Below are 57,671 nucleotides of genomic sequence, written 5' to 3'. Positions count from 1 at the left end.
CGTCGCGTTCAGCGGACCCTGATCCGGACCTGCATTTGAAACGGTAGTACTACCATTCACGGTTACCTGTATCACATTACTCAGACTCGTAGCACAAGCATCAGAAGTAACTGTTCTTCTGTACTGGGTGGTTTGTGTCAATGGTGCTGATGGTGTATAATTCTGCAGGTTGCTGGTACCTGGGGCAGTAGTAAATGCACCGCCACCAACACTCACTTCCCACAGATAGGTATAAGTACCATTGCCGCCTGCCGGTGTGCTACCGGTTAAAGCTGCCGGTGTTGAGCCGCTACAGATCGTCTGTGATGCAGCGATCGTATTATTGGACAGCGAAGGATTTACCGTTACAGTCAGCACATTGGAAGTCGCATCCGCACAGGTAGCTGAACGGGTGATCCTGCGGAAGTAAGTAGTCTGCGATAAAGAAGGTGCATCATATATATTAGCCGTTGCGCCGGAGATATCGGAGAAACCTGCGGTCGTGCTGGTCACAGAACTCTGCCACTGATAGGTAAATATACCGTTACCACCAGCCGGTGCTGTTGTCTGTGTAAATGCAGCCGGATCACCACTGGTACAGAATGTCTGATTACCAGCGATCACACCTGGCGTCAATGCAGCGTTTACGGTTACAGTCAATACATTACTGATCACATCCGAACAAACGCCGGAGCGGGTGATCCTTCTGTAATAAGTTGTCTGGCTGATTGCTGCTGCATCATACGCTACTGCCGTAGCGCCGCTGATGTCTGTAAATCCGGTGCTGGCGCTTGTCACAGAACTTTGCCACTGATAGGTATAAGTACCGCTACCACCAGTCGGCGCCGTTGTCTGTGTAAATGCAACCGGATCGCCGGATACACAGAACTCCTGGCTCGCAGCAATAGCACCAGGTGTGAGCGCACTCTGTATCGTGATGGTCACCACATTACTTGTGCTGGCATTGGAACAGGCGCCTGATGTCACCTGACGACGATAGTAAGTCGTCACACTTGCAGCCGGTGGATCATAAGACAGTGCTGTCGCTCCCGCTATATTGGTGAATGTGGTATTATCCGTACTGCTCTGCCACTGATAGGTAAACGTACCACTACCCCCAGCCGGCGCAGCACCTGTAATAATAGCGGCGTCACCGGTGGAACAGAAGGTAGTTGTTGCAGGCGCTGTAATTGTATTATTAGTAACAGCGGACTGAATAGTGATGGTCACCACATTACTTGCACTCGCCGTTGTACAGGCGCCGGATGTGATGAGTCTGCGGAAATAAGTTGTTGTGCTTTGCACAGGTGGATCATACGAGGCTGAGGTAGCACCACTGATATTTGTATAGGTTGAGTTATCAGTAGATTGCTGCCACTGGTAGGTGTAGGTACCACTACCGCCTGTGGGCGTCGAACCTGTAATCACTGCGGGATCACCTGATCCACAGAAAGTAGTTGTAGCCGGCGCAGTGATCGTATTGTTAGCCAGCGCTGCCTGGACCGTAATAGACACATCACTGGTGCTTGGTGTACAACTACCATTTGAAATAGTCCAACGGAAAACATATGTTCCTGTCACCAGACCAGTCACCGTTGATGTAGGCGAACTCGTATTCGTGATCACAGCCGTTCCCGGTCCGCTGACCTGCGACCATGCACCTGTTCCCACAGTAGGTGTATTCGCCGCCAGTGTGGTAGATGTAGCGGCACACAAAGTCTGTGCAGGACCTGCCACTGATGTAGTCGGTGTCTGCGATACGGTAGTTGCATCTGTCCTGATATTATTACATCCTACACCAGAGGGCAGGGCATCACACTCCGACTGTGGATCAGTCGGAGCTGCGGCATCCGGGTTCGTCGCATCCGGGTCCGTAACGTCCTGTGGACGCATCACGGCAGATGTAACACTGAGTGTACCACCAGTCGGAAAAGAAGAGATCGTACCGGTAATAGTGAAAGTTACAACGGCTGCATTGTTCATGGACAATGTAGCAGCATATTGTGTTGCGGTAGTAGTACCACCAGTTACCACAGCAACGCCACTTGTCAATGCCGGCGTAACCGTTACATTGGTCAGATTCGTGGGGAAGTTGAACTGATAAGTAGCGCCCACAACATTATTAGGACCATTATTCCTGACAGCAGTTGTATAAGTCACAGTAGCTCCCTGGCAAGGCGTAGCACTTGATTTGGTGATACTGATCACCTCCAGATCTGCCTCGCGTAATGTAATGATCAATGGCGTTGTGGTCGGTGTACTGGTCAGATAAGACCAGGTATCGATACCATTTTCATTACCAAAGTCGGTACCACTGTAAGCAGTTGAACCAAACTTGTGTCCGTTTGTGTTACTGGATACGCCCGCAGTAGCTGTACTGATAGGATTGGAAGCCGTACCATTAACGGTCAGCTCAGAATCATCCCAGTATACAATATCGCTGGGAGAACCAGATCCATTTGTTCGGGTGATAATGATACCCGTCGGGTTATTTTCTACGTCAATAAAAGGAAAATGTACTTCACCGGCAAATAATACAACGCGGGTATTATAGGTCGTTGTTCCTGATAATACCTTTGCGCCCTGCCCATTGTTACCATCCCAGTATACACTGTTTGTACCCACTACCGCGCTTCCTGTAAGACGACGGTCTACCGCATCCGTATAAACGCCATTGCCGTTGATATCTATATCAACGGCGTAGTTTGCGGCATATGTAGCGGTGAAGGTAATGTTCCCCCCTGCGGGATTGGTACCCGCCACTCCGGGAGTTCCCTCTACCCCGCTAAACGTCAGGATAGAGGCCGATATGACCGGAGGTGTGGTCAGTAGCCACGTGGAGCCCGAGACACTGGGCGCGCTTGCGGGTAGATCAGCAGCAGGTGTATTGAAAAATATCTTGTGTGTAATATCCGTTTCTGTATCAGCCGTCCGGGGATCTTTCAGACGCAGGTTAGCCAGATCATCCACGCTTTTGTAAGTAGGCTCTCCTGCAGCAGTACGAAAACCTTTATTATTAGCTACGAAAGAGAAACCGAAACCCGCCTGGCCGTTATTGTTAACTGTATAAATGTAACCATCATTTGTGAGTACGCGTAAGATCGCATTGAAAGTAGCATTAGCAGCGCCAAGGTTTGCGGTAAAAATATTTGTATAGAGACGACCGGGAACAAATGCTGTATTCGCAACATTCCTTACACTTACATCGAATGCTGCTATCATGGATGTACCGGTAGGCTGTGTCCAGTTGCCGGTAGATACAATCGCTGTTGGATTAGTTGCTGAAGCCGCATTGGGTGGTACAAAGTCAATCTCCCAAACCCCTGCCTGTCCGGCACCTACAGTAAAGATCGCCGCCGTATACCCTGTTGTCACTGAGCCGACGTTAGGTCCGTTCACCTCCTGCGTACGATTACTGATACGTCCCGTTGTGGTGCTTGTACCTGTCGTATACGTCACACCGTTAGGAGCACGCAGATTGATCGTACCACTACCAATACCCTGCGCACTGGATCCTACATAAATACGTTCACCCACGTTCACATACACTTTCATCGTTCCCGCTGTGGGGAAAAGATTGTTCACACTTACAGCGGACGCAGAATTCAGGTAAGCACGATAGCCACCACTCTGATTCAATTCTTTACTACCTTCTGCTCTCGCATTAGCACGCGTGAAGATGATTGCTGTTATAAGCAGACACCAGATTTTTAGCCTTCTGAGAAGACCACGACAGTAAAATTCTACCATGCAGATGGATATAGGATTATATTATGACGTTTGATTGTTTGCAACATTGCACGACAACACAGCACGATTTATCGCATGCACAATTCATATAGGTTGTACTCTGAAGTGGGACGGATTATGAGAATAAAATAAGGATTCTAACAGGATACTCCTGGTAAAACAAACTCTTGAGGAAGGCTGAGGCTATGAATGGGAGCGGTTATGAGAAGAAAGAAGATTTCCAAAGGGTCTACATACAACTTAATCACAACATGGGACATTCTTTCTCTATAAGCAATTCAAATATATGTTAAAAGAATCTAAAAATCCAAATTGCATAATTTATCTTTTATTCTCAAATAAGATAAATTACTATCATGATAAAAAATGACCATGATAGTAATTTTTAATTCTTTTGTAGCAGAGATTGGCAGAAAAGTAGGCCGGTAGGCGTGAGTAACCTGATTGACTTTTGAGGCTAAATATGTGTCGAAAATCCGATAGTTTTGATAACATCGATTGCGTCGGAAACGAATTTTTCAGATATTAAATATTCTCCTTGTTGAATGATTTTAAATTCAAACTTTATTGGTAATCCTCTTACCGCTGTCACTGCATTTAACTCATAGAGTGTGCGTTTAATAGCGCGAGCATAAAAACGGGTGCCTGTCACTGAAAACAATCTGTCACGTACTGTAAAGGACGTATCAATCAATATCTCATCTGCCTTTCTTCCTTCGGTAGCGGAGAATATCCGGAATTGTTCATTCATTTGACGTATCCATGCAGTATGTCCATCTTTTATTTCACTTAAGTGCGCAGGATACGATATCGTCAATTGATCTACAGAATCCTCCCGCATTTCGTAGAAAAAACCGCTCTCTTTAAAAATCACATCCTTTTTAGACTGAAAACGGCATTTCGTAAGATCAGATGGCGAGTTATCAGACCAATGTATCCAGGTAAATGAAGTATCAAATCGCTCAGGTATATATAATGTTACCGTTCCCAGGCTATCCATCAATCGGGCAACTACCTTCTTCGAATGAGCAGGAATGATCAGCTGTTCTTCTTTTATATTACAGCATGCAGATAAGAATAATACAAATAACAAAATTCTCATAATGATAGGGATTGGGAAACAAGATCAATATTTATCCGCATATTTCCCAGTCATATTACCAAAGCCAACAGTTCCCCTATCAAGATTCCAAAGAATATGTAATTTGCAGCCAAATAATTTTATGCCCGGAACTGTCCTTATAATAGATGATGAAGAGAAACTGCGCAGTCTGACGAAAAGGATTATCGCACTGGAAGGTTTTAACGTACTCGAAGCCGGTAATATCAAAAGTGCCCAGAAAATAATCGAAAAAGAAGAAATAGACGTCGTACTCTGTGACGTAAAACTACCCGATGGCAGTGGTGTAGACTATGCCCGAACGATCAAGGAGAAATATCCGTCCATAGAGATCATACTGCTCACCGCATACGGGAACATACCCGATGGCGTGCAGGCGATCAAAAACGGTGCTTTTGACTACCTCACCAAAGGAGACGACAATAACCGTATTATTCCGTTACTTAACAGGGCTTTGGAAAAGGTACAGCTGCAGAAACGTATCGAAAAACTGGAAAGCCAGGTCGGTAAAAAATACAGCTTTGACACCATCCTGGGTACATCCCGCCCTATCCGGGAAGCCATAGAACAGGCCAGTAAAGTAGCCCCGGCTGATACGACCGTGTTATTACTGGGCGAAACGGGTACCGGTAAGGAAGTATTTGCCCAGGCCATCCATAACAACAGTAAACGCAATGGCAAGCCGTTTGTCGCCCTGAACTGCAGTGCGTTCAGTCGTGAGTTACTGGAAAGTGAGTTGTTTGGCTATAAAGCAGGCGCTTTTACCAATGCTAACCGCGATAAAAAAGGGCTGATAGAAGAGGCCAATACCGGCACCATTTTCCTCGACGAGATCGGGGAAATGCCCCTGGACCTCCAGAGTAAACTACTGCGGGTACTGGAAACCGGCGAATTCATCAAAGTAGGCGATACAAAGCCCACAAAGGTGAATGTGAGGATTATTGCGGCCACTAACCGCGACCTCAAGGAAGAGTCTCAAAAGGGCCATTTCCGGGAAGATCTGTATTACCGTCTCAACGTATTCGCCATCACCCTCCCTCCCCTGCGGGAACGTAAGAAAGATATTCCGCAGCTGGTAGAGTATTTTGTGGGAATTTTCTCTGCGAAAATCAATCAGCGCAAGCAGAAAGTTACCCCTGCCTTTATCGAAAAGCTCCAGCTGCATGAATGGAAGGGGAATATCCGCGAACTTAAAAACGTGCTGGAAAGGGCGGTTATTATGGCCGGTGGTGATGACCTGGCAGTCGAACACCTTCCGCTGGACCTTCAGATAGCAGATAAAGCCAGTACACCACTCTCCGCCTTCGATCTCGCCAGTGTCGAAAAATTACACATTATCAGGGTTTTACATCATACTAAAAACAATAAAACAGAGGCCGCCCGCCTGCTGAATATCGGTCTGGCGACTCTCTATCGTAAGATAGAAGAATACGGACTCAATCAGCAGCAATAACCATTCGGCTGAAACCCACTGGATCTCCGTATTACACCGTCATTATGCCGTTACTTTTCCAGTATTACCAGCATGTTTAGCCGCTTTAGAGCGAAGAAACATCGAAGAAATGACGGAAAAGTAAGGTCATAATGACATTATAATATAAAAGAAAAGACTCCCGCCCAAAGGCAGGAGTCACCGATTCACAGCACCAGGGTACATGCCGGCTTATCACCCGCACACCATTCTAACCTACGATTCAGACCAGGCTGATGTTCACATCGATATTACCCCTGGACATTTTGGAATATGGACAAGTCTTATGGGCTGTATCTACCAGTAACTGAGCCGTTTCTGTATCCAGACCTGGCAGGTGTATCTTCAAACGGGCCTGTAACTGGAAACCATTGGTATTGGAACCCAGGTCCACTTCCGCATCCACATAACTGCCTTCCGGCAATCTCATATGCTGTTGCCCGGCAGCCAGTCTCATCGCACCGATAAAACAGGCGGACCAGCCAGCGGCAAACAACTGTTCCGGATTCGTACCAAAACCAGGGAAACCTGGAGAGGTCAGCTGAATATCCAGTTTACCGTCATCGCTGCGGGATACGCCATCCCTGCCGCCTGTCGTATGGGTTCTGCCTGTATATAATACCTTTTCTACGGGAGTAAATACTGTTGCTGTTGTTGTGTTGTTCGTTTCCATATATCAGAATTTTTGTTCGTTACGTTGTATTGAATAATTAGTTATTTGTCTGAAAATCAACTTTTGTTGCGGCGATGATATGTCCATTACTGCTGTTCTGTAAAAAGCCGATCAGCTCCCATCCATTTGTAGCAAAATCAGCTGGCAGCTCCAGTGTTACCTCTTTTTTATCGCCTGCAGGTACTTCCTTTAAAGCCCTTACGATCTGTACATGAGATAATTTTCTACCCGCATTTTCACCTGCTCTTACATTACTTTCACCATCTTTCTGTACCAGCGCCAGTAACAGCTTTGTATTTTTCTTCACCTCTGTTTCTTCATGACTGATGGTCAGTTTGCCACCATCTTTTACGCTATGCAGCGTCAGTGTCGTTGCTGATTTCTGGTTAAGTGCATCTGCAATACCGCCTACTACAGAATGCTCGTCAGAACCTATATATTCATTGGTACCATTAACTACCAGCTGTGGTGTATAGACACCGGACAGATTCAGCCAGTTGGCATAAGCCTCCTGTCGCTGTGAATACGCATGGTCACTGAATTTATCTTTCCAACCCTGTCTGTCCCAGTAGTCAACATGATACGCCAGTATATAAATGCTTTCATTTTTATTGCCTTTTTCGATCTTCCCCATCAGTTCATCCGCCGGCGGACAACTGGAGCATCCCTCTGAAGTAAAAAGTTCTACCACAGCAAATCCCCTGCTGTCCGTCGTCGTCTGCAAATGCTTGATGACCTTTTCATTGCGCAGATCAGAGAAAGCTACCATTGCGATAAACATTCCAATAAGTGCTACGCTGAAAAAAAACACGCTAACTAGTCTCATATTCATGCTATTTAATATTGTGAGTGTTACAATTAATTACAGTACAAATGGACGCCAAAACGGAAAGAAAGAGAAGTAGAAACGGGTAGTTCAGACAAATTGAACTGTCAACCGGACAAGTGAAGGGACGAAAATCAGCCTCCCCCAAATTGATAAACCGCTCTCTCAAAATGAGAGGGTTTTTAAGCTGGCATGCCTCCCAAAAAACGCATACCATATTTCATAAAACATTGACAACAAACAACATACAGGATTAAACAGGCCCATTTCCAGGATCGGGCATGCCATTCGCCTTATAAGGGACGTAAATCAATTTTTATGAACCAATATGAAGCCGCCGCTCAGATAGCGGATGAAATACCAGAAATACAAAAGGAAATTGTACGTGCCCCTGTATTCGGAAGTGCATATCTCTCTGTAAAAGTATTGGCTAACTATACGGCGAAGATGTTACAACAACACCAGCTGCGTCAGGTACAACTTTGTATGCTGCTGGCCGAAAAGATCTACAACCGCGGTAACCAGCTGGTGAAAACAGCCGTTGAAAATGTATTCATTTTCTCTTTCTCCAGTTTCAGGATGTCCTGCAGTCGCCAGGAATGGCTGGAAATACAGCGTGTAATGCCCGCTGTACTCTTCTCCCTCTACATCCAGCAGGTATTAAAACCAGGCGTTTAATTAATTACTATCAATAAAAACACAGTTACTATGTTGATCGCAATCTACCTGCTCATTATGCTGGTCTGCTTTTATCTCTTTTATAAATCACTGGATTTCTTCGAAAACATATAAATGAATATTTATGATGACATTATTGCTGATTATATCCATCCTGGTTTTTATATACCTGGTGTATGTTCTCCTGAAACCTGAAAAATTCTGATCTCAAACCGTTTTAATAAATGAACAGCGAAATAATAGGTGTCATCCTCACCTTTATACTAACACTCGTGATCGCATTCCCGCTCGGAAAATATATTGCAAAAGTTTTCCAGGGGGAACGCACTATCACAGACTTCCTGACTCCCGTAGAGCGTTTTATATACCGTATCTGCGGTATAGATCCTCATAAAGAGATGAACTGGAAGCAACACATGGCCGCCCTGTTATCCATTAACCTGGTATGGCTCATATATGCCTTCTTTATCCTGTTATTCCAGTCTCATCTCCCACTCAATCCGGATGGTAACCCGGATATGACACCGGACCTGGCTTTCAATACAGCGATCAGTTTCCTCGTAAACTGTAACCTGCAGCACTACTCCGGAGAAACCGGCGTTACCTATCTTTCCCAGCTGATCGTCATCACCTTCCTGCAATTCGTATCCGCAGCTACCGGCGTTGCCGCAGTAGCAGTACTCTTCAGGGCTTTTGCAGAGAAGACCACCGAGAAACTGGGTAACTTCTTCGTATTCTTCACCAAAACGATCACACGTATACTGTTACCGCTCAGTATCATTATGGCGGTCATTCTCGCCTTTAACGGTACGCCTGCCAGCTTTGACGGCAAAGACAGTATCGTTACGTTACAGGGCGACTCTGTACAGGTATCGAGAGGTCCTGCGGCCGGTATGATCGCCATCAAACACCTCGGTACCAACGGCGGTGGATGGTTCGGCACCAACTCAGCACACCCACTGGAAAATCCGAACTACTTCACCAACGTCGTTGAGATCGTTGCACAGGTGATCCTGCCAATGGCCCTGATCTTCGCATTCGGCTTCTTCATCCGCAGAAAAAAACTGGGCTATGTCATCTTTGGCGTCATGACAGCTGGTATGCTGACGCTCATGATACCAAACATGATCTCGGAAATAAGCGGTAATCCTTTACTGCATCACCTGGGGCTGAAAGACATTACCGCCATGGAAGGTAAAGAGGTGCGTATCGGTGTGCCCGCATCTGCCTACTGGCAGGTAATGACTACCATCATCTCTACCGGTTCGGTCAACTCTATGCACGATAGCTCCATGCCGCTTTCAGGCGCCATGCAGATGCTGGGTATGATGACCAACTGTTTCTATGGGGGTAAAGGTGTGGGATTACTGAACTACTTTATCTTCCTGATCATTGCGGTGTTTATCTCCGGACTGATGGTCGGACGTACGCCTGAATTCATGGGACGTAAGGTAGAAGCCAGGGAAATGAAAATTGCGGCGATCATCGCCTTGTTCCATCCCTTCCTGATCCTGGTGGGTACGGCATTGTCCGCCTACTTTGCAGCACATCATCCACAGATGGCATGGTCCGTTCAACCGGCTAACTGGTTCAACAATCCATCCAATCACGGATTCTCCGAGATGCTGTATGAATATACTTCTTCCTCTGCCAACAACGGCTCCGGCTTTGAAGGTTTAGCAGACAACAATATCTTCTGGAATATTTCAACGGGTATAGTTATGATACTTGGCCGGTTTATCCCTATCATAGGACCTGTCGCCATCGCAGGTATCCTGGCTAAAAAGAAATATATCCCTGAATCCGCGGGTACCCTGCAGACAGACACCACCACATTCGGTATCATGACCTATGCAGTCATCATGATCGTTGCGGCACTGGCATTCTTTCCTGCACTGACCCTGGGTCCTATCGCAGAATATTTCCAGTCCTACTGACGCCCTCAGTTATTATCCTATAGCACTATTGAGATTGAAAGTGCCTATCCTGTGAAAACCCTGTTTCGTAAAACTTTGAATTATCATGTCTGAAAATAATCATAAAACTAAACTCTTCGAACCGGCCCTCGTAAGCGGCGCCCTGAAGCAGGCCTTCATGAAACTGTCTCCGAAGATCATGTTTCGTAATCCGGTGATGTTCACCGTAGAGATAGGTACCGCTATCATGCTGGCCGTTACACTATATACCGCTTTTACCGGCGATACAAAGCAAGGTTCCTTTGGATACAATCTCGCAGTATTTATCATCCTGCTGCTGACCCTTCTTTTTGCCAATTTCGCTGAAGCGATCGCAGAAGCAAGAGGTAAGGCACAGGCTGAAAGTCTGCGTAAAACAAGAGAAGAAACACCTGCCAAAAAAGTAATGGCAATAGGTGAAATATATACCAACGAGATCAAGATCGTTCCTTCTTCACAGCTCCGTAAAGGTGATTTCTTTGTCTGCGAAGCTGGTGATATGATCCCGATGGATGGAGAGATCATCCAGGGTCTTGCTACGATCGATGAATCTGCCATCACCGGGGAATCTGCTCCTGTGATCCGGGAATCAGGTGGTGACAAATCCTCTGTAACCGGTGGTACGAAAGTATTGAGCGATCGCATCAAAGTACGTGTAACTACTGACCCGGGCGAAAGCTTCCTGGACAAAATGATCGCACTGGTAGAAGGCGCCAGTCGCCAGAAGACGCCTAACGAAATTGCCCTGACCATCCTGCTGGCAAGTTTCACGCTGGTCTTCACCATCGTTTGTGTGACCTTAAAGCCCTTTGGTGACTATGCCAACACGCCGATCACCATCGCAGCATTTGTTTCATTATTCGTGTGCTTAATACCTACAACAATCGGCGGACTGCTCAGTGCGATCGGTATCGCGGGAATGGACCGCGCACTGAGAGCCAATGTTATCACGAAGAGTGGTAAAGCGGTAGAAACAGCTGGTGATATTGATACCCTCCTGCTGGACAAAACAGGTACCATCACCATCGGTAACCGTAAAGCCACGCACTTCTGGCCAGCTTATGAGATAGGCAAGAAAGAATTCTTCGAAGCCTGTGCACTGGCATCCCTGGCGGATGAAACACCTGAAGGTAAATCCATCATCGAACTGGCAGCTGAAAAAGGTATCAAAGCCAGTCAGCTGAATAGTGAGGATGCTACCTTCATCGAATTCACCGCAGAGACCCGTAGCAGTGGTATCAACCTCGATGGCGTGCGTATCCGTAAAGGCGCCTTTGATGCTATCCGTAACATCGTCGGTAAAGCAGGCCATCCATTCCCACAGGCAATGGAAGAGAAAGTAAAAGAGATCTCTTCCAATGGTGGTACGCCACTGGTGGTAAGCCGTAACGAACAGGTTATTGGTGTGATCGAATTACAGGATATCATTAAACCAGGTATCCGTGAGCGTTTCGAACGCCTGCGCCGTATGGGTGTAAAAACAGTAATGGTGACGGGTGATAACCCACTGACCGCAAAATATATCGCTGAAAAGGCAGGTGTAGACGACTTTATCGCAGAGGCTAAGCCAGAGGATAAAATGATCTATATCCGTAAAGAACAGGAAGGTGGTAAACTGGTAGCCATGATGGGTGATGGTACCAATGACGCACCTGCGCTGGCCCAGGCAGACGTAGGCGTCGCCATGAACAGCGGTACGCAGGCAGCAAAAGAAGCCGGCAACATGGTGGATCTGGATAATGACCCTACCAAACTCATTGAGATCGTGGAAATCGGTAAACAGTTACTGATGACCCGCGGTACACTCACCACCTTTTCTATCGCAAACGACGTGGCAAAATACTTTGCCATCGTACCAGCTCTCTTTGTAACCGCTATTCCAGCATTGCAGGGTCTGAATATCATGCACCTTGCTTCTCCGGAGAGCGCTATTCTTTCTGCCGTGATCTTCAATGCTATCATTATTCCTGCATTGATCCCACTGGCACTCAAAGGCGTCGCATACAAACCTATTGGTGCAAGCGCCTTATTACGCAGGAACCTCCTGATCTATGGTTTTGGCGGGGTACTCATACCCTTTATCGGTATCAAGATCATCGACCTGTTCCTGTCTCTGTTTATGTAAAATAAGTTCAAAACAATTACCATGAAAAAGTATATCTGGCCATCTGTAAAACTCACCATTTTTATGATACTTGTACTCGCAGTACTGTATCCAGCCCTGATCGCTGCCGTATCCAAAGCAGCACCGGGACAGGGAAAGGGGAAAACAATCTCTGTAAATGGGAAAGTAGTTGGCTACGAAAACGTCGGACAGAAATTCACTGATGATAAATACTTCAACGGCCGTCCCTCTGCCGTTGATTACAACGCAGCCAGCTCCGCAGGTTCCAACAAAGCAGCTTCCAATCCGGACTATCAAAAACTGGTACAGGAACGTATCGATACCTTCCTGATACATAACCCTGGTATCAACAGGGAAGACATCCCTGCCGAACTGGTAACAGCTTCAGGTAGTGGGCTTGATCCGGACATCTCTCCTGCTGCTGCGATGATACAGATAAAACGCGTCGCAGCTGCACGTCATCTTTCAGAAAATAAAGTGATGGCACTCGTATCTGATCATATCCGCGGCCCATGGCTGGGAATGGCAGGTCCTGCAAAAGTAAACGTACTCAAACTCAATATCGCACTCGATACATTAAAATAAACGAACCCGAAATGGACAACGATAGAGTAATAGTCAGAAAGGCGGTGCTCTCCGACTGTAAATATGCCGCTATGATCACGGCTGAAATGGAAGCATCCGCCAAAGCAAGGGGTACCGGTATCAGCAAACGTTCCGTATCCGCTATTATGAAAAAGATAAGAGAAGGGAAAGCCGTTATCGCACTGACCGTAAATAAGATCTGGGTGGGCTTCTCCTACATAGAGAGCTGGAGCAACGGCGCATTTGTATCCAACTCAGGTATGATCGTTAATCCGACATTCCGCGGACAGGGAATCGCCTCCCGTATCAAAAGGAGAATATTCCAGTTGTCACGTGAAAAATATCCGGAGGCAAAACTATTCAGCATTACAAGTGGACTGGCCATTATGCGCATGAACAGCAAATTAGGTTTTTTACCAGTCACCTTTAATGAAATAACCAGGGACCCTGAATTCTGGAAAGGATGCAAGAGTTGTGTTAACTTTAATATCCTGCAAAAGAAAGGGTGCCAGAACTGCCTCTGTACGGCAATGCTTTTTACGCCTCCTGCCGTGCAAAAAGAAGAAGAAAAAGAAGGGCTGCTGTTAGCAGCAGGCGCTTACTGATCTTCTTACATGATTGATCTCACTTCTTCCGTACCAAGCATCGGGACGCTTCTCCTCATGAGAAGAACAGCCTGGGCCTGGACGGAAAGTGAGTTTTTTGAACACTACAGCAAATGAGCGACAAAGACAATAACGCCCAGCACTTCCTCGACCTGATCCGTCAGTCCAGAAGAGGAAAGTTTAAAATATACATCGGAATGAGCGCCGGTGTAGGCAAGACCTACCGCATGCTGCAGGAGGCCAGGACATTGCTACGCAATGGCGTCGATATCAAGATCGCCTATATAGAAACACACAACCGTGCGGAAACACATGCCCTCCTCGACGGACTGCCCATCATTCCCCGCAGGGAACTGTTCTACAAAGGCAAAGCGCTGGAAGAACTCGATATGCAGGCGGTCCTGAACCTGCACCCGGAAGTAGTCGTTATCGATGAACTGGCCCATACCAATATCGAAGGCAGTAAAAATGAGAAACGCTGGCAGGATGTGATGGAAATACTGGAAGCCGGCATCAATGTCATCAGCGCCGTCAATATCCAGCATATCGAAGGCCTGCAGGATGAAGTAAAGAATATTACCGGTGTAGATGTGGCCGAACGTATTCCCGACCTCGTACTGCAACAGGCGGACGAAGTGGTGAACATCGACCTGACGGCAGACGAACTGGTCACCCGGCTCAAAGAAGGTAAGATCTATACCGCGGACAAGATCGCCGTTGCCATGAAAAACTTCTTTCAGCCGGAGAGAATACTACAGCTCAGGGAACTGGCCCTCAAGGAAGTGGCCACCCAGGTAGAACGTAAGATCGAATCTTCCCTCCCCCGCACCGCACATCCCCGGAATGAACGTTTCCTGGCCTGCGTCAGCAGCAATCATGTGATCGCTAAAAAGGTCATTCGTAAAACCGCCAGACTGGCCGCTTACTATCAGTCCAAATGGTATGTGCTCTATGTACAGACACCCAAAGAAGATGGCGACAAGATCGGTCTGGCAGAACAACGTCACCTGATCAATAACTTCAAACTCGCAATGGAGCTGGGTGGAGAAGTCATAAAGGTAAAAAACAGTAATATTGCTAAAAGTATTATGCAGACCGCCGACGAAAAAAAGGTCACTACGATCTGCCTCGGCAAACCTCATTTGAATGTAATGGGGATGCTGCTGAATACAGCCGTTTTCTCCCAGCTGTTAGGTAAGCTGTCAGAATCGGACATTGACATCATAATTCTTTCCTGACATGCGCCTCAAGACGAAATTAAGTATAGGCATCGGATTCTTATTTATCGCAATTCTTATCTCCGGTATCCTGGGTATCTACTCCATACACCAGCTGAAAAAGGACGCGCGCCTGATATTGGAAGACAACTACGAAACCCTCGTGTACAGCAACAATATGCTGTCCCTGATGGATCGCGTACCTTTTGATTCAGCGGTATTACGTGAGTTCAACGACAACCTGGTAAAACAGGAAGCCAATATCACCGAACAGGGAGAAGCAGCAGCGACTGCCGCCGTCAGGAATATCTTCGAACAGCTCAGGCACGATCCCGATAATGATTCCCTGCAAAGTATTATCCGCCGGAAAATATACCAGATCAATACCGCCAACCAACAGGCGATCTTTCGTAAAAACTCACTCGCTGAAAGCAACGCAAGACGCTTTAGTAATTTCACCATGATCATCTTTGGCTTCCTGGCACTGATCGCATTTACACTGGCCGTCAACTTCCCCGGTATTATCAGTGAGCCGGTAAAAGCCCTTTCTGATGGTATAAAGGCGATCGTGAACAAAGACTATTCTAAAAGGATCCGTATCTCACAACATGATGAATTCGGCGAACTGGCCCAGGCATTTAACAGTATGGCCGAAAAACTCGATGAATACGAGCATAGTAATCTGGCGAAGATAAAATTTGAGAAAAGCCGTATTGACACCATCATCAACCAGATGAATGATGGTATCATCGGACTGGATGAAAACAGGCACCTGCTCTTCCTGAATAAAGTCGCAGAGAAACTACTCGGACTCCGCGAAGTAGAGATCATGGGACAATATGCCCCCGATATCGCTGTCAACAATGACCTGATGCGCAGTCTGCTGAAAACGGATAGTCCGGCGAAAGAACTGAAGATCTTTGCCGACCAGAAAGAAAGCTATTTCCACCTCGATATACGCAATGTCACCAATAATGAAAAGGTGATCGGTCAGGTGATCGTACTACGGAATATCACCCCCTTCCATGAACTGAATGAAGCGAAAACCAACTTCATCGCTACTATCTCACATGAACTGAAAACACCGATCGCCTCTATTAAAATGAGTGCACAGCTGCTGACTGACACCCGGGTGGGAGAAGTCAACAGAGAACAGGAAGAACTGGTAAGGAGTATTACAGATGATGCCAACCGGCTGTTGAAGATCACCAGTGAACTGCTGAATATCAGTCAGGTGGAAACGGGCCATATACAATTGAAGATAGAACCTGTATTCCCGGATATCATTATCGATAATGCCACCAATACCGTCAGCGCACTGGCACAGCAAAAGAATATCGCCATACGCATTCACAACAACACCCATGCACATAAGATCATGACAGATCCGGAGAAAACAGCCTGGGTACTGACGAACTTCCTCACCAATGCCGTGAAGTATTCGCCGGAAGATGGCGAGATAGAACTGACCACAACTGTCCGTAATAACAGCGTTGCGTTTTCCGTAGCAGATCATGGCCGGGGGATCGAAGAAAAGTACCTCTCCAGGATCTTCGACAGGTATTTCAAAGTACCCGGTACGCCGGAAAAAGTAGGTACAGGATTAGGCCTGTCCATCTCCCGGGAGTTTATTGAGGCACAGGGAGGACAGATATGGGTGGATAGTACGCTGGGAGAAGGAAGTACATTCGGATTTACCCTGCCCCTGTTCGCTGCGGAATGAAAATAGAAAAGCCACCTCTCTCTGGGAAAGATGGCTCTCTGATTCTAAAGCTGGCTGACATCTTTAATTCAATGCCCTGAATATGGTATTCGTATAGGCAGAATCTACGTTCCCGGCAAACACCATGATACCGGCCTTATTGCCACTGGAAGGCAACCAGGAAGCGGCAGCTGTAGCGTTGCTGAGCGTATTATATTGTTTGGAAACACCGATCATTGTTTTGGCAGAACCAATAGAATTGGCCCAACGGTTAAAGCGGGTCGTATTGTTCTGAAAATAACCCATGTCTTCCACGAAGTTCAGGTATTGGGCAACTGAAGGCGTCTGACCGATGGCATACCCCGCCTGCGCACCACTGTAAATAGCGGCAGTATACACGGTATTGGCACTATTAGATGACAGCGGACCGAAATAAGTCCCAAACTGTTTAACCAGGTTCGTAAAATTGGTATTGGCGGCTGTACTGCCCAGGTGTTCCACATCCAGTGCGATACCATCAAAATGCAGAGAGTCAACGATACAGGTCTTTACAAAGGAGGCAAACTGCTGATAGTTCAGTCCCTGTCCGTTGTAAGTGGTGAATGGTGTGGTCGTATTCCAGGAAGGTGCGTCATCAACGTTCATCAGGACCTTTACACCACGTTGCTGTAAGACCTTCACATGGTCTTTGATGGCTTTGTAAGAATGGTAGTTGGGATTGACATTCAGGATATAGGCGTTCGGACTGCCATAATGCGCAGAATCAGCCATCTCCCAGGCAGTACCTTCGAAAAGGACAACTACATTAGCATCATTGGCAAACTGTGTCAGCGGCAGCTGATTAGGGGTAGCATCAAAGGCATAATAAGCTACTTTGAAATGGGCAGGTAATGCCTCTGTAGCTGCTTCTTTAGTGTCTGAAGATCGTTCCGGCTGCGCAGCATCCTTTTTACAGGAAACGGCGAGGGTCACCAGGGTCGTGACCATGAACCAGGTCATGCATTTTTTCATATACAAAGGAAATTGGGTTACACAGATTGTTCAGCATCGTAATTTAGGCTATTCTGTGTACCAAATTTCCTTTGCGCTATTCCGGACAAATAATATATGTCCAGTTTCACGGGCTGGGCTGTCCGGTTTCGGCACAATCGCTGTGATGCAAAAAAAATCCCGGACAACTGTCGTCATCCGGGAATATTAACTATAACAAAACGTCTTATTTCAGTGTTGCGATATCCAGTTTAGGAGCATCTTTTACTTTCTCCGCCATCTCAGCCGGCAGATAAGGACGGCCTCCTGCAGCAGCCACACAGGTACCTGTGAATACGGCGCTTGTCATCACCTTACCATTCATGATGATGGATTGCTTGAAATGCAGCCTCGGCTGACCACCAGCATCGGCATGCAGTTCACAGGTTACAGTGAATTCGTCATCCTTTTTCAGGGAACGTAAAAACTTCAGGGTATACTGAGACAATACCATATGCACACCTTTTGCAGCTTCTTCGGCAAAGTCAAAACCCAGCACTTCCTTAATATAATCGTGTCTGCACCACTCCATGTAAAAAGGATAGTACAAACCATCCATGATACCCTGCACGTCGATATGCTCTTCTTTTACCTTATAGATTTTTGAATACTCCATGACTTACTACCGTTTTTATGTGGCCGCAAATATACGGCTAAAAAACGTGCGGCGATACCCTCCCATATCCCCTAATATGGGGATAAAAAAATGCTCCCCGGCGTTCCCGGAGAGCATTATCTATTTTAAAAGAATGCACTATAATCTGAATAAAGCGGCCAATATGAATCTCGTTTCAGACTTAACCAGGTCTGGACGCCAGTTAGGGTCTAATGGAGTGGTTGAATATCCCGTCTGAGAGGTAACACCACCTTCTCCTGCAAAATAAGGAACATTCGCATGTCTGTTTACAAGCTCAAAACGGAATGTCAGACTCTGATTAGGCATATAGTCAAAGTTTGTAGACATATCCCAGCCTTTAAACTTATCGCCCGGATTAGCGCTGAATGGGAATGCGCCCTCAGTTTGTGTCGGATTGTTAGGGTTTGGCAGCGGACTTGCCTGACCTGTAGGATAAAGCACAAGATATCTTCCCGGATTACTCATGATACCACCACCCACAGTCCATGCAAATTTATTTCTGTTAAACCAGATACGGTTGTAAAACATTGCACTCGCAAAATACTGTGCAGGACCTTTTACACTATCCCCCTTGAAGCCATTTACACCACCGCCTTTTTCAAAACCAATATCACCAGTCAGAGAAAATGCCATACGGCTAATACCTCTTGATTTAGGTTTGTTATAATACCTTACCAGTAAACTATTGTCTGAATGGAAACGCTTTCTTTCAGGAAGCCCTCCGGCATCAGAGCCATAGTAATCATTGGTCAGCAATTTCAGGTTGCTATTGTCTGGCATCCAGGTAACGTTAAACCCAAAGCCAGGCATTTTATTAAATTTACCATAGCTCTGCCAGCCATTAATAATCCATGGTTCAATTTTCAGATTCTTTGTAGGATAGATCTGAACACGTAACCCGTTAAAAAACCATGGCGTGTTATCAGATGTAAACGATGCCTGATATTCCCAGTTCTCCGGTTGATAATAAGAGTTCAGACCGATGTAACTCATGAACATACCCGCGTCAATATTAATACCATACCATTTATTGATATGATAACCTACATATGCTTCACTGAGGTAACGATATACGTTTGCCAGCTGGTACTGTCCGCGATAAGGGCTAACATCATTACGTGGTACAACAATAGACCTTGTACCAAACTGTGTCATGACCCTGGCACGGGCGCCCTTATAGTAGAAATCGCCTCCGAAATGCAACGCCGACAGCTGCACCTCATTATTACGGGCCAGGGCAGTAGAACCAACTACCGTATTGTCATTAGGTTTATTAAAGGAATGAGTATAGTTTACATCCATCAAAATGCTGGGAGTAAAAAACTTCATGTCTTGAAATACAGAATATTCTCTTCTGTCACTTCCATTCTGCCAGGTCTGATCAATTCCCTCAAACGGGATCTTTTCCGTAGTAGAGGTGGTGTCCTGTGCAATAGTGCATACAGTTCTTGTAGCTAGTACAAATACTAAAATTGCTTTTTTCATTGGTTTTGTAATGTTTTGTTCGCCTATCAAACAATCGTTCGTTAGTTTCCACACCTATGCCAAACGATATACCATCTTCTTCGGTATTAGCGCTCAAATACTACAAACCCCTTAACCAGGCTGGGTATCCGCCCTTTTTCCTGATATACCGCCACATCACGAAAACAAAAAAAACCTTCTCATGTTGAGAAGGTTTTATCAGATTGGCAGGATAGGATACCGTTAACGAATGCTTTCGGTAACCACCTTACCTGAATCAGTTCAAAGGCTAACTAACAGCCCTGATTTATCAAATGTATAAACAGCCACTCAAATTGAGAAGGTATTCGCAAGCACTGGCATTATCCCGGACAACAAAACTGCCTAAATACCAACTAATTACAAAAATAAAAACAAAAAGGCATCGCGTTTGCCTAATCTGTCCTGTCAACCAATGGACGATTTTACATTGCTGTAAATAGTATACAAACGTAGCGTTTGCTGTTCTTAAGTGTTAGCTAACCGGCCGGAGTACCTTTGTACTTCGGCCTTCTCATTTTTAGCATAAAACGGCAGCCCTCCTTCACTAGATGAGCCAGCTCAGTCTATAGTAAAACAGGCATAAAAAGCCTCTCTGATATTATCCAGTTCATCTACTTCCTCACCACTGCAGATCACTTCAGTGCCCGATAACAAATAGTCGATCACCTGTTGTATACGGATCACAATCGGCTTGAAATGATGTTTGCTGATGAACATGTACTTGTCCTCTATCTGGGGCCTGGTAACGGCGTCTGCCCTAAGGGTGTGATTAACAAGGATACCTGCTTCATTGATAAACTCGCAGTTGATCGTTAATGTATACTTCTCCATACACGAACTATTTTAATCATAAAAAAAGAATAGCTAACTATAAAGCGAGAGTGCCTGTCGTTGCTGCACTAGCAACCTGAGGTTTTTCAACTCCTGCCCGAAAGGATTCATGATCATATGTCTTGTTGATGCAGACGAGGGCGAAAGTATTTTTGTCAGCAGCTGATTACAGTTACCTGAAGGACTACAATCCACATAGAAACAGGGCCCGCCTGCTTCCAGCTGATTCACTGCTGCCGTAAACCGGATTGGCTCCCGCACAGCATCCCAGCAATAAGCCGCATCTACACTAAAGAGCTGTCTGGCCTGTACGCCTGAAAAGAAAGAGATGGCGGGCTGCGAAAAGCTGACGTTACGCAGCGTATTAAGGAACTGATCCCTGGCGCTATCCAGCAGGAGATTATGAAAAGGATACTTCACAGGAAGTATACTATACGGTAATCCCTTACCATCCAGATATGCCTGTATCGCTATCAGTGCACCCTGACTGGCAGACAAGGTAAAATGTCCTTCATAGTTAACGGACATCAAAGCTGCATTATCCCGTAATAAAGGCGTTGCATCATACAATGCAGGGTTGCCAAGAATAGAGATCATCCCTCCTTTACAACATTGCTGTTCAATAATACGCGCCTGTTCTATCAATGCATACAGCATATCTACCGGACGTACCGCACCACTTACCGCAGCCGCTACGGTTTCTCCAAGATTACTGCCCAGCACACAATCCGGTCGTATATGCATCTCCTCCTGGAGATATCTCGCCATGGCATACTGTATCATGAAGACCGCCGGATTAGAGAACCGGATATCATCAAATACATCATCACGACCATGGTATCTGTCATAAATATATTCGACAACAGATGCGCCCATCATTTTGCGCACCTCCTTATCGAGGGTCAACAGGGTATGGCGGAAATACACATTGGTATTGAACAGTTCCGCGCCCATATTGTAATACTGACAACCCTGTCCGGCAAACAGGAAAACGATAGTAGGCATAGTTGGAAATTTGGGATTTATATCATAAAATAAATGGTCTTTAATGATTTCAGTCGAACAGCGATTCAACCTGCTATGTTGCGGTGTGCATATTGTTTTTTAAAATAGGGTGCCTTAAATACAAGGTTTTGCTGATATCCGGGGTTTCCATTTTTAAGCAATGCTATGGGTTATCAATCACTGGGGGCTACAAACCAGCTGAATATCTTATTGCTTTAAACTGAGAATATCAACTAAACTAAATTAATATAATAAACTCAAATTAACAAGTGGGTGCACAGGAATTACATGGAAATTAACAGCAGATATTTAAAAACTATATGCATTTAAATAAAATCATTTCATCATGAAAAATGACCGCACTTACCAGGTATTTATCTAATGTTCAAAAGTAGCTGCCGGTATTGTAAGTGTTAACATTCAGTTAATCTACGAAGGTTATCTTTAACACTCAATGTAATAGTATGATTTTGTCCTTGAGCCCCGCCAAGAGAAAAGAGTTCAACACTATTTACCATGCCACTCATGGAAGACTGTACAATACATTTTTAAAGTTGACCAAAGATGAGACACTCGTAAAAGATATTCTTCAACAATGTTACCTGAAGCTCTGGGAAAACTGGGAGCAGATTACCGACAAAACAGACATATATCCGTTACTTTTCACCTATTCACGTAACATCTTCATTGACGAATTACGCAAGATAAAAGCCAGAAAGACTTTATTGCAACATATCAGCGCTTCCGGGGAAAACAGCGTAAGTTCTGAAGAGCACTATATACTGAAAGAATGCCTGGCCACCGTGAACACTGCTGTAAAACATATGCCGGCGAGAAGAAGAGAAGTATATAAACTGGCGCTGGAAGAAGGCATGAGCAGAAGGAACATTGCAGACCTGCTTTCATTATCACCCAATACTATTGATTGTCATTTACAGGAAGCCATGAAAACGATTCGCACCATTGTAAACAGTTAATCAGACAAAGATCCCTATATTAATTTTTTTCTTATTCCGTTGCAGGTAGTTTATTACCTGTTGTCCTATTATTTTTATTACCAAAAAATATTAAATTCGCGTAACAGCTTATAGCCAAATGCTGTAATAAATACGCAAAAAAATGCCGCTACCAGGAATAGCGGCATTTTTCTTTCTCTTTATCATAAAGCAGGGATTGCCGGCTTCCTATAGCTTCAAACCGATCAGTGGCTCAGCACTGATGAAAGTGAATGATTCGTCGCCGGCATTTAACAACTTCATCAGATAGACATTATTCTCATCAAAAGGGAAGATCATATTTCCCGCATAACTATCCACCGGCAGGATAATTTCACCTGTGGTGTGATCTGCCACTTCCAGGAAAAAGATACCGGCATCCGGCGCTTTCAGCTCGATGTAATCTGACGGGTTCAGGTACTGAATACCTTTCAGTTCGCCGATCTGTTTAAAAGAACCATCATTCACATCGATGTCATAGAAGCGAATATCAATTGTACGGCCTTTCAGCACGCCGGTTGTATCAATGTTCAGCAGGGCATATTTCCTTGTACCTTCAGCAGGGGCCGTCGTTGCAAGATCCGATCCGGATAGTATCAGTGGTCTGGAATCTCCACCCAGGTCAATCAAAGTATATTCAACACCAGGACGATCAATATCGATAAGGGTGTCTATTACATAGTCTTTCTTTCCTGCTTCCTTTATTTTCAATGCCTGCTTTCCTGTCACCACGTAACGTGATAATGCGCTTCCGGCACTGAGACTATCTTCCAGCACACTGTCTCCCACTGTAACTTCGTAGAAATGCTCCACGCTGGAGGAAGACAATCTGAAAGTAGCATAAGACGGCAACTCCGGAAGATCACCACGCTTCTGACAAGCGGTAAAGAAAGCAATTGTCAATAAAAGGAAGAAAATCTTTTTCATTTATTCGTTCATTTAATTTTAAAAACAGGTGCTGCTAATGCAGCACCTGTAACCTGTATAGTCAATACGTTTACATTAAAAATTAATAAGCAGCAGCATTAGGGTTATAAGATGCCCAGTTGTCATCCCAACGTACGCTACCTGCTGCACCGAATGCGCCTTTACCTGCACTTGCAGAACCAGCGATATAACGGAAGTCAGGAGCAGTAAAGTTGAATGGCAGTACCAGACCAACTGCGCTGTTTGTTGATGTTACAGTGCTCAGGGAGTTGCCAGTCCATCCTACCCATGCAGAAGTTGGGGTTGGAGCGACAGCAGCTACGAAGCTGTGTACAAGGCTGTTGCTGAATACACCATCACCTGCTGTAGAGATGTGGGTAACTGCACCAGCGCCATCGAAGATAACACCAGCTTCATCATAACCACCGATCACTGAGTTAGTCAGGTTGAAAGATGAATTTCTTCTCCAGCGTGCACCATAGAGCAGGCTGTCTCTTTTTGTAGATGAACCCAGGATAGTGAAGTTTGACAATGTAGGACGGGTGATTGGAGTTGCACCTGTACCGCCTGCGTTGTTGTCAGACTCAATACCGTTAGGATCTGCTGTCAAAGGAACACCAGGGTGTCTCAGAGAAACCGCATACTGGATGTTACCTACATAACCCAGATCAAAATCGAACTCATCATCATTGTTAGCATATGCCACCAGGTGTTTAGCGTTAACTGTACCTCCGAAAAACTCGAAAGCATCATCAGCGCCAAAAGATACCTGGATGCTATCCAGTACAGTACCGCTACCAACACCGCCTAAAGTCAGACCGTTGATTTCGTTACCATTACCCAGATCACGACCAGCATACTCGATACGTACACATTTCAGTGTACCACCGTCGTGAGATGCATTAGCACCACCATAAGTGATAGAATAACCAGCAGGAATTTCAGCTGCCAGGATGCCTTCGATCTGAGAACCGTTAGCGTTGGTTGGAGCATCACCCAGGATAATGATGCCACCCCAGTCGCCTGGTTTACGTTGACCTACAGCTTTGTCAGATGTGAAAACAATGGATGTTGTTGCGTTACCATCAGCGATCAGTTTACCACCTTTGGTTACGATCAGATAAGAAGTACCGCGTGTAGAATTAGATTTTCCCTTGATGAGGGTGTTTGGCTGTATCAGCAATGTGGCGCCACTCTGTACATAGGTAGGTCCGTCAAGGATCCATACTCTGTCATTGGTCAACGTAAATGTACCGCTGGCAATGGTAGCAGGAATAGTACCTGTGAGGGTAGGCCAGGTGCGGGTATCAGCGCCAACACCTGCGTTTACTGAACGATCGAACTGACCTTCTTGCTGGTCAATTGCACCTTCCTTTTTGCAGGAAGTAAAGATAGCCGAAGCAGCGATAGCTGCAATAAATACGCGTTTTAACATGAGGTTCCTTTTAAATAATGGTTAATAAACAATCTATATCGAGCTAAACAGGTTTTCAATCATTAAACTCAGAAAGTATAACTGGCACTTACCGTGAAGTTCCTTCCGTACCAGAACTTACGTCTCAGTTCATCATAGCGGCTGTCATATCTCTTGCCGCTGGGGTCTTCCGGGATGATCAGGTTTCCATACTGGTCAAACTGACCAGGTACACCTGACGCATCGGGTCTCCATATATTCTTGTGGTTATTGTAGTATCTTATTACCGGCTGGTTCAGCATATCTGCCGCATTCAGCTTGATCTCCGCTTTGTTGTTCTTCATAAACCGGTAGCTCAGCTGCAGATCAACTACATCTCTCGCCTTCTCATATTCATTATACTCATCCAGCTCTGAACCATAAATAATACGCTCTCCTACCCTGTTGTATACCAGGTTAAATCCAAGATGACTACCGGTATAGATCAGCCCTCCATTGATGATGTATGGCGCCTGACCAAACAGCGGACGGTTACGTTTAGCGGGTTGTATGATCTCTTTGTTATCGTCTATACGTATCCTCACCTCAGCATCATACTCCACCTTTGCATTGAGATAAGAGAAGTTACCCGACAGGTAAAGGTTTTTCAGAAATTCAGAATGCTCATTGATAAAGCCTGCCGACTTACGGAAATTCAATTCGAAACCCAGGTCAGTTGCCGACTTCATATTTACATATTGCATAGCCAGTACGTGAGAAGGTATCATCGCCGCCTCCAGCTGTAACTCTATCGGATCTTTAAATTTCTTATAGAAGGCAGAGAAAGAGATCAGTTCCTGTGGAGACGGATAGAACTCTATACGCAGGTCCACATTCCTGATAGCCGTTGGATGCAGATCATCCCCACTGATCCAGGTGTCTTCCTCCGGTTTATAGTATTCAAAGAATGATAACTCTCTCAGGTCAGGTCTTGCTACCGAATGATAGTAAGAAGCTCTTATATTGAATTTCGGTGTGATCTCGTAGATCAGATTAACAGATGGCAACCAATCGGTCTTGTCTATGGTCACCACAGTATCTGTCAGACTGATCGTACCGTCTCTCTTCGCACGTGTATCCAATGTCAGGGAACTCATGTAATTCTTTTCTACGCGCAGCCCACCGGCAAAACGTAACTTCTTCGCCAGGTGACCATCCAGCATCAGGTAACCTGCATGCAGGCGCTGATAAGCATCATATCCATTCGCACGTCCGCGGTCCTGGTTCTCTGAAGCCAGCATGGAAAAATAAATGAGCTTATTATATCCGAAATTTTCTCTGGAATACACGTTATAGTAAGGCAGCCCTATCAGCTTCGCCTGTAAATCAACAGCGCCTGCATCCGGTCTTATACTGAACTGCTCTGCTTCAAAATCAGCCTTACGGTAAGTACCCTGATAACCGGCTTTCAATGTCTGCTGCAAACCACCCAGTGTAAAAGGCTGTGAGCCTTCCGCACTCCAGGTATATCTGCGTTCTTTCAGATCTGAGAAGTAAGTGCTCGTACGCAGCTGGTTGGCATCATTGTATACATATCCGAAGATATCTGCACCCTGTGCCCTTTCTCCCATCACACGCTTGTTATCTGGTTCCTTTCTGTTGGTGAGAGACATACTGCCATTCCAGTTGAACTTGAAACCATTCTTCCCCAATGTATGTTCTCCTTCGAGTTTACCCTGGAAGATGGTATTGTATAAAGGAAAATTGGAAAAGGCATCGATATCTGTACCGGAGTAAAGGTTTTGTCCTTTGTATAATCTTGTTCTTTCGGTAAACTTCTGGGTGAAGATGCTCTTCATGCCAATTTTATGTTTTCCGAAAGAATAACCCAGGTTCAGCAAGCCACTGAGGTTATTTTCGAAGAGATATTCTTTCCCTTCGTAATAGTGGATCTGAATAGGTGCATGATCAATATAATCCTGTGCTGTCTGCTGGTTTCTATAGGTCAGTGCGAAGATACCGCCGAAGCGCTTACCATCTTTCAGCTGTTTCACCCTACCCACATTCAGCTCATAATCCTGTACAGGTCTTCCGGTAAAACGATACATGGTAAACCTGTTCGGAAATGCGGCGCTGATGGCGCCATATTTCTGACGGCTTTCATCACTGCTCCCGTAATAACCTTCTGAGATCAGTTTTGCATATTCACCTGACTGATAAGTACCTGGCAGTTTGCGACTGCCATCATCAAAACCCAGATAATCGTATTTACCTCTTTCTGGTCCGTAGAAATCCTTACCAGTTGCTTTCGTATTAAACCCGGTACCTAACTTGATACGTACAAAGTTTTCTACCGGAATATCTCTCGTCGTCATGTCCACCACACCACCGGAGAACTCTCCCGGCAAATCAGGCGTAGCTGTCTTGTATACCACTACATTATCGATCAGGGCACTGGGAATCACATCAAATGCGAAGTTGCGGGCATTGGGCTCTGTACTGGGTAACAGCGAGCCATTCAGCTGCACGTTGTTATAACGGTCGCTTAGTCCGCGTACGATTACAAAACGGTTATCCTGCACATTCAGTCCGCTTACACGATTCAGCACCTGGGCCACATTATTATCCGGCGTACGCAGGATCTGCTCTCTCACGATACCATCAATTGTAGCCGCGCTACTCTTCTGACGGGCAAACATTCCTTCAATAGACGCCTTTCTATAATCCGCCGTGATCACTACTTCATTCAGTGATTTGGAAGAGGGCTTCATGGAAATATCCAGTGGTGTATTTTCACCGGCCTTTACGATAATACCTGTAATACGACGGCTCAGGTAAGAAATGAAGCGCACTTCCATCGTGTAGGTACCCGCAGGTATCTCTATATTATAAGTACCATCTACACTACTCTGCATACCCTTGTTCACTTCAATAAGATGGATAGTAGCACCGGGCAGCATCTCTCCTTTTTCGTCGATCACACGGCCGCTGATCTGTCCCGGCTTTGGCTGCGCTACCGGCTGACGGGGAACGGTACTTATTCTTACCGCAATCTGTCTGTCATCTACATCATACACCAGGGTAGCCTGTTGCTGCAGATCGGTGAGCACTTTGCCAAGTGGTTGTTTATTAAAGACGGCGTGACGGATATTTACATTACCCGCAGCCTGTTTATCATAAGAAAATGAATAGCGTGTCTGTTTACCTATTGCCAGCAATACTTCATCGAGTGTAGCACGTTCCATATTGCAGGTGATCGCATCCCTCAATACGCTGACACCCTGCTGGGCATATGTGAATGGCAGGCATAAGGAAATAAATAAGACAGTCAAAAAGAATCTCTTCGTCGTTTTTTCAGATGCGACTTTCAAAGTAAGGAACATAGTTTCGTTTAATTTACCCTTTGGACAATACACTACAGTTAAGGTGCACGAGGTGCCCTTTCAATACATGATTACCGGAATGTGTTTTTATGGCTTGATGATCAATTTTCCTGCTTTCTCTTCCAGGTGCAATCCGTGTACAAACAAAATTTTCCTTAACAACTCAGCCGGCGGTTTTCGCATATAGGTGCCGGTAAGTCTTTTTCCATTCAGGATTGCCGGTTGCTGGCAAACAATATCTACTTTATAGGTGGTAGCGACTCTTTTTAACACATCCGCCAGTGGCAGGTCATTAAAGACGATCTGTCCGCTCAGCCACTCTCTTGTTGATCCGATATCCGTACTCCGTACTTCCATGGAATGCTTCTCAACATTATAACTCATCAGCTGGCCCGGTGAAAGGATGTATTTTTCCTTATCTGCTGATATCTCCACCTTCCCCTGTACAAGTGTGACGCGTATATCATTCTCGTTCTCGTAGTGTTCTATATTGAAGGCGGTACCCAGTACCACTGTTGTAACATTACCCGTATTCACCCGGAAAGGCCGGCCCGGATCACCGGCTACATCAAAAAAGGCCTCTCCTGTTACCGTCACCTCACGTTCCCTGTCATTGTAAGCGGTTTCATTATAAGAAAGCGCGGCCCGTGCATTCAGCCAGATACTGGTGCCATCCGGCATGCTGACTTTCCTCACTTCCTGTCCGTCGTTATGCAGCGATACCCATTCATCCGGCTCCTGCTCTTTCAGCTTCGGTCTGGAAGACCAGAAAGCAATACCGGATACTGCGATCAGGATCGTAATACCTGCGGCTACCTGCCAGCGTTTTATCTTCGACACGATCCCTTTTCTGCTACGGGCATTGATACTGCTATGAATATCATCCAACAGCGACTCACTCACCATATCCGGCACGTGGCTATCCACCGTCTCTTCCAGTGAGAGGATATGCCTGTGTACTTCCTCTTCATTTCCTTCCTCCAGGTATTTTAAAACCTCCTTTTCTTCTTCGGGTGTACACTGTCCATCCAGATATTTTTTTAACAGGTCGCTGTTCATTGATGATGTTTATACATATTAACTACGGATGAGAAAAACGGTTTTACTAGTCCGTACTATCTTTTTTTTATAATTGGCGGAAAAAACCGGCTTCTGGTTACTGAGGATGCGGACACAGGCCTTCCCGGAAGCATTTTTCCGGCCATCCTCCCCCCTGCATTTTCCAGTGCCTGCTCAATCAGCACGTCATTTTCATCACCCAGTGCCCGCAATGGCAGCCGGGAAAACTCATCGACAATAATCCCGGGCGTCAGCCCTTCATTATAATCTCCCTTACCAAGAGCATTATATAATTTAAATACAAGCGGAAAAAGCGTATAACTAACCTTCGGCGTAGCCCCCTGGTCACTGATGGCAAAACTCGCCATATCTTTCCCCATGGTTTTCTCACCGATCTGCACCACTTCCATATAAGGGGACAGATTATTGACAAGCAACTCTGAAGCAGAAGCGGTACCGGCAGATGTAAGAATGATCAGTTTACTGAGTGACAGCCGGTAAGGCCCCAGCTGGTCAAACGTATATTGGTACGGCCCGTCGTTGAGCGCATCCTGAAAGGAACTATTGATAGTGCCACCATTCCGGTTGGCCTTATAAGTCACAAAAAGAGCACTTGCCTGTACCGGTGCTACAACTGCTCCGATCAACGCGGCGGAAGACACATCCCCTCCGGGGTTATAACGCAGGTCCAGTATCAGACTACGGATCCCCGCCTGTTTGAGCTTATATAAAGAGTCCAGCAACTGCTGGTCAAAACGACCGTCAAAGTAGTTGTAAAAGAGATAGCCGGTCTTCTGCGCTCCCTGTCCGAATACCTTTGCCAGATATACCGGCTGCTCCGTAAAGTGCGTAGGTGGCAGCATAATACTGGCAGCCTCCTTCAATTGTCCGTCTTCCAGGCGAACGGTGTTCAGTGTCACCCCCTTGCCTTCTTTCAATACCTGGTGCAAGGCTTCAGCAGAAGAGGCGGTTAATTCCTGTCCATTGACAGCAGTAAACAGATCCCCTCTTTTCAGTCCCTGTGTAGCCGCCGATCCTCCTGGTACAGCTAACATCACAATCCCTACCCAGCGGTCCCCGGCTTCTTTCAGTTGCGTAAAAGCATATTCCAGACCGTAATAGGCAAACGAAGAATAAGCAGGTAACGGATGCTCCGGGTCCAGCAGATATGAAAAACGGTCCGCCGGATGCAGTAAGCCTGCCAGAAACTGACGGGCGTCCGGATCGGGCGTCGGGCGTGCAGGCAACTGGTCATTCCAGTAATAATAGACCCGCATACTATCCAGGATCCACTGATTCCCCTCAGAAAGAGGCGCAGGAGGCCCTGTTTCCTCCTTACGGCAGGAAAGTGAGCTAACTATCCATAAAAGCAGTAAAAGACTCCAAAAATGGCTATATTGACGATCCTTCATATGCAGGAGCAATTGAATCCCTCTATACTACGTTTGCAAAAACAGATTTTACTAGTGGAGCATGAAAAAAACAACAGGTTCCATAATTTTAACTATAGAATGCGCGATCTTTAATTTATTTGTCAATTACCTTTAACATATGCAGCAGAATTCAAAAATCACCACATTGTTCCTCGATATAGGCGGCGTACTACTGAGCAATGGATGGGACCGGGCCGCCAGAAGAGAAGCAGCAGCCACGTTCTCACTGGATCTTCCTGAACTGGAAGAACGTCATCACCTGACCTTTGATACTTACGAGGAAGGGAAACTGACCCTTGACGAATACCTGAAAAGAACGGTTTTCTATGAACCGCGCCCTTTCAGTGAAGACGAATTCAAGTCATTCATGTATTCCCGTACCACCCCTATCCCCGAAATGATAGAGCTGGTATGTAAGATCAAGGAGAAATACGGTGTTAAGATTGCCATTGTCAATAATGAAGGCAGAGAGTTAAATGAATACCGCATCCGTCAGTTCGGTATCAACAAGTTTGTAGATTTCTTCATCTCCTCCTGCTTTGTCCATTTCAGAAAACCAGATGCTGATATCTGGAAGATCGCCCTGGACATTGCCCTGGTGAAACCGGAAGAAGTATTATACGTTGATGACCGCGCGATGTTTGTATCCGTAGCAGAAGGACTGGGTATTAACGGCCTTCAGCATGTCACTTATGCAGCTACAAAGGAGAACCTGGCAAAGTATGGGTTTGTCGTAGAATAGTTCAATTCTTTACAGGGGCATCCCCCTTTTTATAGCAGCCCTGTATGATCAGTTGCTTCTGCAAGGATCATACAGGGCCTTTTAATGTTCGGCCGTTTTGTTCCTGTTCCGGTATTCCGAAGGAGACATCCCCATCAGCTTGGAAAACATCCGGGAGAAATAGTACTGGTCCTCCACCCCTAAACGCGCGGCAATCTCCTTGACCGTTGCCGCCGAAAACAACAGGTACTGACAGGCTTTCTGTATTTTCAGATGATTGAAATATTCTATGGGTGAATAGCCTGTCTTTTCTCTGAAGACAGCCGAAAAATGCGAAACCGATAAACCGGCATACTGTGAGAACTCCTGCAGGGTGATCAGCTTATCCAGCTTCTCCTGCATCATAGTGATCGTCTGACCGATAATATCCTGCCGCTCCTCCTGGTCGGAATGATTGAACTTTTCCTCGTACAACAGGGAAGACAGGAAATGATTGAAGATCATGTTCACATAACGCAGGTTATCATCGCCATAACCCTTTTGCAGATTGATACAGATATCCTCGAAAAGACGGATCCTGTTCTCATTATAGGTCAGGTGCAGCCGGAAGTTCTTTGCCCGCTGGAGGATCAGTCCGACGATATACGCTGAGATCTCCCCTTTGAAATGTATCCAGTATATTGTCCATGGTTCCTCCTCCTCCGACATATATTTATGTGGTGTATTCGCCGGAATAATGACAAACTGGGACGGTAGAATATCCACCCGCTTTTTATCTATCTCGATCCATCCCTTCCCTTCTATACAGTATATAATAATGTGCTGACTGATGCCCGCCGGGCGTTTGATATAATGATACCGCGCTTTGGGATAATACCCGATATCCGTAATGTACAACTGGCGCGTGATCGGGTCCTGGGTCAGGAAATCGGCCGATATCTTCCTGGGTACCACGATCAGTTGCTGCCCCTCAAACCCCTCCCTTTTTTTCAATGTCTTTTCTTTCATGCCGGTGGAATATGTCCCAAGATACAAAAACCAGAAAATAATCCATCATTTTCATAAGATACCCTATTTCCCGGCTTCTCCCCAAGAACGAAATTTGAACTTGTAAAAATCGACACAGGAATCCACGTTATCAGCAATACCGACAACGTTACGGTCACTGGTTACAACAATCCACAATTACAAACACCAGCAAATACAGGTCAGCAATCAATGAATTATTTCGGTAAAATATCGCTGGGCAGCCTGCTGTGTTATCTGACAGCAGGAACGGCACAGGCACAAAAGATCAGTATCAAACCAGACAGCACCGTTATTTCCAACGCGTATGTCCGGCTCACGGTGCATAGCGATAGCGGTTATATCGACTATCAGTTCAGCAATGGTGTCCGTCTGCAGCATACGGTAGCGACAATAGAAGAAACACAGGCCGGCAGACTGTCAAGCACCGACTTTTCACAACATCAGTGCAACACAACGTCTGTACAGGATGCCAATGGCCGGGGGATCTTGCTGCACGTAACACATCGTGATCCTGCCAAAGCACTACAACTCGAACAACAGATTACCATCTATGAAAAAGCCGCTCACCTGCTGCTGAAAGTACAGGCGACAGGCAATACTACGCTTGAAACGCGTAACATCTCTCCATTAACCATACTCCCGGGGCAACAGAACTATCTGTCTGTTCCGGGTAGTAGTTCCCGCATCCTGGACGTGCCTTTCGACAATGATAACTGGGTGCCGGTAGTTACCCGTCAGTGGCCATCTGTATCTGGTATCAGTTATGAATTCACTTCCATCTACGATCAACAGACCCTTTCCGGTCTGGTAGCGGGCAGCGTGACGCATGACTTTTGGAAAACAGGGCTCCGTTATGGTGCAGGAAAGGAAAACGGACGTATCGACTCCTTTATCATATATGGTGGAGCCGCTACGCCGGATGACCGTAATCTTCCACCAGCCTACGGCGGACTTGATGGCACACATGATCATTTCCCACACGGTACTATGCAGGGTAATACAGTCTCCTCTCCGCTTATATTCCTCTCAGCTACAGCAGATACCCGTCAGGCTTTTACCGCCTACGGAAAGGTCAATACACAGATAGCCGGCAAAAGCGAATGGAAAGGAAATGCGCCCTTCTACTGGAACAGCTTCGGCGTAGAGAATGTATTGGGCTATACAAAGATCATGATGCCGCCGGATGTATTAAAGACCTCCGACTTCATCGCCTCCATGAGCAATTTCAATAAATATGCGCCGCCGGTGCTCAGCATTGACTCTTATGACCAGTCTATCTATACCACCGAAGTACTGGCAGCTATCGGAGAACACGGGCGTAAAAACAAGCAGCAGATGGGATTCTACTTCATCCCATTTGCCGTATGGACCTGGAAAAATACCGTTGAGACACAACAGCTGGCCGGTACACAAACACCACTAAGCGAAGTGGTACTGCGCGATGGTAACCATCAGCCCATCATGTACAAGGAAGGCGACTGGGCCGCTTATGCGATAGATCCTTCGCATCCTGCCACCAGACAGTCCGTCATCCAGCAGCTGTTAAAGGCCAAAGCGATCCATGCCACTTTTATCAAAATTGACTTCCTGACAGCGGGTGCACTGGAATCCAGTACCCGTTACAATAAAAATATCCGTTCGGGGATGCAGGCCTATAGTGAGGGAATGAAAATGTTACGTTCCCTTGTTGATTCCATCATGGGACCAGATATTTTCCTCACTATGGCCATTTCACCTATGTTCCCGCACCAGTATGCGCACACCCGTTTCGTCTCTACCGATGTATACTCTCACCTGAGAGATGATCAGCCGGGATTCCCGCACTATGGCAGTACTGCCGCTTCATTGGCTGCCGGTTCCCATATGTGGTGGATGCAGGGTACCTTATGGCCCTTCACCAACCTGGATGTGGTGGTGATGAAGAACTTCCAGCAAAACCCGGATCTCAGCGAACAGGAGATCAAAGTACGTCTGTATGCAATGATGGTCATGGGTAGTATACTGGGTGATGGCTCTGACCTTCGTCAGCCGGTGGCTGCTGAGCGCTTCAGAAAGTTCCTCGACCATCCTGCCCTCTGTGCCTGGTTCAGTCATCCTGCAGCCTTTACGCCGATACGTATGTCTGAAGGTGATACACAGGATCAGCAGCTTACTTTCTGCCATAAAGGAGATACCACCCTGCTGGCGGCATTCAATTTCGTACAGGATAAAACATTCGAAAGCAGCTGGCAGACCGCCACTTTATTGAAAGATAAAAGAGACTATGAGATCAGGGATTTCCTGAGTAATGCATTGCTGGGAGAGATCCGTAAAGGACGGACTTCCTTTACCCTCAGCGTCCCTGCAAAAGATGCCTTACTCGTTAAGCTGGTTCCACGCAATTAAACGTATAAAACGCAAAGAAAGACTATATGGAAGTGACAGTCCGGATTGAAAAAGTATCCATTCCTACCTACAAGACAGGCACACCGGAAAAACATCCCATGTTCCTGGAGAAAAGAGTTTACCAGGGCAGTAGTGGCGTTGTATACCCACATCCCGTTATTGAGCAGATAGCAGATGAGAAAAGTTCGCAGGAATACAATGCCGTATTCCTGGAAAACGAATTCCTCGAGATCATGATCCTCCCTGAACTGGGCGGACGTATCCAAAGGGCATATGATAAGATCAGACAACGTGATTTTGTGTATTATAATCAGGTGATCAAGCCCGCTCTGGTAGGACTGGCAGGTCCCTGGATCTCCGGTGGTATTGAGTTCAACTGGCCACAGCACCATCGTCCAAGCACCTTTCAGGCTGTAGATTACTCCGTAGAAGAAAATGCAGATGGCAGCAAGACCGTGTGGGTGAATGAAGTGGAAGTGATGTTCCGTACCAAAGGGATGGCAGGTTTTACCCTGTATCCGGACAAGGCATATCTTGAGATAAAAGGTCGTTTATTCAACCGGACGATGTTCCCGCAGACTTTCCTCTGGTGGGCTAATCCGGCAGTAAAGGTAAATGAACATTATCAGTCGGTATTCCCACCGGATGTATATGCCGTATTCGATCACGGTAAAAGAGATGTATCTGATTTCCCGATCGCCACCGGTACCTATTACAAGGTAGACTATGCACCGGGTACAGATATCTCGCGTTACCATACCATTCCGGTACCTACCTCCTATATGGCGATCCGCTCGGAATATGATTTCATGGGTTGCTACGAACACGATACACAGGCGGGTATGCTGCACGTAGCAGATCATCACGTATCACCAGGTAAGAAACAATGGACCTGGGGAAATGGTGACTTCGGCTTCGCATGGGACAGAAACCTGACGGATGAAGACGGTCCGTATATCGAACTGATGACCGGTATGTTCACCGACAACCAGCCCGACTTCTCCTGGTTACAACCCAATGAAGGCAAGACCTTTGAACAATACTTCATGCCTTATGCGCAGACCGGCGTCGTGAAGAATGCGACCAAAGATGCCATGCTGAATATGGAGTGGGAAGGACAACAGCTGCAGATCAAAATATATGCGACCGCCCTCTATAAGGATGCCAGCGTGCGTATACTGCATGAGGGTAAAGACGTAAAAAACTTCCCTGCTGCACTATCTCCATATGCGCCGTTTGCAACGACCTACGACTGTGGCGCCGCTGTCATTGTACCAGAACAATGGAAGGTGATTGTTGCAGATAAGAACGGCCGCGAACTGGTCTCCTGGCAACCGGCAACACCTGTTACACATGAGATACCACCACCTGCATCCGCAGCTAAATTGCCTAAGGACATCGAACAGGTAGAAGACCTTTATCTGAATGGTCATCACCTGGAACAATACCGTCATGCTACTTTCAATCCGGTTGACTACTATGAAGAAGGATTGAGAAGAAGTCCGGGGGATATCCGTTGTAATAATGCAATGGGGTTATTACTGCTGCGTCGCGGACAATTTACCAAAGCAGAACCTTATTTCAGAACGGCAATCAAAACCATGACCAGCCGTAATCCGAATCCTTATGATGGTGAAGTATATTATAACCTGGGGTGTTCGCTGCTCTTACAGGACAAATCTGCAGAGGCATATGATATCTTCTTCAAAGCCACCTGGAACGATGCATGGCAACACAGCGGTTTCCTGATGCTGGCACGTATCGCAGCTTCGAATGGTAAATGGGATGATGCCTTGTCACTGGTAAAAAAATCGCTTGTGCGCAATTATCATAACCACACGGCCCGTCATCTGCAAACCATTATCCTGCGGGAGAAGGGATTACAGGAAGATGCGATTGCGTTTGCAAAGGAATCTATACAGATCGATCCGTTTAACTACGGTTGTCTCTTCGAATGGTACCTGATCAGCAATGACAGCACTGTATTGCAACGCATGCGTTCCCTTATGCATGGTTCCATCAATAACTACCTGGAATTGTCACTGGACTATGCTTATGCAGGTGCTTACGATACAGCGATCACCTTATTACAATCTTACATCGATACCTACGACCGTGCATCTCCACTCCTGTACTACTACATGGGATGGTTTGCCAGCCGTAGCAACTTACCGGAACAGGCGCTGGGTTGCTATCGGAAGGCTGCCACGCAATCACCTGATTACTGCTTCCCTAACAAAACAGAAGAAGTACTGATCCTTCAGGATGCATTGACACACAATCCGACGGACGCAAAAGCCGCATACTACCTGGGTAACCTCTGGTACGATAAACGTCAGTATGGAGAGGCCATCGCCTGCTGGGATCAATCCGCCACACTGGATGACACCTATGCTACTGTGCACAGGAACCTCTCACTGGCTTATTACAATAAGCTACATCAGAAAGCCGCTGCTGTCAATGCGATGGAAAAAGCGTTCGCACTGGCTCCGGATGATGCCCGTATACTCATGGAACTGGACCAGTTATATAAGATCACCGGCCGGTCTTCACAGGAAAGATTATCCCTGCTGGAAAACAATATGAAGCTGGTGGAAATGAGAGATGATCTGTACCTGGAAAGAGTGACGCTGTACAATAACTTAGGTGAGTTTGAGCAGGCACGCAGACTCTTATCACAACGCAAATTCCATCCATGGGAAGGTGGTGAAGGAAAGGTAGTCGGACAATACATTCTCTGTCATACCGCATTGGCAAGAAAAGCGATCGACCAGGAACAATTTGAAACCGCCCTCTCCCTCCTGAAGGCCCTGGAAAGCTATCCGGAAAACCTGGGTGAAGGTAAACTCTATGGCGCACAGGAAAATGACCTTCATTACCTGATGGGTTGTGCATATGCCGGAATGGGACAAAGCGAAGCGGCAAAAGAACAATTCATGGCCGCAACTGTGGGTATCAGCGAACCGGTACAGGCCATCTATTACAACGATCCGCAACCTGACAAGATCGTCTATCAGGCACTGGCCTGGCAGCAGCTGGGACAACCGGAAAAAGCAGCACAGATCTTTGACCGCTTTATACAGTTTGGTAAAGCACATCTGCATGATGAGATCCGTATAGATTATTTCGCTGTTTCTCTGCCGGATATGCTGGTATTTGATATTGACCTTAACCAGCGTAACCGTATTCACTGTCTTTACCTCATGGGATTAGGCTACCTTGGCTTACAACAGGAACAGCAGGGCCAGCAACATCTCGACCAGGTATTGATGCTGGATGTCAATCATCAGGGCGCTACTTTTAATCCATTTACCAGGACCATTCTATGTTAAACATACAACATCAGACGCTCTCCGCTACCCGTGCCACTTATGGCGAGGCAGGCGGAGAGCCGCTTGAACAGATCACGCTGGAGAATGCTGCGATCCGGGTGGAACTCATTAACCTGGGCGCTACGATTACCGGGGTCCATGCACCTGACAAAGCGGGCATCCGTAAAAACATCGTAGCGGGTTTTAGTGATCCGCAGGCCTACTGGAAGAACCCCGCCTACTTTGGGTCTACCGTTGGCCGTTATGCCAACAGGATTGCCGGCGGCAAACTAACGATCGACGGTGTCAACTACCAGTTACCAGTCAATAATGACAGCAACCATCTTCATGGTGGTTTTGATGGATTTCACAAGAAAGTATGGCAGGTGATACAATGCAGTCAGAACGAAGAACAGGCAAGCATCACCATGGCTTACACCAGTCCTGACGGAGAAGAAGCCTATCCCGGTACCCTCAGTGTACAGGTCCGTTATATACTCGACCGGCACAACCGGCTGACGATCACCTATACGGCCAGCACTGATAAAGCAACGCCTGTAAGTCTGACGAACCACTCTTATTTCAATCTCACCGGGTTTGATAATCCGCTGGTGACCAGTCACCTGTTGCGCATCAACGCGAACAATTACACGGAAAAGAACAGCAGCAATACCCCTACCGGGCAACTGCTGCCTGTAACAGGCACGCCGCTTGACTTCACGCATGCCCGTGCAGTCGGTCAGTGTATTGATCAGCTTCCGGCAGACATGGGTTTCGACCATAACTATGTGCTCCGTCCTTATGACACCGAAAACATTCCTGCCGCAGAACTGGAAGATCCCGAAAGCGGCCGTGTACTCCGTGTATTCACCGACCAACCAGGTATCCAGCTGTATAGCGCAAACTATTGGGACGGCAGTATCACTGGCGCACAGGGCGTTCCCTATCTCAAACATGGCGCCGTCGCACTTGAGACACAGGCATTTCCTGACAGTCCGAATCACGCACAGTTTCCGGAAACCATCCTTCGCCCGGGAGAAACTTACCGGCGGAAAACGGTCTTCGTTTTTGATGTGCAATAATTTCTTTACTTTAATTTACCACAGCGATATTCCGTTATGAAACAATCATCATTCAACAGCTCCTACATACTGGGTATTTCCTTTATTTCTGCCCTGGGAGGCTATTTATTTGGCTTTGACTTCGCTGTGATCGCGGGAGCCCTGCCTTTCTTACAGCAACAGTTTGGTCTGGATGCCTATTGGGAAGGATTTGCGACGGGTAGTCTGGCTTTAGGAGCGATCGTGGGCTGTATAGTTGCCGGTACAATGGCGGACAAATACGGGCGTAAAAAGGGCCTTCTGGTGGCTTCTGCCATCTTCGGTATCTCTTCTCTGGCAATGGCGGTTGCGCCGGACAGGAATGTCTTTATTGCTTTCCGTTTCGTGGCAGGTATTGGTGTGGGTATGGCATCCATGCTGTCACCAATGTACATTGCAGAAGTTTCACCTGCGCATCTCCGTGGACGCATGGTGGCTATCAATCAGTTAACCATCGTGACGGGTATCCTCGTGACGAATATTATCAATTACGGTCTGCGTAATCATGGTGATGATGCTTGGCGGTGGATGTTCGGTCTTGGTCTCTTACCTTCCCTGCTCTTCTTTCTTGGCGCGTTGTGGTTACCCGAGAGTCCACGCTGGCTGGTAAAAGCCGGACGTTCAGCAGAAGCGAGGACGGTGCTGAATCGTATTGGCGGCGATGATTTTGCTACGGAGTCTTTGTCTGTTATTCAGCAGTCTATGACGGGGAATGAACGGGTGAGTTATGGACATATCTTCCGGAAGGCAGTATTGCCAGCGGTCATAGTCGGTATTATACTGGCGATGTTCCAGCAATTTTGTGGTATCAATGTGGTGTTTAACTATACGCCGAGGATCTTCAAAAGCATTGGAGTGTCGCAGGATGGCCAGCTGTTGCAGACGGTCTTTATTGGTGGTGTTAATCTTGTGTTTACCATTCTGGCGATGTTGCTGGTGGATAAACTGGGCAGGAAGCCACTTATGCTGATTGGTGCCGGTGGACTGACAATCCTGTATATTGTTGTGGTGCGGATGTTGTCGGCGGGATCAGAGCATGTGTCCTGGTATCTGCTGGCGGCAATCGGGACTTATGCGATGTCTCTGGCGCCGGTGACCTGGGTGTTGATTGCGGAGATCTTTCCGAATAAGATCAGGAGTGCGGCGACATCATTTGCGGTGTTATGTTTGTGGGCGGCGTATTTTGTGCTGGTGTTTACGTTTCCGATGTTGTTTGATAAGCTGAAGGATGGGACGTTTTATATCTATGCGGCGGTGTGTTTAGCGGGGTTTGTGTTTATATGGCGGAATGTGCGGGAGACAAAAGGGAAGACGCTGGAAGAGTTAGAGGGTGTAATGATGCATTAATAGACAGGTATATAATTTTTGTTTTTTGTGGGCTGGCCGGAGTATTCTGGCTGGCTTTTCTTTTTTGGGGAGAGGTTTGGGCGGCTTTGCTGTGGTTTCAGATAACCCGACGAACTGACGCCAGTTAAGTACATGATGGGGCTTTGGGAGAATGGCTATGCGGTGGGGGCTTGGGTGAGCGGTAGCTGGATGCAGGGGACGGGCTAAGGTTCGTCTGGTCATCTGAAACCTCCGCTGAAAGCGCCTGTTGGTGTATTAATTGGGGGGTAGTAGAAATTGAAATTCACGTTTATGGAGTTTGTCTTCATTGTAGACGCTTATTAGGCCGTTATTAAGTCTGTATTTCTTCGCTTGGGAATGGACAGATATGGGCATAATAACGGCGTAGTGACGGTATAATTGGCCATTCAGGTCATTGGTGACGGAGACATATTGATTGGGTGGCAATTAAGTGCAGATTAGCCTACATCGGGGTGGTGATTTGGCTATAAACGGATCATTTTCGGTAGAGGATTCGATAGAGTTGTCCCGTAGATGCGTCGTGTATGCGTCGTGTATGCGTCGTGTATGCGTCGTATATGAAGCATGTCTAACCTATTTTCAGGGGGGATAGGGGGCATTCAGGACACAACATTTCAATTCCAAGCTTATCAGGTTTCGTAATTCGCTATAAGCAGTGTTTTCCTGTCTTTTATTAGAGGGAGGTCTCAGTTTATTGTGCCTGTTCAGGTTTTATGGCCAGTTTCTCTCCAATTTTCAGGAGCAGATTATACATATTATTGTATGTCAGCGACTTATCCTTTCTGGCACATAATGCGGCTTCCAGGTACTGATAATAAGGCAGGGTGCTGGGATTACCGGCGAGCGCTTTAATGATCAATCTTCTGTGGATGGAGGTATTTCCTTCTCCATAAATGAAATAATCGGCTTCTTTATCTGTAATATCAGACAGGTGACAATCTACCTGTTCAAGGTTAGTATATTCCTGAAAAAAAGGTCTTGCGCAAACTTCATAGAACTGATGCAGGTAATTGATGAAATGCATTTTCTCTTCATCCGTATTTACTGCCAGCATATAGTTTTTCATATTCAGATGCGTATTCTCGTCCAGCATCTGACGAAAACAATTGCTCTGAATCGTGTGATGCATAAAGGAAGAAACCTTTGTAATATCGCTGAGCACTTCTTCTACCTTATGAAAACTGATCTGCACCTGCGGAAGGGCAAATTCAACGAAAGCCTTGTACTGACCCTCTGTATGTGTAGTCTGATAGAGATGAATGATCTCATCCCTGTCTCTCCATTGTCTTTTGAAAATATAGCTGGTCGTAAATCCATCAGATGCGATCTCGCAGCTAAATCCGTATTTATTAAATGCATTTTCCAATGAATCCTGTGCATGTAACTGCAAGGTGGAAAAACATGATACCATAGCAAGGACTAAAGGACTCTTCATAGGTACATAAGCTTATTACATCAACTATCGCGCATCACCTGCGCCATCCGGCCTGTCCGTAGACATTGAACATAAACTGAAACGTAACGTAAGCATAAACACTGCACAATTATTACCTGACACCCATCAAAACAGATGCTTAAATCAGCACCACACCCGCTTCAGCCCAAGATAATAGACAGCGTCAACAAATATACGTAGTTTTCAATCACTTACATATGCCTCCGCCAACAATCCCACAAAAAGACCATGCAACAACCCCTACAGCCTCAGCCACTTATACCACCGCCACCACCACGATACTAATACCCCCAACAACAGCAAGCCCTCTAACTCCTCAATCCCTCCAATCCCATTATCAGCCACTACACCTCCCCCCTCCATTACCACCACGAAACGCGGGAATTAAGCGAAGGCTTTCAGATGGTAAAGCGGACCTTAGCCCGTCCCCTGCACAAAGCTAACGCCCAACCAATGCCCCATCCCCCAGCACAAAAACTACAGCCAAATCAACATCCTTAACGGGCACCAGTCCGCGACACCATCTGAAACCGCAGCGTATCCCCGCGGCAATAAACCTCAGCCACCACTAACCACCTTCATACTTCCCCCCAAAACCACCACGAAACGAGGGAACTAAGCGCAGGTTTTCAGATGGTAAAGCGGACCTTAGCCTGTCCCCTGCACAAAGCTAACGCCCAACCAATGCCCCATCCCCCAGCCCAAAAACTACAGCCAAATCAACATCCTTAACGGGCACCAGTCCGCGACACCATCTGAAACCGCAGCGTATCCCCGCGGCAATAAACCTCAGCCCCCCGGTAACACCGCGTCCACAAACATCAACAAAAACAACAACGGCCCCGGAAAACCCGAAGCCGCTGTGACATAAACAAAAACCAACTATTACTTCCAAACCAGCGTAACCACCGCACCTGGTTTCAATACATAATTCACAACATCCCCCTGCTGCACAGAAAAAGCACGCTCTTCCTTAGTCGTATTGATCACCACCATCACCCGCGAACCATCCATATTTAAAAACGCTACATTCTCAACACCTGCAGCCGCGGAAGAATACACCCGCTTCGCACCCGGACGCACAAATTTGCTAAAATGCGCAATCGCATAATATTCCACATTCCTTGTCACACCACCATCTTTTGAATTCACCGTCACCACACCACGACAAGTCATACACCCGCGATTCTCTTTACCTGCCCCTGGCTTATTCGTCGTCGGACCATTATTCTCATCCAATGCCATATTCCATAACAACACATTCTTCGACCAGTTATTCATCGTACCGATAAACAACTGCCGCACCATATACTGCAGGTTATCCGCAAACTCCGGAGACCAGCTACCACCAGAACACTCCGTGAAATACAAACCTTTCTCAGGATGCGCCTCATGTACTTTAGACATCGCTCCAACCGCACCTTCATAACAATGAAATGCCGCACCAGCAGTATATTTCGCCATAGCACTATCATCCAGAATAGAAATCGGATACTCCGGACTATTCCAGTTATGATCAAACAACATCACTGACACCTGTTTATTCAATCCTTCTTTCTCCAGTAAAGGACCCAGATGATCTTTAATAAAAGCACCCTGCTCAGGCGCTGTCATTTTCATACTCGGATAAGAAGCTTCGTATTGCGGCTCATTCTGTATGGTTAATGCAGTAATCTTCACACCAGCTGCTGCAAACGCCTGAATATATTTCACGAAGTAACGCGCATAAACAGCATAGGCATCCGGACGCAAAGAACCGCCTTCCAGTTTACCGCTGGTCTTCATCCATCCCGGCGGACTCCACGGACTACCCATGATATGAATATTGGAATTGATACCGCTGATCTCCTTTAACACCGGCGCAACATCTTTCTCATCATGCGCAATAGAGAAATGTGTCAGGGAGTCATCCCGCTGCCCTGCCGGCATATCATCATAACTATACGGATCCGTAGAAAAGTCGGACGCACCGATAGACATACGGATATAGTTAATACCAAGACCATTATCTGCACCGAATAACTCCTGCAGCAAAGCCTGTCGTTTATCGGCAGACATATAATTCTGCATCACATAAGCGGAAGAACCCGTAACAGAAGCGCCAAAGCCTTCTATCTCCTGGAACTGACGCGTCGTATCCATCACGATATTGATAGCGGAAGTATCTTTTGTTTTACCTAATGCAGACTGCTTAACAAACAACTGCTGCTGATCAGGCGTTGTCAGATAAACGGCTACAGAATCATGCTGTCCACCACTACCACTTTGCTGCTGCCCGTTGTTGCAAGCCGCCAGAAAGGCGCCTATACAACAAGTGTACACCCATAATTTCTTATTCATACGTCGATATTTTTCTTGTGAAGCTGATTTTTCAGGTAAAAAGAAGGTCCCGTCCCAGTCGAGACGAGACCTTACATTTGTTCGTTAACGCTATCTTATATCCACATTTAATAGCCAGGATTCTGTATCAGATTGGCATTCTGGTCCATCTCACTCTGCGGAACAGGCCATAAAAGACTCTTTTCCGTCAGGTGATAACCCAGACTAACACCCTTGCCATCTGTCACCGCCTGCATAACCGGGATCGCACGATCTGTACGTACGAGGTCCTGCCAGCGGGTACCTTCGAAAGCAAGTTCCAAACGACGCTCTTTCTCAATAGCCAGACGCATCGCTGCCTGATCTGTAATGTTCAGATTTTTCAGTTTCACACGCTCACGGATCTGTGTAACAATAGTGTTTGCACCTGCTACATCTCCCTGCTCATTCAGTGCTTCTGCTTTCAGCAGTAATACATCTGCCAGACGGTACATGATAATATTCTGGCTGGCGTCAGTCTTACGCATTTTATAGAAGAAAGGGAAACTATCCAGCGGCAGACGGGCATCACCCCATTTACCATTTACATTTGCAAAAGTGATGGTTGACCTGAAACGTACAGTATCTTTTTCCAGCTGATAAGCACGCACGAGGTCATTGCTCGGATTACAGAATTTCTTCCAGTCTGTACCCAGGAACATACTGGTACCCCAGTTACCACCGGTATCCCAGCCGTCGAAGTTCAGTTCGAAAATGGACTCAACAGAGTTTTCATGCGCACCATCCCAGAGGTTGTCATAAACCGGCAGCAGACTATACCCCAGCGCAATAACCTGGTTGGTATAAGATTCTACTTCCGCCCAGTTAACTGGTTTTTTGGTTGCCGCAACTTTCGCCAGCAGCGTATACACAGCGCCTTTGCTCACATAACCTTTATTTACACCAGATGTAGGCACTACTTCCACCGCCGCTTTCAGGTCACTATCGATCTGTGCATAAACACTGTCTGCACTCTTACGTGCAGGATACAGTAACGGATAGATCTGTTCCAGATTATCAGCAGTGATCGTAGGCAGCTCGGTCAATACCAGCGGCACATCACCAAAGATCCTTACCAGGTCAAAGTAAGCGCGTGCACGGATAAACTGTGCCTCTCCGATGATCTGTGCTTTACGGCCGGAGCTCAAAGCCGGGTCAGTTACTTTTGGTACGTTAGCGATCACAGAGTTACATGCAGTGATCTGGTTGTAGAGGTACCCCCAGTCACGGCTTGCCCAGGCATTGGTAGAGAGCAGACGGAATTCGTCGATCTCAAAACCGGCAGCGTTATCTGCACCTGCATAAGCATTGTCAGACTGCGCATCGCTTATATTGAAATAATCCAGTACATAGTATTCAGAGGAACCATTACGGAAATATCCATAACAGCTGGCAAGCGCGGCTTCCGCTGTAGTCGCATCTTTAATATAAGAACCCGCAGTACCCTGCCCCTGGTTACCAACAGTAGTGTTGGAAGGAGGTGTCAGGTTCAGGTCTTTGTTACATGCACCCAGCGTCAGTGTCGCCAGTGCAGCAGATATGATGAGGAGACGATTCGTTTTTTTCATAACTCAAACGTTTAGAAGGACAGGTTTAAACCAAGGACATAAGTTCTTGCTACCGGATAAGTACCGTAGTCAATACCCAGTGTTACACCATTCGCAGGATCACCTGAGTAAGCGTTCACTTCCGGATCAAAGCCCTTGTATTTGGTAATGGTGAACAGGTTCTGTGCAGTAGCATATACCATCAGACGGCTGATGTGCATCGCTGACAGTGCACTCTTCGGCAAGTTATAAGAGAGTGTCGCACTCTTCATACGCAGGAAGGAACCATTTTCCACGAAACGGGAGGAAGTACGGGAGTTGGTAACATCACCATTGGTCGCACGTGGAATGTCAGTTATCTGACCAGCCGCTGTCCAGCGACGCAGTACTTCGGTAGACTGGTTCTTACTATCGTACATACCCTCTGTTTCCATACGGGATGCGTTGAACACTTCATTACCCTGTGAACCCTGGAACAGGAAAGAGAATGACCAGTTCTTGTAAGCCAGGTTGTTGTTCATACCATAAGTGAAATTAGGTTGCGCATTTCCGATCACAGTACGGTCAGTAGGCGTTACATTACCATCACCATTCACATCTTTATAAATCATGTCGCCTGTTTTAGGATCAACTCCTTCTGCTACATATCCGTAGAATGTGCCCAGTGGCAGTCCTTTTCTCAGGGTGATGATGAAATCTCTGTTCTCTGGCGCTGCATAGTTATATACCTGTGTCAGCTGCAGATCCGTCAGACGGTTACGGTTGAAGGCGATATTGAAATCAGTGCTCCAGCGCAGTCCGTCGGCTTTATCAATGTTCACAGAAGAAACAAGGAACTCCAGACCTTTGTTCTCCAGAGCTCCGGAGTTACGCGGCATGTACTGATATTCTGCTGAACGTGGGAATGGTACATTCAACAACAGGTCCTTTGTCTTTTTGATGTAGGCGTCAGCTGAGAAAGTCAGACGGGATTCAAACAGACTCAGATCGATACCAATGTTGGTCTGTGTAGTAGTTTCCCATTTCAGATCCGGGTTAGGCGCGCCTGCAGGCAGGGTGATACCAGGGCCTGACAGCGGACTGGTCGGCGTCTGACGAACGAAGTTGTTCAGACCCAGGGAAGCATATGGACTCAGACCTTCAACGTTACCGTTCTGTCCCCAGCCTGCTCTTAATTTCAGGTCATTGATCGCTTTCACGTCCTGCATAAACGGCTCGGACGAAATACGCCAGCCGGCAGATACAGACGGGAAGTAACCCCATTTGTGTTTTTTATCCAGTTTGGAAGAACCATCCGCACGGAAGTTAACGGTCAACAGGTATCTGCTGTCATAGTTATACATCACACGCGCCAGGTAAGACATCAGGAACCACTGGGACTCTCTGGTGTCGCCAGTGATCTGGTTAGCGGCGTTCAGTGTTTTCACGGTTGGATCAGCAGGGAAATCACGACCTGTCTGATTGGTTTCATCATAACTGTTCTTCTGGGAAGTCACACCTCCCAATGCAGAGAGATTGTGTTTCTTCCAGCTCTTGTCATAGTTCAGGGTGTTTTCCCAGAGCCATGTCGTTGTATTATAACGCTGAGAAGTAGCATAACCATGGTCCAGACGGCCCGGAGTGGTCATGATATAATCCAGGTAATAGTCGTATTTGTGGTTGGTATAGTCGATACCATAGTTGGTCCTGAACTTCAGATCTTTCGTGAAGTTGATGTCCAGGGCAGCATTACCCAGTACACGATTGTCTTTTGTACCCTGGGTCGGACCTTCGATCGCCGCCAGCGGATTATCCCAACCGGATTTGTATGGGTTCATGGTATAGCGCTGGTGACCGTCAGCATCTGTCTCATAGATACCAATGATCGGCGGCGCATTCAGTGCTCCCAGGATCGCTGCGTTACGACCTGCATTTGCATTATCCTTTACATCTTTCAGATCTACATTGGAGTAGCTGATGTTGGTGGTCAGCTTCATCCATGGTTTCAGCTGATTGTCCAGGTTAGCACGGAAAACGCGGCGATTGTACTCTGCCGGTTTAACCATACCATCATCTTTGGTAACAGCACCGGAAATGAAGTACTGAGATTTCTCACTACCACCGGAAGCCGATAACTGATAGTTCTGGTTACGGCCGGTACGGAATACCTCATCCAGCCAGTTGGTCGTCACCGTAGGTGTTACTACGTTGAAACCCATTTCCTTCATCAGGTCATTATATTGTGTGGGATCCAGTACGTCGATCTTCTTACCGATCTTAGATACACCATAATAAGTATTGAAGTTGATCACGGCATCACCGGAACGACCTCTCTTAGTGGTGATCAGTACCACACCATTGGATGCTCTCGCACCATAAATAGCGGCGCTGGAAGCATCTTTCAGTACGGTGATCGTAGCGATATCATTGGTATTCAGGTCCCTTGTATCAGTGGTTGGCACACCATCGATCACATATAAAGGTTCGTTACCTGCCTGTACGGACGTGGCGCCACGTACTCTCACAGAGAATGCGGCCCCCGGTTTACCGGAAGGTTGCGTCACCTGTACACCGGCAGCTTTACCCTGGAGGGCAGCAGCCGTCTGTGTGATCGGACGCTCAGCGATATCTTTGGTATTGACAGCTACTACGGCTGTAGTAACATCTTTCTTTTTCTGCGTACCATAACCGATAACTACTACTTCGCTCAGATCTGTTTTGGTGTCAGACAGGGTAATAGCGACCTGGGTACGGCCCTCTAATGAATAATCCTGTGTTTCGTAGCCCACGTAAGATAATTCAAGAATAGCGTTGGAAGGCGCCTGAATGGTGAAATTACCATCTGGCTGACTGGCCGTTCCTTTAGCTGTTCCTTTGATCTTGATGGAAACGCCGGGAAGAGAGTTGCCCTGCTTGTCCTGTACGTGTCCCTTTACTGTGACGTCCTGCTGTGCCATAGCAAAACTCCACAGTGCCAACAGCAATGCTGTCAGGAATGTTCCCCTTTTTTTCATAATGTGCTTTGGTTTGTGGATAAGGATAACCCTTGTATCAGTTTTAGATTTTGAACTCAAATAAAAACAATAGCCGGAAATGAGTCACTCATTATATAGAGCGGGATAGTCGTTTCATAACCTCTCACATAACATGAATTTCCATTTCATAACGATGACCAGGCGTCCTTTCATTTTGTATTGCCAGGTTTCATGTTGTAAAGATAGGGGGAGTTTCAGACATGACAATGGAAAAGATTTACACAAATAACTGATTATGAAACCATTATATAAAATCTGATACGCTTCAATACCATAAGGCTTTTACCACCGGAAACCCTGATAATGAAGCGTTACAGGCATTTATAAAGGATATATTATATAAATAGCCTGATACGCTTCGCTACCTTTCAAAAAAATTGCATTTTATTTCATTTCAGGCCTCTTCCCTTTCATCCAGCACGAGCAAACTCCAACCCTGCCCATTAGCCTGTTTGAGTTCCTTCTTTCGCTCGTCCATCATTTTAAGGATACGGGTCGCATATGACCAGCAGGTACTTTGCCTGATTTCCAGGATCTCTGAGAGCTTATGAGAGGAGATCTTCCCCTTGGTGGAGTAGATCAGGAAGGTGAGATAGAAAGCTTTATTGATGGGGATACGGATATTCTGGTAAATGGTGTATGCTGTCGCTGATTCCTCATAACTACATTTACTGCAGCGGCGACTAAATGGCTGGTGACCAGCATAATAGTGATCATTACCACATTTACGACACCGGAACTGCTCCGTCCATTTCAGATCAGCCAGAAAACGCAGACAGCTTTCCTTGTCAGGGTATATTTTGCTAAACTCTTCAAAATCAAGGGTTGTTGATAACGCCCTGGCCCTGGTCACCTTTTCGACATTCGTCTGCAACTGGCGATTGTCCTGTTCCAGCAGGGCATTCATACGGGAAATCTCTTCTGCCTGTGCCTCCAGCAATGCATTCGTCTTGATCAGTTCTTCATTCTGCGCGGCTATCACATCCCCCTGTTCTGACAACTGTCTGGTCCTCGCCTGTACCTGGGCCTCCAGCTCCTTGTTCTGATTATCCTTCAGCCGGGCGTTCTCCGTCATCTGCCGGATCATCTGACGGTGTGCCTTGTCCCTTTTTTTCTTCAGGAGACGTACCTTATCCCCTACGGCGAACGAAAGGAAGAACATCTCCAGGATAAAACAGAAACTCAGGCTATAATAGCTGACAATCCCAAAATTCAGCCAGGTATACCCCAGCATAATGAAGAATTTCAGCATAAAGCCGACAAACAGGAAGCTATACCCCAACACAAAGAAACGGGCCGGCCGGTATCCCCTCAGCCAGATGTGCATACCGGTATAAAAGGCCACTGCCAGAGGAATGAGTTCGATAAACTTATAATTAAACCAGTAAGGATTGATCAGCAGACAGGCCAGAAAATAGGCACAACGGGCAATGATCACCCCCATGATCAGTTTATTCAGGAAAGGCGCCCTGGCCTTCACATGTAAGAGACTACTGGTAAATAAAAGGGCAAATACACTCATACTGAACAGCGGCCAGGCAAAAGCGTACTGATTCCAGGCAGGCGCATTTGGCCATAGCCACTGATAAGCAATGCCGTCTGTACACATTTCATACAATACCACGCTCAGGTTATACAATACATAATAAAGGTACTGTCGCTGCCGCATGGCAATAAACATGATCAGGTTGTAAAAGCTGAAAATGAATATCATCCCATAGAAAATGCCAAAAGTGAGGTATTCGCTGAGCGCATAAGACACAAAACGATCTATGGAACGGATCACAATGATGATGTCCGCCGTCTGGGCTGAACTGATCCTGAAATAATACACCGCTTCATCCTGCCGGTTATTATCCAGCGATAATTCGAAGTTCTTGTGGTGGAACCAGCGTTGTGCAAAAGGGTACCTGTCCCCTATTCTTTCCTCCCGGTACACACCGCTGGAGTCGGGTAACCAGGCAGTAATGTCGTCAATGGTCTGGTCAAAGAATTCCAGCAGATAATATTTATTGGCAGCAGGATTGTGCCTGATCTTTACACGAAACCAGACCGGAGCACCCAGGTGCTGATTCTGTGGTGTACTGACGTTACTGGGTTTGAAACGGGCAGACACACTATCGCTTCTGACCTGATCGATCGTCAGTTTTCCCTGCAGATCTTCCAGATACTCAATCTCATTATACGTGAAAATATGTTCCCGTAACGTGCTGTCAATGTGCACCGCCTGTTGGGAGTAAGCAGCATGACTGAACAGGCCTGCGATAAAGGTTAGCAGCAGGTATAGGGCCGTCAGTCGTACTCCCTTTTTGATACTATTCATTCACAATTTCAAAAGTCCGTATTTATACAGCGAATTTACGGGTTTATTGTCCCAGAAAAGCTCGAAATCCTCCAATCCGGCGGCATCGTAACTCTCCATCACCTCCTTCAGTGTGTATGTTTTCTGCTGGCGGACAGACAGCTTCTCCAGCATATCAGCCAACCAGATTCCCTCTTCCTTATTCACGCTGATACTCGCTTTTTCCTTGCGGTTCTGGAAGGTAAGCGAGGTCACTTCCCAGGAACTGCCCTTCTTTGTTTTGGTGAGGGTCTGTACATCCGGTGCTTTTCCCAGCCAGACAACCTTACTGGTCGGCCTGGATGGGGCGTACTGGTCTTCCAGCAATGCTTTTTCTATATAATCAGGTGTGATCTTTGTCTTAGGCACCTTGAATTCAAACCATTTCTGCAAAGGATCATCCAGACAGAGTCCATGCATAAAGTTCAGCAGCGACTTCTTCAGTCCATAGGCAAAAAGCTCATGCTCCGCCCCTGTCTCATCAATATGTACAATATCATTGTTAGCGAAAGCGCCGATCACTTCGGATTCTTTTCTTACGCTGAATTTCTGAGGGTCCTGTCCTACCGGACTATGCGCTGTCATAGTGAACTGGTGCCAGAAAGCAGATTGCAGGACACCTATTTTGAACATCTGACGCACCATCTCCAGTGAATCGATGGTTTCCTGGGCCGTCTGTGTCGGGAAACCGTACATCAGGTAAGCGTGTACCATAATACCGGCATCCGTAAAGTTGCGGTTCACCTGTGCCACCTGCGCCACTGTGATCCCCTTCTGAATCAGTTCCAGCAGTCTGTCGGAAGCTACTTCCAGTCCGCCGGAAACGGCAATACAACCCGACGCTTTCAGCAATAAACACAGATCTCTCGTAAAGCTCTTCTCAAAACGCACGTTCGTCCACCAGCTCACATTCAGCTTACGTTTCAGGATCTCTAATGCCAGCGCACGCATCAGTGCAGGCGGAGCAGCTTCATCCACGAAGTGAAAACCATTCTGTCCGGTCTGTGCAATGATCTCCTCCATCCTGTCGCATAGCAGCTGTGCTGCAATCGGCTCATATAAACGAATGTAATCCAGTGAGATATCACAGAAAGTACATTTACCCCAATAGCACCCATGGGCCATGGTCAGTTTATTCCAGCGGCCGTCACTCCACATGCGGTGCATAGGATTGACCACTTCTATAGCAGAGATATAACTATCAAGCAGGAAATCGCTGTAGTCAGGCGTACCGACCTGCGATTGTTTATAATCGGAGCAGCTTTTGTCATTCACATAGGTCACCTGATCTTCGACCATGGTGAACGTACGTTTCAGTTCATTCAGTTCCTTTTTACCTTCAATATGGGCAACGAGATTCTCCAGGGGCGCTTCACCATCATCCAAAGCAATAAAGTCATAAAACTCAAATACCCGTGGATCGGAAAGCGAGCGCAGCTCTGTATTGGCAAAGCCGCCTCCCATAGCGATCTTCACTTCCGGATAGTTGGCTTTGATCCACTGTCCGCAGCGAAGCGAAGTATACAGATTTCCCGGGAAAGGCACTGAAATAGCCACTAGTTTAGGCTGGACATTGGCCATATGACGGGAAAGCAGATTGATCAGCATACGATCGATGAAAGTATACTCCTGTTGCAGAGCGGTATACAATTCATCAAAACTATTGGCAGAACGGGCCAGTTTCTCCGCATAACGGCTGAAACCGAAGTGCTCGTCCACACATTCCATGATCAGATCGGAAAGGTCCTCCAGGTACATGGTGGCCAGGTGTTTGGCTTTATCCTGTGTACCCATGGAACCAAAAGCCCAGTCCAGATCTTCCAGTTGCGCAAAACGACCGGCTTCCGGCAGAAAGTCGCGTTTGCAGATACGATGTGCAAGTGTTGGATTCTTTCCCTGCAGGAAAAGGATGACGTCATCAATTGTCTCGATATAGTCTTCCTGCAAAGCGATAATGCGGGTGATATTCTCAGCACGTTCGACTGACTGACCATTGATCAGGGCAAACAGCTCCTGTAGCCCCTGTTTGCAGAACAGTGCCAGGGTTACCTCTATGCCGAGGTCGGACTGAAAAGAAGTAATACCCTTCGTATTTAAAAAGCCTTTCAGATAAGCCGTCGCCGGATAAGGCGTGTTCAGCTGCGTGAAAGGCGGTGTAATCAGGAAAACAGATGCACCCAAATCAATCTAATTTTGGTTGCAAAATTATCAATAAATAACCGAAGGCGGCAAATTATCAGGACAGACAGGAACAGGACCTACTGTTTGGATAGCTGTTTACGGATCCTGCTAAGCGATGACTGCGTGATTCCCAGGTAGGAAGCGAGATAAGATAAAGGCACTTTATTGGCCAGTTCCGGGAACTTTTCCATAAACATCAGGTAGCGGCTGGTAGCATCTTCCGTCAGCATCGGGGCGATCTTATCCAGCTTCTCTATCATGGCTCTTTCCCTGATCTTGGCAATGATACGGTCCCAGTCCAGGATGGTGGAAGATAACAGGCGCAGGGTATTTTCCGAAAAAATGATCATTTCGCAGTCTGTGATAGCCTGGATATATTCAGTAGAAGGCATTTTACTCTCCATGCTATGTATATCAGATATCAGCCTGTTACCGTCCACAAAATAGCGGGTAATCTCAGTGCCCTTATTATTAAAATAACATACCCGCAGAATACCGGAGCGGATAAATCCGATCTCCCGGGGTATCCTGCCAGCTTCTGAAAAATATTCATCCCTTTTCAGGTGTCTCTCCGTGACATTGTCCAGTATCAGCTGTATCTGCTGTTGGTTCAGTTGTCCGTATTGCAGCAGATAATTTATCAGGTCATCCATAATAGTCTGTTTCAAAATCGTTTGTCCGTCAGTGTTTTACTAACAGCATTCTCCTCCAAAGATACGCATTCCTCCTCCTGTCAACATTTGCCATTTGACAAATAACATTTGAATATCTTTGCAGCCGAAATTTTACCTATGAAACAAATTTTTCTATCCATGCTGCTACTGGCAGCGGCCCCTGTTATGGCACAAATGAAAGGTAGTATTGAATACAACCTCTGGAGAGCACAGCAGGGCGATACGCTGACCGTTTTCGCTGAAAAAGCCTATATCAGGCAGTCAGCCTCTCCCAAAGCAACGATCCAGGATTCCCTGACCACCGGCCAGACGATCATTGCCGCTAAACTGATCGAAACCGAATTCACCATGAAAGGCATCAGCGCCCCCTGGTACCAGGTGAAGTATAAGGTAGATGGTAAACAAAAAGAAGGTTTTGTCTGGTTAGGATTGATGGCTTTCGGAAGTTATCAGAAAGATAGCGTCCAGTTCCTCTATGGCATTGACAAAGTAACTCCCGGTGATATTAAAGAAGCCGACCCGAAATATCTCATCATGGTAAAGGCCCTCAATGCAAAACACGTCCTGCTTGATAAGAAATCTGTAACGGTGGACGGCGGTTCTTTTGCGATCTCTTCTGACGCAAAAGTGCTGGGCGGAATGGGTCTTGATAAGATCAATACAATTGTTCGTCTTTATTTCAGCGGAGAATCCTGTGGTATCCCCGATAACTATATTTACTTCGGATGGAACGGTTCCAAATTGCTGGAGCTGCCGGGCAAATCCAGTATGTTTGACGCCGGCGCCATAGCACACACGGAAACACTGCTGTTCCCGAAAGAACCTGGCGGACAGGCAGGTAAAATTATCCGACTGACCGTTGATGAAGAATTCGGAGAAGATGGTGAAAAGGTGGCCAAAAGCAAAAGTACCCGCGAAGTTTATATCTGGAACGGAGAGAAAGCGACCAAACAGTAAGCTTTAATCCGTAAATTCAGGTAAAAAAAATGCGACGCCTTACCTGTTCCCTTTTGCTCCTTTGCTTTGCCCTCAGCCTACGTGCACAAACAACGACAGATTCTGTAAAAACAGCTGTCAATCAGCTCTTTACTGCGATGTTGCAATCAGATAGTGTTGCGTTGACGAATTGTTTTGCACCCGGCGCTGTATTACAGACAATTGTAAAAGATAAACAGGGAGTCACAGGCGTTAAAACAGAAGCGATCAGTGAGTTTGCGTCCAGCATTGGAAAATTACCCAAACAGGCCGTTGATGAACAGATCACTTTTGATGTTGTAAAGATAGATGGAGATCTGGCGATAGCATGGACGCCTTATAAATTATACTTCAAACAAAAGTTTGCGCATTGCGGGGTGAATTCCTTTCAGCTGGTCAGACTTGCAGCAGGATGGAAGATCCAGTATATTATCGATACACGGCGCAAACAGGGTTGTGAATAAAAGAATGCCCGGGAGCTGATTTCGTCAATTCCCGGGCATTGTTGTCTTATAATAAGTGTTGGTTTGCATTTCACTCCACCTGGCCTTATTCAACGGATGCTTTCGCATCAGGGCCATAGCTTAACAGGCGCAACTGTATACCACGGAATACCCAATGCACCTTTATGAAAATAAAGACCCATTCTATCCTTCTTTTTTACCCACAGGTATACTTCTTTGTCCACACTGACATCACCAATTGAACGATCATTCATGCCACGTAATGAGAGATAATAATGTGTGGGTTGATTTTTCCAATTCTCCTTGTATTTGCCTGTAACAACTGCTTCCCGGTAATCCGGCGTGGAAATATCTGTCCGGATGTTTGCGAATCTGATCATATTGACCGTGTTCATCATGAACACAAAAGTCATGAAAGCTACAATAGCAAGGAAACGTCCACTTGTGAGCTTCAGTCCACGACTACAATACCAGATCAGCAGTAAGAATAATAAGATAAACCATATCGCACGGGCAAGCACAGGGCCATCCGCGATTTTTATATCTCTGGTCTGCGATTCTCCATACCACCAGGAAATAACCGGGATGACCGATCCCAATGCCATAAACCAGTTATTATTGACCCGAAGCAACACAACTGCTTTATATTTCTTTAACAAAAAGACTGGAAAAAAAACGATACAATAAGGTAATAAAGCCCACCAATGCAAATGATTTTCAAGTTGCAGTGCCAATATACAAATGATAATTGCAGATACGAGCAGCAGCACAGCTGTTCTGTTTGCTTTCTTTAATTGTTGTTGTAAATCTTCGTTCATGACAATATTCTAAAAACTGATGGATTCAGCGTAAATCAGGGGACAGCTACTCTTCCTTTTTTTTCTCCCCTATTTCATACCACGGGATACCCAATCCACCCTTATGGTAATAAACACCTACCTTTTCATTTACATTAAGCTTATCATACAGCGGCGCTTTCACGTTTACGTAAATCCCTTCAGGCGCGTGCTCCCATGGTTCCAGATCAAGGTGATAAGACTCAACAAAGTAATGATCTATAGTAAGTATCTTCTTTTTGATGCCTATTTCATAGTATACTATCGCCGAAGTATCCAGACATCTGTTCAGCACGATCGTCAGGAAAAATCCATTCGCTATAAATAACACCATTAACAATGTCACAGACACATAAAAGCGTTTTGTTCGTCTGTTAAAATCGCGGGTACATTCCCACATCATTAATGCGAGGGCAGCTACTATTATAGCAAAGGTTGTCCATACCTCACTATAATCAGTGATCTCTATAAAATACCACCCGCCTAATAATCCACCTGCTGTAATAAATGAAATAAATGTGCTTCCGGGCAAACCACCGGCGGAATTGTCTATCAGCTGAATAAAACCTTTATGACGCAGTGTAAGATATAAAGAAACTGGTATGCAGAAAAAAAGCAGTAATCCGAACCATGGGAATGAGGCGTTATAACGCCATGTCATTATAGCGAGTAAACAACTGATGACACCGAGTACACGGAGTTCAATCTTCGCACGTTTTCGTCTTCCGGCATGCTCCTGTTCATCATAATGATCTGTTACTTCGCTGTATATCGCTATTTCTTCCATGTGATTAATATCCGGGTACCGGCCAGATAACCAATGCTCCAATTCACTTACGCCCTGCATGTATTTAGACATATAAATACGTTTACCCGTATTGGGTATGATCCAGATCCCGTTGCCATCTGACTTATACCCCTTTACATTGCTTAATAGTATCTCTCTGTTGATCAGGCGGGACTCTTTACGGATACTATACTTATCCAGCACCACTTTCTCTTCCACCTGTAGAAAAGCGCAGATGAC

General features: G+C 46.3%; 41 protein-coding genes (2 of these 41 running past the window's edge). 17 read left to right on the top strand and 24 right to left on the bottom strand.

What is annotated here, in order from left to right:
* Together BMZ72_RS32280 and BMZ72_RS32275 are read right to left on the bottom strand one after the other, a co-directional pair.
* Positions 1 to 3,729: part of an Ig-like domain-containing protein coding region (locus BMZ72_RS32280; RefSeq protein ID WP_089814923.1), annotated on the bottom strand (this coding region is incomplete at its 3' end). 10,505 nt of the annotated region lie to the left of the window's left edge; the window shows 3,729 of its 14,234 annotated nt.
* A gap of 457 nt (positions 3,730 to 4,186) precedes the next feature.
* Positions 4,187 to 4,831 (bottom strand): hypothetical protein, encoded by a 645-nt coding sequence (locus BMZ72_RS32275; RefSeq protein WP_089814921.1) that lies wholly within the window; start codon positions 4,829 to 4,831, stop codon positions 4,187 to 4,189.
* A 121-nt stretch (positions 4,832 to 4,952) separates the two neighbouring features.
* Here BMZ72_RS32275 and BMZ72_RS32270 point away from each other — a divergent pair, with 121 nt between their 5' ends.
* Positions 4,953 to 6,302, top strand: a complete 1,350-nt coding sequence (locus tag BMZ72_RS32270) for a sigma-54-dependent transcriptional regulator (protein WP_089814919.1) — start codon at positions 4,953 to 4,955, stop codon at positions 6,300 to 6,302.
* A 241-nt stretch (positions 6,303 to 6,543) separates the two neighbouring features.
* Here BMZ72_RS32270 and BMZ72_RS32265 read toward each other — a convergent pair whose 3' ends face one another.
* Positions 6,544 to 6,993: an organic hydroperoxide resistance protein gene (locus tag BMZ72_RS32265; RefSeq protein ID WP_089814917.1), complete on the bottom strand. Its 450-nt coding sequence runs from the start codon at positions 6,991 to 6,993 to the stop codon at positions 6,544 to 6,546.
* 37 nt (positions 6,994 to 7,030) lie between these two features.
* On the bottom strand, positions 7,031 to 7,819 hold the full coding sequence (locus BMZ72_RS32260; protein ID WP_089814995.1) for a DUF1223 domain-containing protein: 789 nt from the start codon (positions 7,817 to 7,819) through the stop codon (positions 7,031 to 7,033).
* Between the two features lie 318 nt (positions 7,820 to 8,137).
* Between BMZ72_RS32260 and BMZ72_RS32255 the strand changes: the two genes are divergently transcribed.
* The 8 genes from BMZ72_RS32255 to BMZ72_RS32220 all read left to right on the top strand — a co-directional run bounded on the left by BMZ72_RS32255 (position 8,138) and on the right by BMZ72_RS32220 (position 16,707).
* Positions 8,138 to 8,497 (top strand): DUF7674 family protein, encoded by a 360-nt coding sequence (locus BMZ72_RS32255; RefSeq protein WP_089814914.1) that lies wholly within the window; start codon positions 8,138 to 8,140, stop codon positions 8,495 to 8,497.
* Between the two features lie 124 nt (positions 8,498 to 8,621).
* Positions 8,622 to 8,702, top strand: coding sequence for a K(+)-transporting ATPase subunit F (gene kdpF / locus BMZ72_RS37245; RefSeq protein WP_044219073.1), 81 nt, complete (start codon positions 8,622 to 8,624; stop codon positions 8,700 to 8,702).
* Positions 8,703 to 8,721: 19 nt separating this feature from the next.
* Positions 8,722 to 10,434: a potassium-transporting ATPase subunit KdpA gene (gene kdpA / locus BMZ72_RS32245; RefSeq protein ID WP_089814912.1), complete on the top strand. Its 1,713-nt coding sequence runs from the start codon at positions 8,722 to 8,724 to the stop codon at positions 10,432 to 10,434.
* Between the two features lie 85 nt (positions 10,435 to 10,519).
* A complete protein-coding gene (kdpB, locus tag BMZ72_RS32240) occupies positions 10,520 to 12,577 on the top strand; it encodes a potassium-transporting ATPase subunit KdpB (protein ID WP_089814910.1) in 2,058 nt (685 codons plus the stop codon).
* A gap of 21 nt (positions 12,578 to 12,598) precedes the next feature.
* A complete protein-coding gene (locus BMZ72_RS32235; protein WP_089814908.1) occupies positions 12,599 to 13,162 on the top strand; it encodes a K(+)-transporting ATPase subunit C in 564 nt (187 codons plus the stop codon).
* Between the two features lie 11 nt (positions 13,163 to 13,173).
* Positions 13,174 to 13,767 (top strand): GNAT family N-acetyltransferase, encoded by a 594-nt coding sequence (locus tag BMZ72_RS32230; RefSeq protein ID WP_089814906.1) that lies wholly within the window; start codon positions 13,174 to 13,176, stop codon positions 13,765 to 13,767.
* Positions 13,768 to 13,880: 113 nt separating this feature from the next.
* Entirely contained in the window at positions 13,881 to 15,005 is a 1,125-nt protein-coding gene (locus BMZ72_RS32225) for a sensor protein KdpD (protein WP_089814904.1), read from the top strand.
* A 1-nt stretch (position 15,006) separates the two neighbouring features.
* Positions 15,007 to 16,707 carry a HAMP domain-containing sensor histidine kinase gene (locus BMZ72_RS32220; RefSeq protein ID WP_089814901.1) on the top strand — a complete coding sequence of 567 codons (1,701 nt, stop codon included), beginning with the start codon at positions 15,007 to 15,009 and terminating at the stop codon, positions 16,705 to 16,707.
* A gap of 63 nt (positions 16,708 to 16,770) precedes the next feature.
* Here the strand turns inward: BMZ72_RS32220 and BMZ72_RS32215 are convergent, their stop codons facing one another.
* From BMZ72_RS32215 to BMZ72_RS32195, 5 genes are all read right to left on the bottom strand, one after another.
* On the bottom strand, positions 16,771 to 17,697 hold the full coding sequence (locus tag BMZ72_RS32215) for an EndoS/ChiA family endoglycosidase (protein WP_143087843.1): 927 nt from the start codon (positions 17,695 to 17,697) through the stop codon (positions 16,771 to 16,773).
* 205 nt (positions 17,698 to 17,902) lie between these two features.
* On the bottom strand, positions 17,903 to 18,331 hold the full coding sequence (locus BMZ72_RS32210; protein WP_089814897.1) for an acyl-CoA thioesterase: 429 nt from the start codon (positions 18,329 to 18,331) through the stop codon (positions 17,903 to 17,905).
* A 138-nt stretch (positions 18,332 to 18,469) separates the two neighbouring features.
* Entirely contained in the window at positions 18,470 to 19,837 is a 1,368-nt protein-coding gene (locus BMZ72_RS32205; protein ID WP_089814895.1) for a porin, read from the bottom strand.
* Between the two features lie 579 nt (positions 19,838 to 20,416).
* Positions 20,417 to 20,689 (bottom strand): DUF5952 family protein, encoded by a 273-nt coding sequence (locus BMZ72_RS32200; protein WP_089814893.1) that lies wholly within the window; start codon positions 20,687 to 20,689, stop codon positions 20,417 to 20,419.
* A gap of 33 nt (positions 20,690 to 20,722) precedes the next feature.
* Entirely contained in the window at positions 20,723 to 21,694 is a 972-nt protein-coding gene (locus tag BMZ72_RS32195; RefSeq protein ID WP_089814891.1) for an acyltransferase domain-containing protein, read from the bottom strand.
* Between the two features lie 464 nt (positions 21,695 to 22,158).
* Here BMZ72_RS32195 and BMZ72_RS32190 point away from each other — a divergent pair, with 464 nt between their 5' ends.
* Positions 22,159 to 22,671 (top strand): RNA polymerase sigma factor, encoded by a 513-nt coding sequence (locus tag BMZ72_RS32190; protein ID WP_089814889.1) that lies wholly within the window; start codon positions 22,159 to 22,161, stop codon positions 22,669 to 22,671.
* Between the two features lie 207 nt (positions 22,672 to 22,878).
* Here BMZ72_RS32190 and BMZ72_RS32185 read toward each other — a convergent pair whose 3' ends face one another.
* The 5 genes from BMZ72_RS32185 to BMZ72_RS32165 all read right to left on the bottom strand — a co-directional run bounded on the left by BMZ72_RS32185 (position 22,879) and on the right by BMZ72_RS32165 (position 30,863).
* Positions 22,879 to 23,616 carry a hypothetical protein gene (locus BMZ72_RS32185; RefSeq protein ID WP_089814887.1) on the bottom strand — a complete coding sequence of 246 codons (738 nt, stop codon included), beginning with the start codon at positions 23,614 to 23,616 and terminating at the stop codon, positions 22,879 to 22,881.
* 82 nt (positions 23,617 to 23,698) lie between these two features.
* Positions 23,699 to 25,051 carry a hypothetical protein gene (locus tag BMZ72_RS32180; RefSeq protein WP_089814886.1) on the bottom strand — a complete coding sequence of 451 codons (1,353 nt, stop codon included), beginning with the start codon at positions 25,049 to 25,051 and terminating at the stop codon, positions 23,699 to 23,701.
* 68 nt (positions 25,052 to 25,119) lie between these two features.
* Positions 25,120 to 28,392, bottom strand: coding sequence for a TonB-dependent receptor (locus BMZ72_RS32175; RefSeq protein WP_089814884.1), 3,273 nt, complete (start codon positions 28,390 to 28,392; stop codon positions 25,120 to 25,122).
* An 87-nt stretch (positions 28,393 to 28,479) separates the two neighbouring features.
* On the bottom strand, positions 28,480 to 29,451 hold the full coding sequence (locus tag BMZ72_RS32170; protein ID WP_089814882.1) for a FecR domain-containing protein: 972 nt from the start codon (positions 29,449 to 29,451) through the stop codon (positions 28,480 to 28,482).
* Between the two features lie 56 nt (positions 29,452 to 29,507).
* Positions 29,508 to 30,863, bottom strand: a complete 1,356-nt coding sequence (locus BMZ72_RS32165; protein ID WP_089814880.1) for a S41 family peptidase — start codon at positions 30,861 to 30,863, stop codon at positions 29,508 to 29,510.
* Between the two features lie 139 nt (positions 30,864 to 31,002).
* On the opposite strand from BMZ72_RS32165, the gene BMZ72_RS32160 reads away from it, so the two are divergent.
* Complete coding sequence (locus BMZ72_RS32160) at positions 31,003 to 31,626, top strand: HAD family hydrolase (RefSeq protein WP_012791233.1); 624 nt, start codon at positions 31,003 to 31,005, stop codon at positions 31,624 to 31,626.
* Between the two features lie 81 nt (positions 31,627 to 31,707).
* Here the strand turns inward: BMZ72_RS32160 and BMZ72_RS32155 are convergent, their stop codons facing one another.
* Positions 31,708 to 32,613, bottom strand: a complete 906-nt coding sequence (locus tag BMZ72_RS32155; protein WP_089814878.1) for an AraC family transcriptional regulator — start codon at positions 32,611 to 32,613, stop codon at positions 31,708 to 31,710.
* 210 nt (positions 32,614 to 32,823) lie between these two features.
* On the opposite strand from BMZ72_RS32155, the gene BMZ72_RS32150 reads away from it, so the two are divergent.
* The 4 genes from BMZ72_RS32150 to BMZ72_RS32135 are packed head-to-tail and all read left to right on the top strand — an operon-like array spanning position 32,824 to position 40,777.
* A complete protein-coding gene (locus BMZ72_RS32150; RefSeq protein ID WP_089814876.1) occupies positions 32,824 to 35,019 on the top strand; it encodes an alpha-amylase family protein in 2,196 nt (731 codons plus the stop codon).
* 26 nt (positions 35,020 to 35,045) lie between these two features.
* A complete protein-coding gene (locus BMZ72_RS32145) occupies positions 35,046 to 38,351 on the top strand; it encodes a DUF5107 domain-containing protein (RefSeq protein WP_089814874.1) in 3,306 nt (1,101 codons plus the stop codon).
* Entirely contained in the window at positions 38,345 to 39,412 is a 1,068-nt protein-coding gene (locus BMZ72_RS32140; RefSeq protein WP_089814872.1) for an aldose epimerase family protein, read from the top strand. Before BMZ72_RS32145 ends, BMZ72_RS32140 begins: the two co-directional genes overlap by 7 nt.
* Before the next feature lie 36 nt (positions 39,413 to 39,448).
* A complete protein-coding gene (locus BMZ72_RS32135) occupies positions 39,449 to 40,777 on the top strand; it encodes a sugar porter family MFS transporter (RefSeq protein ID WP_089814870.1) in 1,329 nt (442 codons plus the stop codon).
* 712 nt (positions 40,778 to 41,489) lie between these two features.
* On the opposite strand, the gene BMZ72_RS32130 is transcribed toward BMZ72_RS32135, so the two are convergent.
* The 7 genes from BMZ72_RS32130 to BMZ72_RS32100 all read right to left on the bottom strand — a co-directional run bounded on the left by BMZ72_RS32130 (position 41,490) and on the right by BMZ72_RS32100 (position 54,348).
* Positions 41,490 to 42,233, bottom strand: coding sequence for a hypothetical protein (locus BMZ72_RS32130; RefSeq protein ID WP_089814868.1), 744 nt, complete (start codon positions 42,231 to 42,233; stop codon positions 41,490 to 41,492).
* A gap of 906 nt (positions 42,234 to 43,139) precedes the next feature.
* Positions 43,140 to 44,594 carry a glycoside hydrolase family 30 protein gene (locus tag BMZ72_RS32125; RefSeq protein WP_089814866.1) on the bottom strand — a complete coding sequence of 485 codons (1,455 nt, stop codon included), beginning with the start codon at positions 44,592 to 44,594 and terminating at the stop codon, positions 43,140 to 43,142.
* A gap of 107 nt (positions 44,595 to 44,701) precedes the next feature.
* Complete coding sequence (locus BMZ72_RS32120) at positions 44,702 to 46,180, bottom strand: RagB/SusD family nutrient uptake outer membrane protein (protein WP_089814864.1); 1,479 nt, start codon at positions 46,178 to 46,180, stop codon at positions 44,702 to 44,704.
* 11 nt (positions 46,181 to 46,191) lie between these two features.
* Complete coding sequence (locus BMZ72_RS32115; RefSeq protein ID WP_089814862.1) at positions 46,192 to 49,152, bottom strand: SusC/RagA family TonB-linked outer membrane protein; 2,961 nt, start codon at positions 49,150 to 49,152, stop codon at positions 46,192 to 46,194.
* A 415-nt stretch (positions 49,153 to 49,567) separates the two neighbouring features.
* The gene (locus BMZ72_RS32110) at positions 49,568 to 51,496 is read right to left on the bottom strand and encodes a 7TM diverse intracellular signaling domain-containing protein (protein ID WP_089814860.1); all 1,929 of its coding nucleotides are present in this window, start codon (positions 51,494 to 51,496) and stop codon (positions 49,568 to 49,570) included.
* The gene (locus BMZ72_RS32105) at positions 51,497 to 53,695 is read right to left on the bottom strand and encodes a B12-binding domain-containing radical SAM protein (RefSeq protein WP_089814858.1); all 2,199 of its coding nucleotides are present in this window, start codon (positions 53,693 to 53,695) and stop codon (positions 51,497 to 51,499) included.
* 77 nt (positions 53,696 to 53,772) lie between these two features.
* A complete protein-coding gene (locus tag BMZ72_RS32100; protein ID WP_089814856.1) occupies positions 53,773 to 54,348 on the bottom strand; it encodes a Crp/Fnr family transcriptional regulator in 576 nt (191 codons plus the stop codon).
* 138 nt (positions 54,349 to 54,486) lie between these two features.
* Between BMZ72_RS32100 and BMZ72_RS32095 the strand changes: the two genes are divergently transcribed.
* Both BMZ72_RS32095 and BMZ72_RS32090 read left to right on the top strand, forming a co-directional pair.
* A complete protein-coding gene (locus tag BMZ72_RS32095) occupies positions 54,487 to 55,326 on the top strand; it encodes a hypothetical protein (protein WP_143087842.1) in 840 nt (279 codons plus the stop codon).
* Positions 55,327 to 55,355: 29 nt separating this feature from the next.
* On the top strand, positions 55,356 to 55,808 hold the full coding sequence (locus BMZ72_RS32090; RefSeq protein WP_089814852.1) for a hypothetical protein: 453 nt from the start codon (positions 55,356 to 55,358) through the stop codon (positions 55,806 to 55,808).
* A gap of 107 nt (positions 55,809 to 55,915) precedes the next feature.
* Here BMZ72_RS32090 and BMZ72_RS32085 read toward each other — a convergent pair whose 3' ends face one another.
* Both BMZ72_RS32085 and BMZ72_RS32080 read right to left on the bottom strand, forming a co-directional pair.
* Entirely contained in the window at positions 55,916 to 56,413 is a 498-nt protein-coding gene (locus BMZ72_RS32085; RefSeq protein WP_143087841.1) for a hypothetical protein, read from the bottom strand.
* 259 nt (positions 56,414 to 56,672) lie between these two features.
* Positions 56,673 to 57,671: the 3' portion of a hypothetical protein gene (locus BMZ72_RS32080; RefSeq protein WP_089814849.1), read on the bottom strand. Its footprint extends 165 nt past the window's final position; the window shows 999 of its 1,164 coding nt (coding positions 166-1,164); its start codon lies off the right edge, out of view; it ends in the stop codon at positions 56,673 to 56,675.

The sequence above is a fragment of the Chitinophaga sp. YR627 genome (genome assembly GCF_900114995.1).
Lineage (GTDB): Bacteria > Bacteroidota > Bacteroidia > Chitinophagales > Chitinophagaceae > Chitinophaga.
Note: the sequence above shows the minus strand (reverse complement) of the source record. Positions and strands in the feature narration are given on the sequence as shown.

Excerpts from the sequence above, each read along its gene's own strand:
- BMZ72_RS32275 (WP_089814921.1), bottom strand. The coding sequence starts at position 4,831 with ATGAGAATTTTGTTATTTGTATTATTCTTATCTGCATGCTGTAATATA.
- BMZ72_RS32270 (WP_089814919.1), top strand. The coding sequence starts at position 4,953 with ATGCCCGGAACTGTCCTTATAATAGATGATGAAGAGAAACTGCGCAGT.
- BMZ72_RS32265 (WP_089814917.1), bottom strand. The coding sequence starts at position 6,993 with ATGGAAACGAACAACACAACAACAGCAACAGTATTTACTCCCGTAGAA.
- BMZ72_RS32260 (WP_089814995.1), bottom strand. The coding sequence starts at position 7,819 with ATGAGACTAGTTAGCGTGTTTTTTTTCAGCGTAGCACTTATTGGAATG.
- BMZ72_RS32255 (WP_089814914.1), top strand. The coding sequence starts at position 8,138 with ATGAACCAATATGAAGCCGCCGCTCAGATAGCGGATGAAATACCAGAA.
- kdpF (WP_044219073.1), top strand. The coding sequence starts at position 8,622 with ATGATGACATTATTGCTGATTATATCCATCCTGGTTTTTATATACCTG.
- kdpA (WP_089814912.1), top strand. The coding sequence starts at position 8,722 with ATGAACAGCGAAATAATAGGTGTCATCCTCACCTTTATACTAACACTC.
- kdpB (WP_089814910.1), top strand. The coding sequence starts at position 10,520 with ATGTCTGAAAATAATCATAAAACTAAACTCTTCGAACCGGCCCTCGTA.
- BMZ72_RS32235 (WP_089814908.1), top strand. The coding sequence starts at position 12,599 with ATGAAAAAGTATATCTGGCCATCTGTAAAACTCACCATTTTTATGATA.
- BMZ72_RS32230 (WP_089814906.1), top strand. The coding sequence starts at position 13,174 with ATGGACAACGATAGAGTAATAGTCAGAAAGGCGGTGCTCTCCGACTGT.
- BMZ72_RS32225 (WP_089814904.1), top strand. The coding sequence starts at position 13,881 with ATGAGCGACAAAGACAATAACGCCCAGCACTTCCTCGACCTGATCCGT.
- BMZ72_RS32220 (WP_089814901.1), top strand. The coding sequence starts at position 15,007 with ATGCGCCTCAAGACGAAATTAAGTATAGGCATCGGATTCTTATTTATC.
- BMZ72_RS32215 (WP_143087843.1), bottom strand. The coding sequence starts at position 17,697 with ATGAAAAAATGCATGACCTGGTTCATGGTCACGACCCTGGTGACCCTC.
- BMZ72_RS32210 (WP_089814897.1), bottom strand. The coding sequence starts at position 18,331 with ATGGAGTATTCAAAAATCTATAAGGTAAAAGAAGAGCATATCGACGTG.
- BMZ72_RS32205 (WP_089814895.1), bottom strand. The coding sequence starts at position 19,837 with ATGAAAAAAGCAATTTTAGTATTTGTACTAGCTACAAGAACTGTATGC.
- BMZ72_RS32200 (WP_089814893.1), bottom strand. The coding sequence starts at position 20,689 with ATGGAGAAGTATACATTAACGATCAACTGCGAGTTTATCAATGAAGCA.
- BMZ72_RS32195 (WP_089814891.1), bottom strand. The coding sequence starts at position 21,694 with ATGCCTACTATCGTTTTCCTGTTTGCCGGACAGGGTTGTCAGTATTAC.
- BMZ72_RS32190 (WP_089814889.1), top strand. The coding sequence starts at position 22,159 with ATGATTTTGTCCTTGAGCCCCGCCAAGAGAAAAGAGTTCAACACTATT.
- BMZ72_RS32185 (WP_089814887.1), bottom strand. The coding sequence starts at position 23,616 with ATGAAAAAGATTTTCTTCCTTTTATTGACAATTGCTTTCTTTACCGCT.
- BMZ72_RS32180 (WP_089814886.1), bottom strand. The coding sequence starts at position 25,051 with ATGTTAAAACGCGTATTTATTGCAGCTATCGCTGCTTCGGCTATCTTT.
- BMZ72_RS32175 (WP_089814884.1), bottom strand. The coding sequence starts at position 28,392 with ATGTTCCTTACTTTGAAAGTCGCATCTGAAAAAACGACGAAGAGATTC.
- BMZ72_RS32170 (WP_089814882.1), bottom strand. The coding sequence starts at position 29,451 with ATGAACAGCGACCTGTTAAAAAAATATCTGGATGGACAGTGTACACCC.
- BMZ72_RS32165 (WP_089814880.1), bottom strand. The coding sequence starts at position 30,863 with ATGAAGGATCGTCAATATAGCCATTTTTGGAGTCTTTTACTGCTTTTA.
- BMZ72_RS32160 (WP_012791233.1), top strand. The coding sequence starts at position 31,003 with ATGCAGCAGAATTCAAAAATCACCACATTGTTCCTCGATATAGGCGGC.
- BMZ72_RS32155 (WP_089814878.1), bottom strand. The coding sequence starts at position 32,613 with ATGAAAGAAAAGACATTGAAAAAAAGGGAGGGGTTTGAGGGGCAGCAA.
- BMZ72_RS32150 (WP_089814876.1), top strand. The coding sequence starts at position 32,824 with ATGAATTATTTCGGTAAAATATCGCTGGGCAGCCTGCTGTGTTATCTG.
- BMZ72_RS32145 (WP_089814874.1), top strand. The coding sequence starts at position 35,046 with ATGGAAGTGACAGTCCGGATTGAAAAAGTATCCATTCCTACCTACAAG.
- BMZ72_RS32140 (WP_089814872.1), top strand. The coding sequence starts at position 38,345 with ATGTTAAACATACAACATCAGACGCTCTCCGCTACCCGTGCCACTTAT.
- BMZ72_RS32135 (WP_089814870.1), top strand. The coding sequence starts at position 39,449 with ATGAAACAATCATCATTCAACAGCTCCTACATACTGGGTATTTCCTTT.
- BMZ72_RS32130 (WP_089814868.1), bottom strand. The coding sequence starts at position 42,233 with ATGAAGAGTCCTTTAGTCCTTGCTATGGTATCATGTTTTTCCACCTTG.
- BMZ72_RS32125 (WP_089814866.1), bottom strand. The coding sequence starts at position 44,594 with ATGAATAAGAAATTATGGGTGTACACTTGTTGTATAGGCGCCTTTCTG.
- BMZ72_RS32120 (WP_089814864.1), bottom strand. The coding sequence starts at position 46,180 with ATGAAAAAAACGAATCGTCTCCTCATCATATCTGCTGCACTGGCGACA.
- BMZ72_RS32115 (WP_089814862.1), bottom strand. The coding sequence starts at position 49,152 with ATGAAAAAAAGGGGAACATTCCTGACAGCATTGCTGTTGGCACTGTGG.
- BMZ72_RS32110 (WP_089814860.1), bottom strand. The coding sequence starts at position 51,496 with ATGAATAGTATCAAAAAGGGAGTACGACTGACGGCCCTATACCTGCTG.
- BMZ72_RS32100 (WP_089814856.1), bottom strand. The coding sequence starts at position 54,348 with ATGGATGACCTGATAAATTATCTGCTGCAATACGGACAACTGAACCAA.
- BMZ72_RS32095 (WP_143087842.1), top strand. The coding sequence starts at position 54,487 with ATGAAACAAATTTTTCTATCCATGCTGCTACTGGCAGCGGCCCCTGTT.
- BMZ72_RS32090 (WP_089814852.1), top strand. The coding sequence starts at position 55,356 with ATGCGACGCCTTACCTGTTCCCTTTTGCTCCTTTGCTTTGCCCTCAGC.
- BMZ72_RS32085 (WP_143087841.1), bottom strand. The coding sequence starts at position 56,413 with ATGGCATTGGGATCGGTCATCCCGGTTATTTCCTGGTGGTATGGAGAA.